The 57671-nt window shown below is 70.3% G+C and carries 45 protein-coding genes and 2 pseudogenes (1 of these 47 running past the window's edge); 29 read left to right on the forward strand and 18 right to left on the reverse strand.

Annotated elements, in window-relative coordinates; genetic code table 11:
• Positions 1–165: 165 nt before the first annotated feature.
• The 3 genes from AB0M95_RS23520 to AB0M95_RS23530 are packed head-to-tail and all read right to left on the reverse strand — an operon-like array spanning position 166 to position 6001.
• Entirely contained in the window at positions 166–3243 is a 3078-nt protein-coding gene (locus AB0M95_RS23520) for an HsdR family type I site-specific deoxyribonuclease (RefSeq protein WP_363768281.1), read from the reverse strand.
• A gap of 3 nt (positions 3244–3246) precedes the next feature.
• Positions 3247–4434, reverse strand: a complete 1188-nt coding sequence (locus AB0M95_RS23525; RefSeq protein ID WP_363768284.1) for a restriction endonuclease subunit S — start codon at positions 4432–4434, stop codon at positions 3247–3249.
• Positions 4427–6001: a class I SAM-dependent DNA methyltransferase gene (locus AB0M95_RS23530; protein ID WP_363768287.1), complete on the reverse strand. Its 1575-nt coding sequence runs from the start codon at positions 5999–6001 to the stop codon at positions 4427–4429. The genes AB0M95_RS23525 and AB0M95_RS23530 overlap by 8 nt, the downstream gene beginning before the upstream one ends.
• 854 nt (positions 6002–6855) lie before the next feature.
• Here AB0M95_RS23530 and tcmP point away from each other — a divergent pair.
• Positions 6856–8067: a three-Cys-motif partner protein TcmP gene (gene tcmP, locus AB0M95_RS23535; RefSeq protein ID WP_363768290.1), complete on the forward strand. Its 1212-nt coding sequence runs from the start codon at positions 6856–6858 to the stop codon at positions 8065–8067.
• Here the strand turns inward: tcmP and AB0M95_RS23540 are convergent.
• The 3 genes and pseudogenes from AB0M95_RS23540 to AB0M95_RS23550 form a co-directional block, all read right to left on the reverse strand.
• The gene (locus AB0M95_RS23540) at positions 8054–8830 is read right to left on the reverse strand and encodes a phage Gp37/Gp68 family protein (RefSeq protein WP_363768293.1); all 777 of its coding nucleotides are present in this window, start codon (positions 8828–8830) and stop codon (positions 8054–8056) included. The two genes, tcmP and AB0M95_RS23540, sit on opposite strands and share 14 nt — an antisense overlap.
• A gap of 234 nt (positions 8831–9064) precedes the next feature.
• A pseudogene (locus tag AB0M95_RS23545) lies at positions 9065–9220 on the reverse strand (glycosyltransferase family 1 protein); the annotation flags it as partial.
• On the reverse strand, positions 9217–9957 hold the full coding sequence (locus tag AB0M95_RS23550; protein WP_363768296.1) for an HAD-IIIA family hydrolase: 741 nt from the start codon (positions 9955–9957) through the stop codon (positions 9217–9219). The pseudogene AB0M95_RS23545 and the gene AB0M95_RS23550, both read right to left, overlap by 4 nt.
• Before the next feature lie 474 nt (positions 9958–10431).
• Here AB0M95_RS23550 and AB0M95_RS23555 point away from each other — a divergent pair, with 474 nt between their 5' ends.
• The 4 genes from AB0M95_RS23555 to AB0M95_RS23570 all read left to right on the forward strand — a co-directional run bounded on the left by AB0M95_RS23555 (position 10432) and on the right by AB0M95_RS23570 (position 14123).
• Complete coding sequence (locus AB0M95_RS23555) at positions 10432–11370, forward strand: glycosyltransferase (RefSeq protein WP_363768299.1); 939 nt, start codon at positions 10432–10434, stop codon at positions 11368–11370.
• A gap of 74 nt (positions 11371–11444) precedes the next feature.
• Positions 11445–12500: a glycosyltransferase family 9 protein gene (locus tag AB0M95_RS23560; protein WP_363768462.1), complete on the forward strand. Its 1056-nt coding sequence runs from the start codon at positions 11445–11447 to the stop codon at positions 12498–12500.
• 52 nt (positions 12501–12552) lie between these two features.
• Positions 12553–13014, forward strand: a complete 462-nt coding sequence (locus AB0M95_RS23565) for a hypothetical protein (RefSeq protein WP_363768302.1) — start codon at positions 12553–12555, stop codon at positions 13012–13014.
• A 161-nt stretch (positions 13015–13175) separates the two neighbouring features.
• Entirely contained in the window at positions 13176–14123 is a 948-nt protein-coding gene (locus AB0M95_RS23570; protein WP_363768304.1) for a UDP-glucuronic acid decarboxylase family protein, read from the forward strand.
• A 133-nt stretch (positions 14124–14256) separates the two neighbouring features.
• Here the strand turns inward: AB0M95_RS23570 and AB0M95_RS23575 are convergent, their stop codons facing one another.
• Positions 14257–14958, reverse strand: coding sequence for a type II CAAX endopeptidase family protein (locus AB0M95_RS23575; protein ID WP_363768306.1), 702 nt, complete (start codon positions 14956–14958; stop codon positions 14257–14259).
• Between the two features lie 456 nt (positions 14959–15414).
• Positions 15415–16182, reverse strand: coding sequence for an alpha/beta hydrolase (locus AB0M95_RS23580; RefSeq protein WP_363768308.1), 768 nt, complete (start codon positions 16180–16182; stop codon positions 15415–15417).
• Between the two features lie 154 nt (positions 16183–16336).
• Here AB0M95_RS23580 and AB0M95_RS23585 point away from each other — a divergent pair, with 154 nt between their 5' ends.
• Together AB0M95_RS23585 and AB0M95_RS23590 are read left to right on the forward strand one after the other, a co-directional pair.
• The gene (locus AB0M95_RS23585) at positions 16337–18085 is read left to right on the forward strand and encodes an acetolactate synthase catalytic subunit (RefSeq protein ID WP_363768310.1); all 1749 of its coding nucleotides are present in this window, start codon (positions 16337–16339) and stop codon (positions 18083–18085) included.
• On the forward strand, positions 18085–18864 hold the full coding sequence (locus AB0M95_RS23590; RefSeq protein WP_363768311.1) for an IclR family transcriptional regulator: 780 nt from the start codon (positions 18085–18087) through the stop codon (positions 18862–18864). Before AB0M95_RS23585 ends, AB0M95_RS23590 begins: the two co-directional genes overlap by 1 nt.
• A gap of 69 nt (positions 18865–18933) precedes the next feature.
• On the opposite strand, the gene AB0M95_RS23595 is transcribed toward AB0M95_RS23590, so the two are convergent.
• Positions 18934–19422, reverse strand: a complete 489-nt coding sequence (locus AB0M95_RS23595) for an NUDIX hydrolase (RefSeq protein WP_358518311.1) — start codon at positions 19420–19422, stop codon at positions 18934–18936.
• A gap of 184 nt (positions 19423–19606) precedes the next feature.
• Here AB0M95_RS23595 and AB0M95_RS23600 point away from each other — a divergent pair, with 184 nt between their 5' ends.
• The gene (locus AB0M95_RS23600; protein WP_363768315.1) at positions 19607–20872 is read left to right on the forward strand and encodes an MFS transporter; all 1266 of its coding nucleotides are present in this window, start codon (positions 19607–19609) and stop codon (positions 20870–20872) included.
• A gap of 220 nt (positions 20873–21092) precedes the next feature.
• Here the strand turns inward: AB0M95_RS23600 and AB0M95_RS23605 are convergent, their stop codons facing one another.
• Positions 21093–21728 carry an SDR family oxidoreductase gene (locus tag AB0M95_RS23605; RefSeq protein WP_363768317.1) on the reverse strand — a complete coding sequence of 212 codons (636 nt, stop codon included), beginning with the start codon at positions 21726–21728 and terminating at the stop codon, positions 21093–21095.
• A 132-nt stretch (positions 21729–21860) separates the two neighbouring features.
• Here AB0M95_RS23605 and AB0M95_RS23610 point away from each other — a divergent pair, with 132 nt between their 5' ends.
• From AB0M95_RS23610 to AB0M95_RS23630, 5 genes are all read left to right on the forward strand, one after another.
• On the forward strand, positions 21861–22475 hold the full coding sequence (locus tag AB0M95_RS23610; protein ID WP_363768319.1) for a TetR/AcrR family transcriptional regulator: 615 nt from the start codon (positions 21861–21863) through the stop codon (positions 22473–22475).
• Between the two features lie 354 nt (positions 22476–22829).
• On the forward strand, positions 22830–24029 hold the full coding sequence (locus AB0M95_RS23615; protein WP_358518322.1) for a thiolase family protein: 1200 nt from the start codon (positions 22830–22832) through the stop codon (positions 24027–24029).
• Positions 24026–26119, forward strand: coding sequence for a 3-hydroxyacyl-CoA dehydrogenase NAD-binding domain-containing protein (locus AB0M95_RS23620; RefSeq protein ID WP_363768322.1), 2094 nt, complete (start codon positions 24026–24028; stop codon positions 26117–26119). Before AB0M95_RS23615 ends, AB0M95_RS23620 begins: the two co-directional genes overlap by 4 nt.
• A 152-nt stretch (positions 26120–26271) precedes the next feature.
• Positions 26272–27120, forward strand: coding sequence for a putative RNA methyltransferase (locus AB0M95_RS23625; protein WP_363768325.1), 849 nt, complete (start codon positions 26272–26274; stop codon positions 27118–27120).
• 116 nt (positions 27121–27236) lie between these two features.
• Positions 27237–29006 carry a prolyl oligopeptidase family serine peptidase gene (locus tag AB0M95_RS23630; protein WP_363768328.1) on the forward strand — a complete coding sequence of 590 codons (1770 nt, stop codon included), beginning with the start codon at positions 27237–27239 and terminating at the stop codon, positions 29004–29006.
• 84 nt (positions 29007–29090) lie between these two features.
• On the opposite strand, the gene AB0M95_RS23635 is transcribed toward AB0M95_RS23630, so the two are convergent.
• The gene (locus tag AB0M95_RS23635; protein WP_363768331.1) at positions 29091–30467 is read right to left on the reverse strand and encodes a SpoIIE family protein phosphatase; all 1377 of its coding nucleotides are present in this window, start codon (positions 30465–30467) and stop codon (positions 29091–29093) included.
• A 329-nt stretch (positions 30468–30796) separates the two neighbouring features.
• Between AB0M95_RS23635 and AB0M95_RS23640 the strand changes: the two genes are divergently transcribed.
• The 3 genes from AB0M95_RS23640 to AB0M95_RS23650 all read left to right on the forward strand — a co-directional run bounded on the left by AB0M95_RS23640 (position 30797) and on the right by AB0M95_RS23650 (position 36078).
• Complete coding sequence (locus AB0M95_RS23640; protein WP_358518337.1) at positions 30797–34963, forward strand: HAMP domain-containing protein; 4167 nt, start codon at positions 30797–30799, stop codon at positions 34961–34963.
• Entirely contained in the window at positions 34963–35589 is a 627-nt protein-coding gene (locus AB0M95_RS23645; RefSeq protein ID WP_363768334.1) for a response regulator, read from the forward strand. Before AB0M95_RS23640 ends, AB0M95_RS23645 begins: the two co-directional genes overlap by 1 nt.
• A gap of 198 nt (positions 35590–35787) precedes the next feature.
• Entirely contained in the window at positions 35788–36078 is a 291-nt protein-coding gene (locus AB0M95_RS23650) for a hypothetical protein (protein ID WP_363768337.1), read from the forward strand.
• Between the two features lie 24 nt (positions 36079–36102).
• On the opposite strand, the gene AB0M95_RS23655 is transcribed toward AB0M95_RS23650, so the two are convergent.
• Together AB0M95_RS23655 and AB0M95_RS23660 are read right to left on the reverse strand one after the other, a co-directional pair.
• Entirely contained in the window at positions 36103–36552 is a 450-nt protein-coding gene (locus AB0M95_RS23655; RefSeq protein WP_363768340.1) for a hypothetical protein, read from the reverse strand.
• Positions 36533–37183, reverse strand: a complete 651-nt coding sequence (locus tag AB0M95_RS23660) for a DUF433 domain-containing protein (RefSeq protein WP_363768343.1) — start codon at positions 37181–37183, stop codon at positions 36533–36535. The genes AB0M95_RS23655 and AB0M95_RS23660 overlap by 20 nt, the downstream gene beginning before the upstream one ends.
• Positions 37184–37700: 517 nt before the next feature.
• Here AB0M95_RS23660 and AB0M95_RS23665 point away from each other — a divergent pair.
• Positions 37701–38222: a phospholipase gene (locus AB0M95_RS23665; RefSeq protein ID WP_363768346.1), complete on the forward strand. Its 522-nt coding sequence runs from the start codon at positions 37701–37703 to the stop codon at positions 38220–38222.
• An 86-nt stretch (positions 38223–38308) separates the two neighbouring features.
• Here the strand turns inward: AB0M95_RS23665 and AB0M95_RS23670 are convergent, their stop codons facing one another.
• Both AB0M95_RS23670 and AB0M95_RS23675 read right to left on the reverse strand, forming a co-directional pair.
• The gene (locus AB0M95_RS23670; RefSeq protein ID WP_363768349.1) at positions 38309–38572 is read right to left on the reverse strand and encodes a hypothetical protein; all 264 of its coding nucleotides are present in this window, start codon (positions 38570–38572) and stop codon (positions 38309–38311) included.
• Between the two features lie 223 nt (positions 38573–38795).
• The gene (locus AB0M95_RS23675) at positions 38796–41474 is read right to left on the reverse strand and encodes an NYN domain-containing protein (RefSeq protein ID WP_363768352.1); all 2679 of its coding nucleotides are present in this window, start codon (positions 41472–41474) and stop codon (positions 38796–38798) included.
• Between the two features lie 234 nt (positions 41475–41708).
• Between AB0M95_RS23675 and pyrE the strand changes: the two genes are divergently transcribed.
• Complete coding sequence (gene pyrE / locus AB0M95_RS23680; protein WP_363768355.1) at positions 41709–42245, forward strand: orotate phosphoribosyltransferase; 537 nt, start codon at positions 41709–41711, stop codon at positions 42243–42245.
• Between the two features lie 192 nt (positions 42246–42437).
• Here the strand turns inward: pyrE and AB0M95_RS23685 are convergent, their stop codons facing one another.
• A complete protein-coding gene (locus tag AB0M95_RS23685) occupies positions 42438–43703 on the reverse strand; it encodes a transposase (protein WP_363768358.1) in 1266 nt (421 codons plus the stop codon).
• Positions 43704–43816: 113 nt separating this feature from the next.
• On the opposite strand from AB0M95_RS23685, the pseudogene AB0M95_RS23690 reads away from it, so the two are divergent.
• Positions 43817–43978, forward strand: a pseudogene (locus AB0M95_RS23690) (transposase); the annotation flags it as partial.
• Positions 43979–44088: 110 nt separating this feature from the next.
• On the opposite strand, the gene AB0M95_RS23695 reads toward AB0M95_RS23690, so the two are convergent.
• Both AB0M95_RS23695 and AB0M95_RS23700 read right to left on the reverse strand, forming a co-directional pair.
• Positions 44089–44409, reverse strand: coding sequence for a hypothetical protein (locus AB0M95_RS23695; RefSeq protein ID WP_363768361.1), 321 nt, complete (start codon positions 44407–44409; stop codon positions 44089–44091).
• Positions 44410–44537: 128 nt separating this feature from the next.
• Positions 44538–45272: a VTT domain-containing protein gene (locus AB0M95_RS23700; protein WP_358518377.1), complete on the reverse strand. Its 735-nt coding sequence runs from the start codon at positions 45270–45272 to the stop codon at positions 44538–44540.
• Positions 45273–45513: 241 nt separating this feature from the next.
• Here AB0M95_RS23700 and fbaA point away from each other — a divergent pair, with 241 nt between their 5' ends.
• The 10 genes from fbaA to AB0M95_RS23750 form a co-directional block, all read left to right on the forward strand.
• Positions 45514–46536 (forward strand): class II fructose-bisphosphate aldolase, encoded by a 1023-nt coding sequence (gene fbaA, locus AB0M95_RS23705; protein ID WP_363768364.1) that lies wholly within the window; start codon positions 45514–45516, stop codon positions 46534–46536.
• A 168-nt stretch (positions 46537–46704) separates the two neighbouring features.
• Positions 46705–48357: an asparagine synthase C-terminal domain-containing protein gene (locus AB0M95_RS23710; RefSeq protein WP_363768367.1), complete on the forward strand. Its 1653-nt coding sequence runs from the start codon at positions 46705–46707 to the stop codon at positions 48355–48357.
• Between the two features lie 52 nt (positions 48358–48409).
• A complete protein-coding gene (locus AB0M95_RS23715; RefSeq protein ID WP_363768370.1) occupies positions 48410–49639 on the forward strand; it encodes a class I SAM-dependent methyltransferase in 1230 nt (409 codons plus the stop codon).
• 34 nt (positions 49640–49673) lie between these two features.
• A complete protein-coding gene (locus AB0M95_RS23720) occupies positions 49674–51644 on the forward strand; it encodes a glycosyltransferase (RefSeq protein WP_363768373.1) in 1971 nt (656 codons plus the stop codon).
• Complete coding sequence (locus AB0M95_RS23725) at positions 51641–53269, forward strand: glycosyltransferase (RefSeq protein WP_363768376.1); 1629 nt, start codon at positions 51641–51643, stop codon at positions 53267–53269. Before AB0M95_RS23720 ends, AB0M95_RS23725 begins: the two co-directional genes overlap by 4 nt.
• 120 nt (positions 53270–53389) lie before the next feature.
• The gene (locus AB0M95_RS23730; protein WP_363768379.1) at positions 53390–53809 is read left to right on the forward strand and encodes a DUF3151 domain-containing protein; all 420 of its coding nucleotides are present in this window, start codon (positions 53390–53392) and stop codon (positions 53807–53809) included.
• A 102-nt stretch (positions 53810–53911) separates the two neighbouring features.
• Complete coding sequence (locus AB0M95_RS23735; RefSeq protein ID WP_358518393.1) at positions 53912–55195, forward strand: adenylosuccinate synthase; 1284 nt, start codon at positions 53912–53914, stop codon at positions 55193–55195.
• 124 nt (positions 55196–55319) lie between these two features.
• Complete coding sequence (locus AB0M95_RS23740) at positions 55320–56243, forward strand: glycerophosphodiester phosphodiesterase family protein (RefSeq protein ID WP_363768465.1); 924 nt, start codon at positions 55320–55322, stop codon at positions 56241–56243.
• 230 nt (positions 56244–56473) lie between these two features.
• Positions 56474–57277, forward strand: a complete 804-nt coding sequence (locus AB0M95_RS23745; RefSeq protein WP_363768383.1) for a hypothetical protein — start codon at positions 56474–56476, stop codon at positions 57275–57277.
• Positions 57264–57671 carry the 5' portion of an XRE family transcriptional regulator gene (locus AB0M95_RS23750; RefSeq protein WP_363768386.1) on the forward strand. The gene runs 813 nt beyond the window's last position, so 408 of the gene's 1221 nt are visible here — the first part of the coding sequence; it begins with the start codon at positions 57264–57266; its stop codon lies beyond the right edge, outside the window. The genes AB0M95_RS23745 and AB0M95_RS23750 overlap by 14 nt, the downstream gene beginning before the upstream one ends.

Genomic DNA, 57671 nt, shown 5'->3' on the forward strand with positions numbered 1-57671 from the left:
ACCGCCCTCCGAAGGTCGTCGCCATCCAGATCCTGTGACACATTGACATCCGGCTCCCGCCGGAATCGCCGGCCGGTCACGCCCCTCAGGCGTGACCGGCGGCGGGCGGTGCGACAGGCCATGACGCCGACCACTGCGACCGGTGCAGGTACCGCCCTCTGTTCGTCAGTCAACCAGGTAATGGGCTTCGATGTAGGCGACGGTGGAGTCATACGGCTCCCCCACCGGCTTCAACATGTACCGGCGGAAGACCGCCGCGGTGGCGCGACGGACGCCTCGGTTGCGAGCGTCGGCGTTGTCCCATGACCGGGAGAGGGTGCGGGTGACCACCTGGTCGATCTCCTCGGCCAGGTTCCTCTCCGTGACCGTGAGTCCGGGCGGCGCGTGGTCGTGGATGATCCGCGACAGGACACCCACGTGGTCGTCGTCCAGCACAACGACGGCTTCGTCGGGGTGCTTCTCGGCGTTCACGATGGCGCGAGCGATCCGGAGTGCTTCGGACAGGAACGCCAGGGCGTCCTGGGAGTTCTGGATGATCCGGTCCCGCAGCAGCTTGATCCGCTCCGCGAGGGCGGTGTACTTCGCGGACCCCGGTTCGACGCCCCTTTCGAGGGCGGCCTTGATGTGGTCCAAGATCTCCGCCGCGGACGGCGGCGTCTTGTCCTCGCCGTCGTCCTTGTCGGGCTTGGGGCGGACGAGGGCCAGCAACTCCTTGAGGATGGCGATGCCCTGGGCGTCCAGGACGAGGGCTTCCTCCTGAGAGGCGACCACGGAGAAAGAGTGGACATGGGCATTGATGATCTCCAGGACCATCGGCCCCAGCTCGCTCAGCCGCTCCTTCCTCTCCTCGTCGGAGGACTTCTTGAACAGGGTCGTGTACACGGACCCGAACAGCCCGAAGCCGTCCCGGTACTTGGTGATCCGCTTGTCGGTATTGATGAGCGGGTACAGGCGGGCCAGGAGCCGGTAGTCCCTGGTGAACACCTCGGCGGCGCCAGGGTTGCCGTCCAGGAAGGCGTTAATGGCTCGCACGGACTCGTATCCGTGGACCGTGAGGTCCAGGCCGTCCACGTCTACGAGAAGGTCTTCGATGCGGGCGAAGGTGGTGCGGAACTCGGCGACCAGCTCGGACAGGTCGGTGACGAACCCGCCACCCTTGCCGGCCCCCGGCGAGGTGGGGTCGACGACGGCCCGCTGGACCTCTTCGGCCAGGCCGATGTAGTCCACGATCACGCCGGAGGTCTTCACGAACCCGGTCGGGGACACCCAGGTGCGGTTCGGGCGGGTGATGGTCTGGAACAAGGTGTGGGCCTTCAGCGGCTTGTCCAGGTAGAGGACGCCCTCGTTGGGGGCGTCGAACCCGGTCATAAGTTTCGCGGTCACGACGAGGAAGCACAGCGGGTCGTCCGAGGTGAGGAACCGCCGCTTCTGCTCCTCCTCCTCGGCCTCCGAGAGCTGGAACGGCCGCAAGGCGGGGTCTTCGTCCTTGGAGTCCGAGACGGAGATGTTCACCTCGGCGGTGATCCGGTCATGCTTCCCGACCTCGGCGAGCACCTGTGACGCCTCGAAGCCGGCCAGCAGCTCGTTGAGCTTGTCCGTGTACGCCACGGCCAGCTCACGGTTGTAGGCGACGACCTGGGCCTTGAGGCCGTTGCGGTAGGCGCCGGCCAGGTAGTGGTCCACGATGTCCTGGCAGACCGCGTGGATGCGGTCGGGGTTGGCGAACACCGAGGTGAGCCGCCCGAACTTGCGGGACAGGGCCTCACGGTCGGGATCGTCGAGGTCGAAGTCGTCGGCGAACTGGTCGAACTCAGCCTGCAACGCCTGGTCGTTCATCTCGAAGGCGACCGGGTGCGGGTCCAGCATGACCGGGACGGTCGCCCCGTCCAGCAGAGAGCGGGACACCGAGTACCGGTGCAGCACCCTGTCCGGGTCGGTCTCCTCGCCGAAGAGGGCGAAGGTGTCGGTGGCGAGGTTCCTGACGGGTGTACCGGTCATGCCGAAGAACTTCGCGTGCGGCAACGCTGCGCGCATCTGCCCGGCCAGGGACTTCGACCTGGCGGACTGGGTGCGGTGTGCCTCGTCGACCAGCACGATGATGTTGCCCCGGGTCGACAGGTTCTTGCCGGCGTCGGCGAACTTGTGCACGGTCGTGGAGATGACGCCGCGCACATCGTCGGCCAGCAGGGAACGTAACTCCTGGCTGGTGGCGGGCTGGTGGAAGTAGGCGTCCCCCATCGCGGAGGTGAACACCCCGGAGGTCTGCCGGACGAGCTGGGTCCGGTCCGAGAGCAGGATGATCGTGGGCGACTCGGTGCGGGTGTCGGTCAGCAGCAGCGAGGCGGCGAACACCATCAGCAGCGTCTTCCCGCTGCCTTGGTGGTGCCAGATCAGACCCTTCGACCCGCCCTCCAGGACCCGCTCGTGGATCAGGTGGGCGGCCTCCATCTGCGGGTAGCGGGGCAGGTACTTCTTGTCCACCCCACCCCCGGAGGTGTCGAAGAGGGCGAAGTTGGCGAGCATGTCCAGGACGGTCGCCGGGTTGAGCAGCAGCCCGACGGAGCGATGCACGTCGGCCTGCCCGGACAGGTTCTCGTCGTCGGCGGTGGACCGGAACGGCTGCCACAGGTTCGTGGGCGCGCCGGCGGCACCGAACCGCAGCTTCAGCCCGTCGGAGGCGACGGCGAAGACGTTGGGGGTGAAGAACCACGGGTACTCGGTGGCGTACACGTCGTTGATCTCGCGAGCGGCGTCCGCCCAACCGGACTTCGCGGTCGGCGACTTCACCTCGACCACGACCAAGGGCAGGCCGTTGACCCAGTACACGAGGTCGAACCGGCGGGAGGTCTTACCGGGGACGGTGATGATCACCTCGTCCGACACGACCAGCGTGTTGGCCTTCGGGTGCTCGAAGTCGATGACCTTCAGGACGTGCCACACGCCGTCGGCGTCCCGGAACTCCTTACGCCCGCGCAGCAGGTGCAGCACCTGCTCGTTGGCCCGCACCAGCCCGCCTTCGACGGCGTTGACCGTGGCGACGATCTCCTCGACCACCGTGTCCACGTCGAACCCGTCGATCACTCCAGGGTTTAATCGGACGATGGCGTCCCGCAGCTCGCCGGCGACCACCGTCTGCGTCGTCTCACGCGGCAACGACCTGCCCGCTGTGAAGGACCAGCCCATGGGGAGGGACCACTGGATCATCAGGTTCTGGAACTCACGCTCCCGAATACCCTTCGCCACGACTCAGACCTCCAACTCGGCGGACTCGATGTCGATGGTGCGATCCAACAACCCCGCCAGCAGCGCCGCCCGAACTTTACGGAGACGGGCGGCCTCCGCGCGGATCACAGCGACCTGCCCTTCCAACGCATCCAATGCCTCCGACGCCTGCTCCTGCTCCGGCCGGGACGGGACGGGAAGCGCCACCGACAGGAGCTGGTCGGGGTTGAGTCGCTTACGGCGCTGCACGGTCCCGACGACCCTGCTCTGCATCTCCGCCCACAGTCGAGGTGTCCGGCAGACGTGCTTCATCCACCCCGGGGCGATGTCAGCGGCGAGAGTGAAGGTCGGGAACTCGTTGCTCGCCACGAAGCCGTCGAACTCGGCAGGAACCACGGTGATCGGCCCCTCCCAAGCAGTCAGCTTCCGCATCACCACCTGGTTCTCCCGAAGGACGTTCATCGCGGTGTATTCGGTATCTGCCCCGTCGAACTCACCCTTGTCCACAAGACCCTGGCCGGCATTGAGAACTCCAGCGAGGCGGTAAGTCGTTCCCGCTTCCATCGGGATCCGTACGACGTCGAGGTCCATCACGTTGCTAAGAAACCGAGACTCCGCCTCATCGCCCTCAGCGGTACACCAGAGCAGAGACGTCGCGGCCCGATACACGCCTTCCAGTGCTCCCGCCTCGTCGTCGAGCGCGCTGATCTGGTCGTCAACCGCACCGATGACCTCAACGATCTGCTCCTGAGCCGGGATCGGCGGAAGGGCGATGGATACCAACGCGATGCTACTGGCAGACAGCTCAGTCTGGTTGGTGCTCCCCGTCTGCAGGGATTCGAAGTCCGCCTTGCGGGTTGAGAGCGCCAGACCTGCAAATCCCAACGCGAAGCGCTCGGGGTCAGGACGCACAATGGTGACGTGAGAGTCGGCGGTCACGGGCTCGGGTAGCTCGCGGAGTTCTGCAGCCCGGCCAAGCGTGCCACGGCCCGTGGAGTTAATGAGCACATCCCCGACCCGAAGGCGAGCGTATTCGGGAAGCGCCCGCGAGAGGTCGGTTCGGCGCGCGAAAGAAAAGTCGATCCGATTCTCGTCACGGACACACTTTTGGTTAAACACCAGGCAGCCCTCATCAACGTACTTCGGGGCCTTCCCCCTCTTGATGGAGCGGCAGGCGTCCCCGAGCGTCGTCTCGACCCACTGGTCACTCATCGAAGCCCTCGATTCCAGCTTCAGCGAGGACTGTGAGCATGCGCTGCTCGGTCTTCTGCCGCTCGGCTCGGGCGAGGTTGTAGGCGTCGATGAGGGTACCGAGGTCTTCCTGCTCGGCGGCGGCCTGCTTGATGTAACGGCCGATGTTGAGGTCGTACCCGTTCGCCACGATCTCCGTGGTGGGGACGAATCGCGCCGAGAGTCCACCATCTCCGTCGGGGTCCACCGGGTTGCCGTCGGCGTCGAATTTCGCGTGGTAGGCGGTCACGATGTCGGCGATGTCGGCGTCGGTGAGGATGTTGCGATTCTTGGCCTTGGTGAACCGCTTGGAGGCGTCGATGAACAGCACTCCGCCCTGCCGCTCCTGGGCCTTGGTGCCGGGCGCACGGAACACCAGGATCGCCGTGGGGATGCCGGTGTTGTAGAAAAGATTGGCAGGCAGGCCGATAACCGCTTCGAGCAGATCGTCGTCCAGGACGCGCTGTCGAATGGCTGCTTCCTGGCCGCCGCGGAAGAGGACGCCGTGGGGCAAGACGACGCCGGCACGCCCCTTCTTCGGGCCTATGCTGGCGATCATGTGCTGCACGAACGCCCAGTCCGCCGACGACTGCGGGGCGACCCCGCCGAGGGTGCGCGGGTCTTTGGTCCAGGGCTTCCACTTCAGGCTGTAGGGCGGGTTGGCGACGATCACATCGAACTGCGCGATGGACCCGTCCGGCTTCTTGAAGCGCGGGTCCTTCAGGGTGTCGCCGACCTCGACCTGGAACTGGGTGAGGTTGTGCATGAAGAGGTTCATGCGTGCCACACCCGCGGTGTCCGGGACGGCCTCCTGCCCATACAGGCGGAGGGTGTACCCGTGGCCTCCGCGAGCCTTCAGGAGGTTCGCCGACGCGATGAGCATGCCGCCCGACCCACACGTCGGGTCGTACACCGACTCGTAGCCCTTTGGGTCCAGGACCTCGACGATCAACTCGACGACCTCACGCGGGGTGAAGAACTGGCCGGCTCGGGTACCGGACCCGTCGGAGAACCGCTTCAGCAAGTACTCGTACGCCCCACCGAGAACGTCGTGGGACATGTTGCCCTCGTGCATCTTCGGGGTGCGGTCCATCGCCTGCATGACCGCCGCCAGCACCTCTCCCGACAGCACCTCTTCGGAGGTCCAGGTCATGGACCCGAACAGGCGGGAGAACTTGTCAGGGTTGGCCGTCTCGATGGCCTGCAGAGAGTTGCGGACGCGCTTGCCGAGGCCGGGCTGGGTGATGGTGGCGAGGATGGACGTCCAGGAGGCGCGACGCTGCTGGACGGTACCGGGGTGGATGAACGGGATCTCGAACGACTGGTAGTCGCGGTACTCGATCTCGCGGGCTTCCTCGACGGAAAGGCCGTCCAGGCCCTCGTTTTCGGCCAGGAACTCCTCGTGCTGGTGCTCCCAGGTGTCCGACAGGTACTTCCAGAACATCAGCGGGAAGACGACGGAGGAGTATTGCGCTTCGGGCATCGCCACACGCAGCTCATCAGCGGCATCCCACAACCGGTTCTCGATCTCCTGCTGAGTCACTGCCATCAATGGGGGGTGTCCTTGCTCGTCAAAGGGGGGCGGCCCGAAGGCCGTGGTCCTGCTGGTCACCCGATTTCGGCATGCTCGGCACATACGCGCTGGGCGTGTCCTACGGGATGAACACACGCAGGGCGTCGTACTCCCTGCGCGGGCGATCTACCAACGATATCCCTCTATAGGATCACGAAATTCAGCAAACGACCCAAACAAACGACGCGCCCCAGTAGTGGCCAGACGCCCCCCGCTGGGGCGTCAGTTGGCTTGGTCGTCACCAGGCGAGCGGAGCCGGCGGCACACGTGAAGCACCCGAAAGACCGCGCCAAGCAGCTTGGATCGATGGCGGAACCTAGTTGGCGGCGGCGTGCCGCCGCGGTCGGCGAGTTCGTTCGGCAAGGGCGAAAGCGCTGGTGGGTGGACGGCCCGGGTCGCCGCCGGCCGGGGACCGCGCCCACGCCGCCAGCCCGGTTGGCATGCGGCAGAGGGCCGGGTACGGCTGAGTGTCCGCCGCCCGCAAAAGTGCTGTCAGCCGACCAAGGTGGCCGGAGCGGTCCAGTGATTCGGCTACCGGGCCGCGAGCATGAAAACGGACCGATATGGGAGCGCGTACCAGCGGGTTGGCGAACCAGTCGTAGACAAACCGCTCATTCGATGCTAACGACCGCCCCGCGAGTCATCGAGATCAGCGAACTACGAAAGCAGGGCTCGATACAGATAATGCACTTTGACCGCATATCGGGCGTCCGATTTGCCTGTCCGATCACCTCACCGGCCGCAGTTCCGTATTTTCTCTTGCCGAAGCTTTGAACTCCATGTATGTGTCATGTTGCACGACATCCCCCCGCGTCGATAGGACATGACGAATGACCGCGAATGAGGACTTTTTCCGCGAGAAGCGCGCTGCGGCGGTGTTTAAGCACGGCATCCTGAGGCGCTACCCGGTGATCTTCGCCTCAAAGGCCGGTTCCCGGGTTGAAGATCGCCGAGTTGTGTTCGTAGATGGCTACGCAGGTCGGGGACGCTACGAGGACGGTTCACCCGGTTCCCCCCTCCTTCTCGTACAGGCCGCCGAGTTCGTCACCAAGTTCCGTAATGTCACCGGCGTTTTCGTGGAGAAGAACCCTCAGCACTACGCTCGCCTGGAGCGGTTGCTTGCCGAAGAGGCACGCGGGCTGAATTTCGAGACCCTGCAAGGTGATCTCGGAGAGCGGTTGCCGGAGGTCCTGTCCAAGGCGCGGGACGCGGCACTCTTCGTGTTCCTCGATCCTTTTGGCACAGCGCTCGCCCACGAGGAACTCCTCAGGATCCTGCACAGGAAGGGGCCACCGACGGAGGTGCTCCTTCATTTCAGCGTGAGCGCGGTGGCCCGCCTGGGGTCCGCCGTCAAGCAGATGCACGCTCATGTAAACCTGCCGCCGGAGGACGAGAAGAAGATCGACCGGCTGAATCGCTTCCTCGGCGGCGACTGGTGGCAGACCTACTTCGCACAGGTGGACGGGGCCGAGGATCTCGGTACGGCGACGTCTGCGGCCCTCGCTGTCTGCGACCAGTATCGCAAGATCATTAAAGACGAGACCGCTTACGACTCGGTGAGCATGCCTGTGCGGCCGCATCCGGACAACCAGCCGAGATACGTCCTCGTGCTGTTCACCGGTCACGTGGAGGGAAAATGGTATTTCGCCGATGCCCTGGGCAAGGCGGGAATGGACTGGCATGAGGCGTGGCGCAACGACGTCGTGACCAGGCGGCGCCGCAAGCAGGAAGCCCTCGGCCAGGGGGCTCTGTTCGAGATGGAGACCGAGCCCCCGGTCTTCGACCGCGATAGGTACAGAAAGACCGAAGAACCGAAGTGGATCGCGGCCATCGAAGAGAACCTTCGGGAACTGCTGGCGGCCTATGGAACGTTCCGCATGGCCGATCACGTGGCAGAGGTGTACGGAACCACTCTGGGATCAGCGTGGATACCACATGTGCGGAAGGCGGCGCAGAACCTTCACGAGACAGGGCTGATCGGCGATATCGGGAAAGACAAGCGACTTCACCTGGACGCGATAGTGCCGATCACGCCGTCATAGGACGGTATGAGGGAGGGGCGCCCGGTCCACGCGATGGCATCTGGTCCCATGTGCGTCCATCCAGTATCCGGCCACCGGCCTTAGGGGTTCTGCCTCCCCATTGCTTGAAGAAGAAGGCGACTTCGTCACGAAGACACTGATCACGCAACTGGCGCACCCAGTCAGGATCGACCGGTCGAGCGCCAGAACCGCTCTCGCCACCGGCGATCAGCCAATGGACGTCGGCAAGGTCGAGTCCGTTGAGCGAACCGAGCAGGGGTTCCGCGGAGATGAATCGCACGGCCGCCGGCACACGTCGTAGCGCCGCGACTCTGGCGGTCGTCTGTTCGTTCTCGACGCTCACCCCCATCCAGACGTTCTCTGGCCACGGCAGTCGGTGAGCGATGCGTGCGAGTCTCGTGGCCCGCTTTGTCAGCACCTGGTAGGTGTGCTGGGGCGTCGCCGCCATGATGTCGAAAACTCGGCGCACGAAGTCGACGGGGACCCGAGCGTGGAACAGATCGCTCATGGAGTTGACGAAAACCAGTCGTGGTTCGCGCCAGCGCAGGGGCGCGCTCAGGGTGTCCTCATGCAGGGTCACCCCGAACCCTGGCCCGCTGGTGCGAGGATCGCCGTCACGCTGGTACTTCGCGGCTCCCATGGCTTTGAGGCGATTCGCGAGCGTAAGCGCGTAACAGTTGTCGCAACCAGCCGAAATGCGATCACACCCTGTCGTAGGGTTCCATGTCACTTCAGTCCATTCGATCCGGCTTCGGCCAGCCATTACTCGCTCCGTCCGCTTTGGGCTGCGCTAAGTACCCGCACTCCAATCCCTGACCATTGATACACCACACCACTAACAATTTTCTCGCGATCCCAGATGCGGACAATTTTGGCCCCCGACCCTCAGGCTCCCGGTCGCGCGTGGCAGGTCATATCGGTGAGCAGGTCGTCCCAGTCGGTCAGGAAACGCTTGAGGCCGCATCTCGTCAGGGCGGCGGCGAGCCGGTCCGTCCCATGGCACCTCGCGCGCGCTCGCGGGCCACGGGTACGTCCGGGCCCGGCCGCGGCCGTCGGGGCCGCGGTCCGGGGTGAGCGGGACGACGTACTCGTGGGGGCCCTGGACGAACGCCGTCGCCCAGGACCCGTGCACGTGCCAGAGAAGGACCCTCACGTGGGGTCCCCCGCCTCGCGAGGGCGGTCCTCGGAGGCGGGGGGACGTCGCGCGTGCCTGCGGCGGGCCGGGGTGACCTCATGGGGAGGCGGTGGCGCGGCGAGCGTGCCGCGCCGGCCGTGGGCGCGGAAGGCGGGGGTGTCGTCGCGGGAGGGGTGGGCGCCGGGGGTGAGGAACCGGCGGCGGATCGGGGGCGGTTCGACGCAGTGGCCGGCCAGGGCCATGTCCACGGCGGCGTCGAGGTCGGGGGCGGTCTCGCGGGCCTCCGCCGTCTCGGCGGGCAGGGTCTGCGGGGTGGGGACGAGGATGCCGCGGGCTCCGGCGGCGCGGGCGGCCTCCATGTCGCCGCCGATGTCGCCGATGACGACGCAGTCGCGCGGGGTGACGCCGAGGACGCCGGCCGCGCGGAGGATGAGCCCGGGTGCGGGCTTGCGGCATCCGCATCCGTCCCCGTCGTCGTGCGGGCATACCGCCCAGATGTCGAAGGGCCCGAGCAGTTCCTCCACGCGGGCGTTGACGGCGTCCAGGGCGGCGGGGGTGATGAGTCCCCGGGCGATGCCCGCCTGGTTGCTGACCACGCCGATGGGGATGGACGCCGCGCGCAGCCGGTCGAGGGCTTCGCGGACTCCCGGCAGGGGCGTGACACGGCCGGGGTCGGCGTTGTAGGGGACGTCGATGACGAGCGTCCCGTCGCGGTCGAACAGGACGGCGGCGGTCATGTGCTCGACGCAGGTCAAGGTGACACCTCCAACCAGATCGTTCCGTGGGCCCCGTATGCCCCCGAACGACCTCCAGGGTGGGAATCGTCCGGATCGGGCCCTTATGCACTGTTGGTCACGTTTTCGGGCGCATCAAGTCGCGCGCGGGTGATGGTGTCGTCATCGTGGGTGCGACGCGGGTGCCCTCGCGGCGTCGTGGGCGTGCCCCCCATGGCTCCCCATGGCGTTGGGGCTACCCGGGGAGTCGACCGACAAACCCCTGCCAGTCGCTACTAAGCGTGACATAGCTCAAGCTTCCCTCCTTACTACCTCGACTTATGCGCAAAGCCCCGTTTGAGAGCCGCTTCGCTCGGTAACCAGACTCCCGCGGCCCTACGGAGGTAAGCCCATGGTGGACGACCCGCGCGACGCCCTCGAATGCTTCGGCTCCGCGCCGGTGGACGTGCTCGCGATCGGGCCGTACGTCGTGCGGCGGCAGGAGGTGCACGCCTCATGATCACCGTGGTGATTCCGACCATCGGGCGGCGGAGCCTACGCCGGCTGCTGGCCGCGCTCGGGCCCGACGTGGACACCATCGTGGTGGACGACCGGCCGAGGTTCTGCCCCTCGCTCGCGGTCCCCCCGCACGTCCGCGTGCTGCGCACGGGCGGGCGCGGCCCGGCGGCGGCCAGGAACGCGGGATGGCGGGCTGCCACGACGCAGTGGGTCGCGTTCCTGGACGACGACGTGCTGCCGCCGCCCTGGTGGATGGACGCCCTGCTCACCGACCTGTCCGGGCTGGACGAGGGCGTCGCGGGCTCGCAGGGACGCCTGGACGTGCCGCTGCCCGCGGGACGCCGGCCCACCGACGCCGAGCGGAACACGGCGGCGCTGATGCGCGCGGGGTGGGCGACGGCCGACATGGCGTACCGGCGGGACGCGCTGGAGGCCGTCGGCGGGTTCGACGAACGTTTCCCGCGCGCCTACCGCGAGGACGCCGACCTCGCGCTGCGCCTGCTCAAGGCGGGGTACCGGCTGGTCAAGGGCCGGCGCGTGACCGGGCATCCCGTGCGCGACGACGGCTTCTGGACCAGCGTGCGGGCGCAGCGCGGCAACGCCGACGACGCGCTGATGCGCCGCCTGCACGGGCCGGGCTGGCGCGCGGCCGTCGGCGGCGCCCCCGGCCGCCTCGGGCGTCACGCCCTGACCAGCACGCTGGGCCTGGCGGCGGGCGCGTTGTTCCTCGTGGGAGGCGGCCGGGCGGCGGGAAGGGTGCCCGCCGTCGCGGCCGGGCTGGGGTGGCTGGCGCTCACCGCGGACTTCGCGTGGGCAAGGGTCGCGCCTGGCCCGCGGACTCCGGCCGAGATCCTGCGGATGCTGGTCACCAGCGTGGTCATCCCGCCGGTGGCGTGCGCCCACAGGCTTCGCGGTGAACTGCGAGCGCGCCGGTGAGCGGCCTCGCGAGCGGGAACGGGCGGGCCTGTGGCAACGGACGGCGGCATCCCGCCGCCGGAACCGTCCTCGCCGTGCGGCTGGACAACGCCGGGGACGTGCTGCTCGCCGGGCCCGCGATCCGTGCCCTCGCGGCGGGCGCGCGACAGGTCGTGCTGCTCACGGGCCCGAACGGCGGCGCGGCGGCGCAACTCCTGCCCGGCGTGGACCGGGTGCTGGAGTGGCGCGCCCCGTGGATCGACCACGACCCGCTCCCGCTCACCCGCCCGCATGTGAACAAACTGCTCGCGTTCGTCGACCAGGCCGAACCCGAACTGGCCGTGATCTTCACCTCCTTCCACCAGTCGTCGCTGCCGACGGCCCTGCTGCTGCGGCTGGCGGGCGTCCCGCGGATCGCCGCGATCAGCGAGGACTACCCCGGCTCGCTGCTCGACGTCCGGCACATCGTGGACGAGACCGTGGACGTCCCCGAGCCGGAGCGGATGCTGGACCTCGCCCGCGCCGCCGGTTTCGCGCTGCCGCCCGGCGACGACGGCGCGCTCGCGGTGCGCCGTCCCCTCCCTTCGGTGGACCAGTTCACCGGCCCGCCCGGGTACGTCGTCGTGCATCCCGGCGCGTCGGCCCCGGCCCGCATGTGGCCCGCCGAGCTGTACGCCGGCGCGGTGCGGGAACTCGCGCTGGGCGGGGTGCGCGTGGTCGTGACCGGGGATCCGGACGAGCAGGCGCTCACCGCGCGGGTCGCCGGGGCCTACGGCACCGACCTCGGGGGCGTCACCACCTTCCCGGAGCTCGCGGCCGTGCTCGCGGGCGCGTCGGCGGTCGTGGTGGGCAACACCGGCCCCGCGCACCTGGCCGCGGCGGTCGGCACGCCGGTGGTCAGCCTGTTCTCGCCCGTCGTCCCCGCCGCGCGCTGGGCGCCGTACCGCGTGCCGGTGGTCTTGCTGGGCGACCAGCACGCGGCCTGCCGGGGCAGCCGGGCGCGCATGTGCCCCGTCCCCGGGCATCCGTGCCTGGCGTCGGTGACCGCCGAGGAGGTCGTCCGGACCGTCCTTCGCCTGGTGGAGGTCGCCGGCCCGGAGGCCGCGGGGATCGAGGAGGGCCCGGCGGGCATGAAGGAGGGGGTGCGATGAGGATCGCCATGGTGTCCGAGCACGCCGACCCGCTCGCCGCCCGGGAGACCTCATGGCCGTGACCGACACGCCCGGCGAATCCGGCGCCGCCCTACGGCGACGCACCACCCGATGGACGTTCACGAAACGCACGTCAACCGGCGAACCGGCCGACAGCGACCGGCCCCCCGAGGCGAGGACGCCCCACCGCCTCCCCGCACGCGTCCCCCAGACCGTCCCGCGGGCGGAGCCGCAGCCCGAGCGGCGGCCGTACGCGCGGCGGCCCGCGAAGCGGCGGATCACCACAGGTGAACCGGCGGCGATCGTGCGGAGCGCGCCGACCGGGCGGCGGGTGCCGGGACGGCCGGCCGACGCCCCCGTGCTCCCGCCGCCCGAGGGCCGTCACATCGCCCTGTGGACGGGACGGCCGGGCGACCCGCACGGCAACCGTCCCGACCCGGGGCTGCTGGAGATCGGCACCGAGACCGTGCTGGACGCCGCCCTCTGTCTGCTGGAGGCAGGGGTGGCCCGGTGAAGTCCCGCGCCGCCCAGGCACGACCCCCGGCGGCACAGGCACAGAGCCCGGCGACTCAGCCGACTCAGCCGACTCAGGCGACTCAGGCGACTCCGGCGGCTCAGGCGACTCCCGCGGCTCAGGCGGCGCGGACGGCTCCGGCGGCGCGGACGGCCCGGCGGGTGGTCGTGACCGGCGGCGCCGGGTTCCTCGGCTCGCACCTGTGCGAGCGGCTACTGGCCGGTGGCGCGTCCGTGATCTGCATGGACAACTTCCTCACCGGCTCGCCCGCCAACGTGGAGCACCTGATCGGACGCCCGAGGTTCCACCTGATCGAGTGCGACCTGACCGGGTTCGTCCACGTGCCGGGCGACGTGGACGTCGTCCTGCACTTCGCCTCCGCCGCCTCGCCCACCGACTACCTGCGCCACCCGATCGCGACGCTGAAAGTGGGCAGCCTCGGCACGCTGCACGCGCTCGGCCTGGCCCGCGAGAAGGGCGCCCGCTTCGTGCTGGCGTCCACGAGCGAGGTGTACGGCGACCCGCTGGAGCACCCCCAGCGCGAGACGTACTGGGGCAACGTCAACCCGGTCGGGCCAAGGAGCGTGTACGACGAGGCCAAGCGGTTCTCCGAGTCGCTGACGACCGCCTACCGCCAGTCCCACGGCGCCGACACGGGCATCGTGCGGATCTTCAACACCTACGGCCCGCGCATGCGGCCCCACGACGGCCGCGCGATCCCGACGTTCGTCCGCCAGGCGCTCATGGGCGAGCCGATCACGGTCACCGGCGACGGCGCCCAGACCCGCTCGGTCTGCTATGTGGACGATACCGTCGAGGGGGTGCTCCGGCTCGCGGGCAGCGGCTTCCCGGGGCCGGTGAACATCGGCAACCCGTCGGAGCTGTCCATGCTTGAGCTCGCCACCATGATCCGCGACCTCACCGGCTCCTCCTCGCCGATCACGTTCGTGGACCGGCCGGTGGACGACCCCGCCGTGCGCCGCCCGGACACGTCCCTGGCCGCCGACCGGCTCGGCTGGCGCCCACGGGTGGACGTGGAGACCGGCCTGCGCCGCACGATCGCATGGTTCGCGCGCACACTACGGGAAAAGAGCCGCCCCGCGTCCTGACACCCCCGTGATCACGCGCCGTCGGCGCGGCCGAGGGCGTCGGGGTTGGCCGCGAGCAGCGGGAACCGAGGCGGCGGCGGTGCCCGCTCCGGCGTGCGCGAGGTCTCGACCGCGGGGAAGCTCGTCGAGCGACTCAGCTGATGCCGTGGTACAGCATGCCCGCACTGTTGTAGACCATGTGGACGACCATGGCAGGCCAGATCGAGCCCGAGAGTCGGAGCACCAGCCCCGCGGCGAGACCGACGAAGAACGCGATCGGCATGATGCTGTTGATGCCGTGCGCGACGCCGAAGATCGCCGCGCTCACGATCACGCCGATCCAGGGACCCCAGCGGAACAGGAAGTTCGCGAGCACACCACGGAACAGGGCCTCCTCGCCTATGGGCGTCAGTACGCCGCCGAGCGCGACCGTCGCCACAAGAGAGAGCACGCCCGAACGCGCGGCCTCGCGGTAGGGCTCCTGGACGGCCTCCGACCCGGGGAAGAATGGGTCGACGATCGCCGAGATCGGCCAGCTGAGCGCGAAGCACGCGAGGGCGATCGCGATGGCCGCGAGCAGCCAACCGGGATGCACGCGCCGCATCCCGAAGGGGCGGACGTCGCGGATACGGATGAGTACGGCGACGGCGAACGCGCCGAGCGGCGCGAGGCCCGAGATCAAGAAGTTCAGGTGGCCAAGAGAGATCGGGGAGTCGGCCGGTAGCTTGAGGCCGATCACGCCGCCGATCAGGGTCAGGATCACGAACGTGAGCACGGCGACGCCGAGCTCGGGCCAGCCAGGCCGGACGGGCGTGCGCGGGCTCTGGTCAATGAGGGCTTCATCCACAGTGCTCATGCCAGCAGTCTCTTCCCTGCCCCAAGGGCATGGTCAAGCGCCTTGATCCACCGGCCAGGAGACCGCCCCCGCTAACGCCGGACCCGGCCGAGGAAACCGATCGGGCGGGCCGGACGGCACCGCCGCGAGGTCATCCCTTGGCGTGGGCCCAACGTAGGAGCCGCCGGTGACGGCCCGTCAATACCCTGAGCGGGGTGAGGTGCAAAGAGGAGTAGCTTGAGCGGGTCGACGACGTTGAACGTGAGAGTGTCGTCGCCGGCCTGCGCGGCGGATCTCGTTCTTGGACGTTCCGGCATGGTCACACGCGGTGAGGCGATCGGCGGCGAGGCGGGACGATTCGAGTTGAATCCACTCCGGGCCGTTTCCGGCCCACACCGCCAGGCGCTCACCGGTACTGGGCAAGGAAGTCCACCGCAAGCCTGGGGGGAGCGGTCATGTCGGCTTCTCCGTTCCGCACTAGGCGAGAAACTCGAGGACGCGCGGGATGACGGCGTCCGGGGCTTCGAGGCAGGGACTGTGACCCGCGGTCTTGATGCGCCAGAGTTCGGCGTTCGGAATCGCCTCGAACATCTCGTCCGACCAGGCCGGCGGGCGGGCCTGGTCCTGGGTCCCGGAGATGATGAGCGTCCGTGCGGTGATCAGAGGCAACAGGGCAAGTGCGCTCTCCCGCTGGACGACGCCCCGTGCGGCATGAGCCAGCCTGGGGGAGAGCTCGCTGAGACGCTTGGTCCACGTCTCGTGAATGTCGGAGCGAGCCGGGTCGTTGAGAACGGTCGCCGCGAACAGGATGCCCTTGACGAAGTCGACGACCTCCGGGGTGAATCCCTCCCGCTCGAACTTGTCGACGAATGCCCCGAACAGGTGGAGATGCTCGTCGGTCTCGGCTCTCGCCGACGAGCCCATCAGCACCAGCTTGCCGACGAGATCGGGCCGGCGAGCCGCTATGCGGACCGCGACGTCGCCGCCCATCGACTGCCCGACGATCGACACAGAGGTGAGAGCGAGCCGCTCGACCAGGGCGAGCACGTCGTCGGTGCACTGATCCATGGTCACGGTCGCATCGACTTCGTCCAGGCGGCCGGCCTGCCCGAGGAACTCCGGCGTGATGAACCGGAAGCGCCCGGCTCCGGCGGCGGCAAGGCCGTCGAAGGCGCGCGGATCGAGGAACAGCGAGTGCAGGCAGAGCACCGGGCTCAGATGCGATTCACCTGTGTCGATGGTCATGGGAACTCCAGATCTTTCGTGGTGAGGGGCCGAGGCGCGCTCATCGTCCGACGGTATGAGCCGCGTCAGCGGCATGTCAATATATGAAGTATATTTCAAATAGTGAACTGTGCGATATTTGACATATAGTTCATAGTTTGAAACGGTGCGGGACATGACCACTGTCTCCGACGTCATCGCAGGTGCACTGGCCCGTCACGGGGTCGAGACGATCCTGGGCCAAAGCAATCCGACCGAGTTGATGCTCGCCGCCGAGCGCATCGGAATCCGCCAGATCCTGTACCGGACGGAGAACGCGGGCGGCGCGATGGCCGACGGGTTCGCTCGGATCTCCGGCCGGATCGGGGTGGTGGCGGCCCAGAACGGCCCTGCCGCAGCCCTGCTCGTCGCCCCGATGGCAGAAGCCCTCAAGGCGTCGATACCCATGCTCGTGCTGGTGCAGGAGGTGCCGTCACACAGTCGCGACCGCAACGCGTTTCAGGAGCTGGACCACTTCGCGCTGTTCGCGAGCGTCTCGAAGTGGACGCGGCGCATCGATGATCCCACGCGTGTGGAGGACACGATCGACCAGGCGTTCACCATGGCCAACAGCGGACGGCCCGGGCCGGTCGTCCTGCTCGTCCCCCGAGACGTCCTCGGAAAGCCCGCTGAGCCAGGGCGATTCGCACGCACTGCGGATCTTGGGGCCTTCCCGCTCGACCGTCCACGGCCGGACGCCGCCGCGGTGTCGCGAGCGGCGCAGCTCATCGCCACGGCGCGGTCACCCCTGGTCGTCGCGGGCGGCGGAGTGCACGGTTCGGGTGCGGTGGCCGAACTGGCCGCGCTGCAGAAGATCGCCCACCTACCTGTGGTCACGACGAACATGGGCAAGGGCGCCGTGGACGAATCGGGTCCGCTGTCACTGGGGGTCGCCGCCAATATCACCGGCGAGCGCGGACCCGCGCACTTTCACCTCTCCCTGATCTCCGGAGCCGATGTCGTCCTGCTGGTCGGTACCCGGACGAATGAGAATGGCACCGAGGGCTGGACACTGACATCCCCCGACGCCACCTATATCCACATCGATGTCGACCCGCTCGAGGTGGGACGAAACTATGAGTCCATACGCCTGCTCGGCGATGCCCGGGCCGCGCTCGTGGACCTCACGGCCGCCCTGGCGGCAACCGATCTCACCCCCCGCGTCGCTCGGTCAGAAGAGCTCAGAGCCACCATCGCCGCCGGCCGTCGGCAGCACTTCGAGGCCGTCACCCCGCTGCTGGAATCCGCTGAGACCCCCATTGCCCCGGAGCGCCTTTTCGCCGAGCTCGGCCGGCTCCTGGACCCCGACGACATTGTGGTCGCCGACGCCAGTTACTCCTCGTTCTGGGTCGCCGGCCACCTCCTGGCGAAGCGGCCCGGCCAGCGCTTCCTCATGCCACGAGGTCTGGCGGGTCTCGGCTGGGGACTGCCTCTGGCCCTGGGAGCGAAAATCGCCGCGCCTGGGCGACGTGTCATCGCGGTCGTCGGCGACGGTGGCTTCGCACACGTCTGGTCCGAGCTGGAAACCGCTGTGCGAGAGCGCCTTCCGGTGACCGTCGTGGTGCTCAACAACTCGGTCCTGGGAGCCCAGCGGCATGCCGAGAATGCCGTGTTCGGCGAAACGACCACCGGTGTGGAGCTCGACCCCGTGGACCACGCCGCCATCGCGACCGCCGTGGGGGCCACGGGGATCGTGGTGGATCACCCGGACGCCATCGCCCCCGCATTGCGGACAGCGTTGGACTCCAGCCACACCACGGTCATCGACGTGATCGTTGACCCCGACGCCTATCCGCCCGTCCGGGCGTTCGACGCGTTCACCGACCGGCTCAACGCCCCGCTGCATCGGGCCGCGCCTGCCTCACAACCTGATAATTTCAAATAGTGAACAGCACTTCGGACAAGCCCCCCCAGCAGACTCTGCAAACAGTCGAGCGAGCGCTGAGCTTCCTCGAATACGTGGCCGCCGCCGAGCCCGCGCCGACGGTGCAACAGGTCTCCGTCGGCCTCGGCTTGAACATCACGACCTGCTACCACCTGATGCGGACCCTGCTCGCGCGTGGCTACCTCGAGCGCCGAGCCGACGCCACACTCCGACTCGGAGCCGGCGTGGGCGCCCTGTTCCGGACCTACCAGCTCAGTTTCAACATCAACGACAAGCTCGCGAGCATCGTCAGCGAGCTCGCCGGCACGACTGCAGAAACCTCGTTCCTGTCGACTCTCGACGACAAGAACCTGATCTTGAAAGTTCTGGTCGAAGGGTCGCAACCGCTGCGTGCCAGCGGGCTCTACGTCGGCCTCACGGGCAACGAGCCGCACCGTGCGTCGGGCAAAGCCGTACTCGCCCACGCCGATGCCACGCTGCGGGACGAGATCATCGAGCGCAACCTGACCGGCATGCCCCCGGCCGCCCAGCGGCGATTTCGCGCGGCTCTGCCACAGGAACTCGAGGAGGTCCGGACAAGGGGGTGGGCCGTTGACATCGACTCCACCCCCGGCATCACGGCGATCGGTTCCCCGTTCTTCAAACATGACGGTTCCGTAGCCGGTGCCGTCGGAATCGTCGCACCGACATCGCGGTTCAGCGAAGCCCAGGACAAGCTGGTCGGCACGGTGCTCGACGCGGCGACCAAGGCAACGGCAGTCCTCGCTCTTGCTCCATGAAGCCGCACGCCGCATACCTGCGCCCCACCCCGACGACCCCCGAAATCCAGGTCGGCGCATGAGCAATGGTCAGCGGGTCATCGCGGGGGAGCCTCCGGTCAGGTAGAAGGTGGTGCCGTCGGCGCGGGCGTCGAGGGCGGCGTGCAGCCTTCTGATCAAGTAGGACGGCATCACGTCGCGGGCCTGGCGCAGGTCGAAGAAACCGTGCTCGTCCAGCTCCTCCTCCTGCAGGACGACGCCCACTCCGTCCGGCAGGGTGCCGCAGTCGAACAGGAAGTGGATCAACGGCATCGGGCGGTCGCCGAAGGGCGGCACCCAGTGGACGCCGAGCAGCCGTCCCACGGGCAGGAACAACCCGAGTTCCTCGTGGACCTCGCGGGCGCACGCCTGGTCGGGCGTCTCGTCCTCGTCCACGTGGCCACCGGGCCAGATCCAGTGGTCACGGTAGTTGGGTTTGACGAGCAGCACGCGCCCGGCGGGGTCGGTGATGAGCGCGCCCGCCCCCGCGAGCGTCTTGTTGATCGTCGTGTAGAACTCCGACGGTGGGATAGTGGCCATGATCCGACCGTAGTGCGGCGGTGAGACCTACCGCCCTCTAGGGGCTTCCCCGTACCCGTCAGCTTCTCGGCCTGACGTGAAGGGCCGAGCTTGCAGCTCCTCACCGTGGGCGCACCTGGGGGTAAGGGAACCGCACCACCCCCGGGTAACGGTTCAGAAACAACGAAAAAGTAATATATTGCCCATGCCCGGTGAAAGAACGTCACGCAGGGTCTGGATCATCTGGGCGACGGGCGTTCTGGCCTACGCGATCGCGGTCTTCCACCGCCAGTCCCTCGGCGTGGCGGGCATCGAGGCAAGCGAGCGCCTCGGCATCGGCGCGGCCGGGCTGTCGACGCTCGCCATGCTGCAGATCCTCGTCTACGCGGCGATGCAGATCCCGGTCGGAATCCTCGTCGACCGGCTCGGCTCCAAGCGCATGCTGCTCGTCGGCGCGGGCCTGATGGCCTGCGGGCAGCTCGTCTTCGCCGTCTCCGGCGGCCTGTTCGACGCGGTCGCCGGCCGGGTGCTGGTCGGCTGCGGCGACGCGATGACGTTCATCAGCGTGATCCGCCTGGTCAACGTCTGGTTCCCGGCCCGTCACAACCCCGTGGTCGTCCAGCTCACCGGCCTGCTCGGGCAGGTCGGCGCCATCGTCGCGGCCGTGCCGCTGATCCAGGCGCTCCACCACTACGGCTGGACGCCCACGTTCCTCACCGCGGGCGCGCTCGGCGGCGTCTCGCTGGTGATGGTCGCGGCCGTCCTGCGCGACGCGCGGCCGAACCGGGTCACCGAGCGCCCGCGCCTGCGCGACGCGTGGGCGGAGCCGGGCACCCGGCTCGGCATGTGGACCCACGCCGCCACCCAGTCGTCGTCCGCCGCTTTCCTCCTGCTGTGGGGGTATCCGTTCCTCGTCGAGGGCCAGGGGCTCACCCCCGCCACGGCGGGCGTGCTGCTGAGCACGCTCACCCTGCTCGGCATGGCGTTCGGGCCGGTGCTCGGCTACCTCGCCGGACGCCACCCGTTCCACCGCTCGCGCATGGTGCTGCTCGTCATCGGGTCCACGGCGGCGGCCTGGGCGGTCGTCCTGCTGTGGCCGGGACGAGCGCCGCTGTGGGTGCTCGTGCCGCTCATCGTCGTCATGGCCTGGAACGGCCCCGGCTCGATGCTCGGGTTCGACTTCGCCCGCACCTTCAACCCGGCCGCGCGCATGGGCATGGCCAGCGGCATCGTCAACGGCGGCGGCTTCGTGGCCACCGTGTCGGTGATCGCGCTCATCGGCGCCGTCCTCGACCTGCGGGGAGGCAACACGCTGGACGACTACCGGTGGGCGTTCGCGACGCAGTTCGCGGTCTGGGGCCTCGGCGCGGTCCAGGTGCTCCGCTACCGGACCCAGGCCCGCAGGATCGCCAGGGAGACGCTGGCCCGCGCCGCCGAGGCCGCCGAGGCCGAGCTACGCGAGCCCGCCTAGCCCAGTGAGCCCGGTGCGCTCCGTGAAGGGGACGGGAATTTGCGGCGCGTGCCGGCCGGCCTTGACCGCGAGCAGGCGCTGACCGTCCTGCTCGACCGGCTGCGCGAGACGCCGTCGAACGCCGCGTTCCTGCTCCAGGTGGCGGCCACGGCCGCCTGACCGGCGTCCCAGGGCGACCCTCGCCTCGCGCGAGCGGTCGGCATGGAGATGACCGAAGGGGCTAGTACGCGACCCCTACGGCCTGCTTCACCGTCGCGGGATCGTCCAGGACGGCGAGCATCGCGTGCGCGGTGTCGGCCCGGGAGATCGTGTACCCGCGCGGCACGTTGCCGCCGACGACCCGACGGTACCTGCCGGTGAGGGGCTTGTCGGTCAGGCGCGGCGGGCGCACGACCGTCCACTCGGTGGCGCTGCGCCGGATCTCCTCCTCCATCGCCCCGAGGTCGGCGTAGCCGTCGCGCAGGAGCCGGCGCAGCAGGGGCAGCGCGATCTTCGAGTACCAGAGGCTCTCGCCCTCGGGCATCGGCCCGACGGGGACGGCGCTGACGACCACGAGCCGCCGTACGTCGCCCGTCTCCATGGCCTTGAGGATCGCGCGGGTGGCCGTCGAGGCGATGCCCGCGTCCCTCCTGGTCCTCGGCCCGAGGCAGGAGATCACGGCCTCGCGCCCGGCGAACGCGGGGCGCAGCGCGCCGGCGACCGTCACGTCGGCGGTCACCACGTCGAGCGCGGAGTGATTGACGGGCAGCCGCGCGGGGTCGCGGACGACCGCCGTGACCTGGTGCCCGGCGTCCAGAGCCTGGCGGACGACTTCCTTGCCGACACCGCCGGTCGCTCCGAGGACGGTGAGTTTCATGAGCCACCCCTCCCGTAAGTTGGTGAGTACTCACTTACATCCTAGAATGAGTACCCGCCGCCGACGCTCGCGACGCAGGATGTCCGCAGAGGTTGTCGCACGTCCCGGCGTCAGGAAGGAAGAGGTGCGCCGATGCCCCAGCACCCCACGGCCGCAGGCGCCCGCACCCGCGAGCGCATCCTGGAGGCCGCGGAGCATCTCATGCGCACGATCGGCCTCGGCCGGGCCACCACCAAAGAGATCGCCCGCGCCGCCGGTCTGTCCGAGGCCGCCCTCTACCGGCACTTCTCCAGCAAGGAAGAGCTCTTCGTGAAGGTGCTGGAGGAACGCCTGCCCGCGCTCGGCACGCTGATCGCCGCGCTGTCGGAGGACCCCGGCGAGCGGACGGCCGAGGACTGCCTCACCGAGATCGCCCGCACCGCCACGCTGTTCTACGAGGCCAGCATGCCGATCGCCTCGTCCCTGTTCGCCCAGCCCGCGCTGCTGGAACGCCACCGTGAAGGGCTGCGCAAGCTCGGCGCGGGCCCGCACAAGCCTCTCGCCGAGCTGACCGGCTTCCTGCGCGCCCTGCGCGACGACGGGAGCATCCGCGCGGACGCCGACCCGGAGTCGGCGGCCGCGCTGCTGCTGGGCGCGTGCTACCAGCGGGCATTCCTGCGCCTGTTCGTGGGCGAGGACGGGTCGCCCAAGCCGGTGGACGAGTTCGCGGCGGGCCTGGCGCGGACGATTCTCACCGGCGTCGGCTGACCACCGCACGCCAGGGCATCCGTCCAGAGCCCCTCCGGGGTGTCCGCCCGGAGGGGCTCGCGCACGCCGCCCACGCGCTCCCGGTCACGGACCTCGGCCCAGGTCCGGTTACGACCATGCCCGCCCGCGGAGAAGTGGCCGGCTCCGGCATCGGGAGGCGCGAGGAAGGCGGGGCGAGCGGGTAGGAGTCGATGCGGGGACCACCTGGGGTGACCCGGGCGGGCCGGTAGGGGGTCACCCGGGTGCGGACACGGGCGGCGTGGCGGGGGGCCACCCGGGCGTGGACGCGGGCGGGGCATGGCATTATGTTACTGACGAGTAGCCCGGAGCCATCCCACCAACAAGGAGCCAGCCGTGCCAACGTCTCGTGACGTCGTGTTCGTCGACGGCGTGCGCACACCTTTCGGCCGGTCCGGTCCCAAGGGCCTGTACGCCGAGACCCGTGCCGACGACATGGTCGTCCGCGTCATCCGCGAGCTCATGCGCCGCAACCCGAGCCTGCCGCCCGAGCGCGTCGACGAGGTCGCCATCGCCGCCACCACCCAGATCGGAGATCAGGGCCTGACCATCGGACGGTCCGCCGCCGTGCTGGCCGGGCTCCCGAAGTCCGTCCCCGGATACGCCATCGACCGCATGTGCGCGGGCGCGATGACGGCCGTCACCACCGTCGCGGGCGGCATCGCCTTCGGCGCCTACGACGTCGCCATCGCGGGCGGCGTCGAGCACATGGGCCGCCACCCCATGGGCGAGGGCGTCGACCCGAACCCCCGCTTCCTGTCCGAGAAGCTCGTCGACGGATCGGCCCTGATCATGGGCATGACGGCCGAGAACCTGCACGACCGCTACCCGGAGATCACCAAGGAGCGCGCCGACGCGTACGCCGTGGCCTCGCAGGAGAAGGTCGCCAAGGCGTACGCCAACGGCAAGATCCAGCCCGACCTGGTCCCGATGGCCGCCCGCAAGGCCGCCGAGGGCTGGGGCCTCGCCACCGAGGACGAGCCGCCCCGGCCCGGCACCACCGTGGAGGGCCTCGCCGCGCTCAAGACGCCGTTCCGGCCGCACGGCCACGTCACGGCGGGCAACGCGGCGGGCATCAACGACGGCGCCACCGGCAGCGTCATCGCCGCCGCGGACGTCGCCGCCGAGCTCGGCCTCACGCCCAAGATGCGGCTGGTCTCGTACGCCTTCGCCGGCGTCGACCCCGAGGTGATGGGCGTCGGCCCGATCCCCTCGACCGAGAGGGCGCTGCGCCTGGCCGGGCTGGAGATCGGCGACATCGGCCTGATCGAGATCAACGAGGCGTTCGCCGTCCAGGTGCTGGCCTTCCTCGGCCATTTCGGCATCGCCGACGACGACTCCCGCGTGAACCCGTACGGCGGCGCCATCGCCTTCGGCCACCCGCTCGCCTCCTCCGGAGTGCGGCTGATGACGCAGCTCGCCCGGCAGTTCGGCGAGCGCCCCGACGTGCGCTACGGCATCACCACCATGTGCGTCGGCATGGGCATGGGCGGAACGGTCATCTGGGAGAACCCCGCCTGGGAGGGCGCCAAGTGAGCGACATCACCGAGATCTTCGACGACGAGGTCGTGACCCGCGCCCTCGTCCGCGACGTCCGCCTGCCCGGCGGCGCGGGCACGATGGCCCTGATCACGCTGGACAACGGCTTCGACCACACCAAGCCGAACACCTTCGGCCCGCGCGGCCTGCGCGAGCTGGACAGGGCGCTGGACGCCATCGAGGCCCGCGACGACCTGGCCGCCGTCGGCGTCACCGGCAAGCCGTTCATCTTCGCCGTCGGCGCCGATCTCAAGGGCGCGGCGCTCGTGAAGACCCGCGACCAGGCCGTGGAACTCGGCCGACTCGGGCACGAGGTGTTCCGCCGCCTCGGCGAGCTGGACGTGCCGTCGTTCGCGTTCGTCAACGGCGCGGCGATGGGCGGCGGCCTGGAGGTCGCGCTGCACTGCACCTATCGCACGATCTCCTCCGGCGTCCCGGCCGTCGCGCTGCCCGAGTGCTTCCTCGGCCTGGTGCCGGGCTGGGGCGGCACCCAGCTCCTCCCCCGCCTGATCGGCCCCGCCGCCGCGCTCAAGCTGATCATCGAGAACCCGCTGTCGCAGAACCGCATGATCAAGGGCGCCGAGGCGTTCAAGTCGGGCGTCGCCGACGCGATCTTCGAGCCCGCCGACTTCCTGGAGGAGTCCCTGCGCTGGGCGGCCCGCGTGCTGACCGGCGAGGCCGTCGTGACCCGGCCGCCCTTCACCACCGACGCCGCGGCCTGGGAGTCGGCGGTCGCGGCGGCGCGCGGGCTCGTGGACCTCAAGCTGCGCGGCGCCTCGCCGGCCCCGTACCGGGCGCTGGACCTGGTCGAATCGGCCCGCACGGCCACGCGCGACGAGGGCTTCGAGGCCGAGACCCAGGCCCTCGCCGACCTGATCATGGGCGACGAGCTGCGCGCCGGGCTCTACTCGTTCGACCTCGTGCAGCGCCGCGCCAAGCGCCCCGCCGGGGCCCCGGACAAAACACTGGCCCGCAAGATCACCAAGGTCGGGGTGGTCGGCGCGGGGCTCATGGCGTCCCAGCTCGCGCTGCTGTTCGCCCGCCGCCTGGAGGTGCCGGTGGTCCTCACCGACCTGGACCAGGCGCGCCTGGACAAGGGCGTGGGATACGTCCACACCGAGATCGACAAGCTGCTCGCGAAGGGGCGGGTGAGCGGTGACCAGGCCAACCGGCTGAAGTCCCTGGTGTCCGGGTCGCTGACCAAGGACGCGTTCGCCGACGCCGACCTCGTCATCGAGGCCGTCTTCGAGGACCTCAAGGTCAAGAAGCAGGTCTTCGCCGAGGTCGAGGCCGTGGTGACCCCGGAGTGCGTGCTCGCCACGAACACCTCCTCGCTGTCGGTCACGGCGATGGCCTCCGGCCTGCGCAACCCCGAGCGGGTCGTCGGCTTCCACTTCTTCAACCCGGTGGCCGTGCTGCCCCTGTTGGAGATCGTCCGCGGCGAGCGCACCGACGACGCCACGCTGGCCACGGCCTTCGCGACCGGCAAGGCGCTGAAGAAGTCGTGCGTGCTGGTGAAGGACGCCCCGGCGTTCGTGGTGAACCGCCTGCTCACCCGTTTCATGGGCGAGGTCATCGGCGCCGTGGACGAGGGCACCCCGATCGAGACGGCCGACCACGCGCTGGACGGGCTCGGGCTGCCGATGTCGCCGTTCGCGCTGCTCCAGCTCGTCGGGCCCGCCGTGGCCCTGCACGTCGCCGAGACCCTGCACGAGGCGTTCCCCGACCGGTACAAGGTGTCGGAGAACCTCGCGAGCCTCGTCAAGGCCGGCAAGCCTGGCGTGTTCGCCCCGGACTTCTCGATCGACCCCGAGGCGCGGGAGATCTTCGAGGGCTCCGGCCTCACCGGGCCGGACGCCGGGGAGGTCCGCGACCGCGCGCTGCGGGCGCTGGCCGAGGAGGTGCGCCTGATGCTGGACGAGGGCGTCGTGGCCGCCGCCGAGGACATCGACCTGTGCGTGATCCTCGGCGCGGGCTGGCCGTTCCACACCGGCGGCATCACGCCGTACCTGGACCGGACGGGCGTCTCCGAGCAGGTCAACGGGCGTCGGTTCCTGTCCCCGGGCGTGGCCTCCGTCCCGGCCTGAGCATCCGGCCGGGCGGGCGAGGCGCCCGCCCGGCCGGCCGTCCACAACGTCGAACCGACCGAAAGCCCGCCAGAGTGGTATGTACCTGTACAGACCACTCGTGCCTCGGGTGCGCGCACGAGGGCGAGCACCGGGTTCGGGATGATGGGGACGTGCTGGCCGACGCGATCGACTCCCTCGCCTGCCCCGTCTGCCGCGGCGACCTGTCGCTGCCGGGCGGGGTCGTGCGCTGCGTCGACGGCCACGCGTTCGACGTCGCGCGGCAGGGCTACGTCAGCCTGCTGACCGGTTCGGGCGTCCCCGGGACGGCCGACACCCCGGCCATGGTGGCCGCGCGGGAGGAGTTCCTCGGCGCCGGCCACTTCGCGCCCCTCGCCGAGCGGCTCCGCGCGCTCGTCCACGATCTCGTCCGCGATCTCGTCGGCGGCGGGCCCGCGCTCGTCCTGGACGCCGGAGCGGGCACGGGGTACCACCTGAGCCGGGTTCTGCGCCCGGAGGATGTGGGGATCGCCCTGGACGTCTCCAAGCACGCACTGAGGCGGGCTGCGCGGGCCCATCCGCGGATCGCCGCGGTGGTGGCGGACGTGTGGCGGCCGCTGCCGGTCAAGGACGGCCGCGCCGACGTGGTCCTCGACGTCTTCGCCCCGCGCAACGCGCCCGAGTTCGCCCGCGTCCTGCGTCCGGGCGGGACGCTCGTCGTGGTGACCCCCACGCCCCGGCACCTGGCCCCGCTCGTCGAGACGCTGGGCCTGCTGTCGGTGGACGAGGACAAGGACCGGCGGGTCGGGGAGGCGCTCGGGGGGCATTTCATGGAGGCGGGGCATCTGGTGGAGGAGGCGCGGATGTCCCTGGACCACCGCGCCGTGGCCACGGTGGCCGGAATGGGGCCGAGCGCGTGGCACGTCGATCCCGTCACTTTGGAACGGCAGGTCTCCTGTCTCCCCGCCTTGACAAGTGTCGAAATGTCATGCCACATCTACATGTTCCGTAAGATCGCCTAGAACAACCGGAAATACGAATTTCCCCGACTTTGTAGGCCATCATCCCTTTAGAAGAGACATACTTAACGGCAACCCGCCGATCCCGGTCCGGGAGAGCGTGAGGGAGGGGCACGCCCATGAAGGCCGAGGAACGCTGGCAGGCCAGGTTCCGCGCGGCACGTATGACACTGCCCATGTGGGCACGCCAGGCACCGTCCCGGGCCGTGTACCGCTGCAACATCTCCGGTGTCTGGGAGATCCACGCCTGGGACCGGTCCACCGGCGCCACCAGGCAGGTCACCAGCCGTCCGCGCGGCACCTCCCACGCCGCGATCGACCCCACCGGCCAGTGGATCTGGTGGTTCTCCGACACCTACGGCGACGAGTTCGGCATCTGGATGCGCCAGCCGTTCACCGGCGGCCCGGAGATCCCCGCCCACCCCGACCTCGCGCCCGGCCACCCGACCGGCCTCGCGCTGTCGGCCACGGGCACCGCCGCCGTCGGGCGCAGCAGCCGCCACGGCTTCCAGATCCTGCACTTCCGCGTCGGGTCCGAGGAACGTCCCGCCGTCATCTACGAGTCGCGCGAGTTCGCGCAGGTGGCGGGCATTTCACTGGACGGCTCCCTGATCGCGGTCAGCCACAGCGAGCACGGCGACTCGCGCCACCCCGCCCTGCGCGTGCTCAGGCCGAACGGCCACGTCGTCGGCGACCTGCACGACGGGTGCGGCAAGGGCTTCAGCGGCGTGCGCTTCGCCCCGACCGCGACCGACCGGCGCATCCTCACCCTGCACGAGCGGCGCGGCCGCCGCGAACCGCTGGTCTGGGACCCGATGACCGGCGAGCAGCGCGAGATCTGGCTGCGCGTGCCCGGTGAGATCACCGCCGACTGGTACCACGACGGCCGCGCCGTGCTGATCGGCCACAACAACCGCGCGCGGACCGAGCTGTTCCGCTACGACCTCGGGGGCGGCGGCCTCACGCCGATCAAGACCCTGCACGGCGTCATCCACGACGCGATGCCCCGGCCCGACGGCAACGTCGAGTACTCCTGGTCGAGCGCCGCGCACCCGCCGGTGATCAGGTCCAGCGACGGCCACGTCGTCATGAACCAGTCCGGCCCGTCCGCGCCGCCCTCGGTGCCGCTGGAGGACGTCTTCGTCGAGGGCCCGGGCGGGCGCGTCCACGCCCTGGTGTCGCGGCCCGAGAGCGGCACCGGGCCCTACCCGGCCGTGTTCCTGCTGCACGGCGGACCGGCGGCGCAGGACGACGACTCCTTCCTGCCGAACGTCGCCGCCTGGGTCGACGCGGGCTTCGTGGTCGTGCGCGTCAACTACCGGGGCTCGACGGGGTACGGCTCGGCGTGGCGGGACGCGCTGCGCGGCGACGTCGGCCACATCGAGCTGTCGGACGTCGCGGCCATCCGCGAATGGGCGCTCAACACGCGCCTGGTGGACCCGGAGCGGCTCGTGCTCGCGGGCGCGTCCTGGGGCGGCTACCTCACGCTGCTCGGCCTCGGCACCCAGCCCAAGTGGTGGGCGGCCGGGATCGCCGCCGTGCCCATCGCCGACCACGCCGCCGCCTACAACGACGAGACCGAGGGCCTGCGCGCCTACCACCGCGCCCTGTTCGGCGGCTCGCCGCGCGAGGTGCCCGACCTGTACGCGGCGTCGTCCCCGATGTCCTACCTGGACGGCATCCAGGCGCCGCTGCTCGTGCTCGCGGGCGAGAACGACCCGCGCTCGCCGATCAGGCAGATCGAGCAGTACCTGGAGAAGCTCACCGAGCGCGGCCACGAGTTCGAGGTCTACCGCTACAACGCCGGCCACGGTTCGCTGGTGGTGGAGGAGCGCATCCGCCAGATGGCGGCCCAGCTCGACTTCGCCCGCAAGAACGTCGGCCTGTAGCCGGAGCCGGGCCGGCTGGTCCGGCCCGGTCCAGTCCGCCTGGTCCGATCCGGACCAACTGGGCCGGACCAACTGGGCCGGACCTCAGTCGGCGCGCAGGACCAGGATCGCCAGGTCGTCCGCGCTGGGCTCGATGGCGAACTCCTCCACGGCGCGCCGGATGCGCTCGGCGACGCCGCGCGCCGACAGGTCCACGCATTCGGCCAGGAGCTTGGCGAGGCCGCCGTCGTCGTCCAGCAGGCGGGCGCCCGAACGGCGTTCCGTCACGCCGTCGGTGACGCCGAGGAGGACGTCTCCGGGCGCCAGGTGGACGTGGTCGGCCTCGAACTCGACCTCGGGGAACACGCCGAGCAGGGATTGCGAGGTGACGACGGCCTCCACGACGCCGCTCGGCCGCAGCCGCAGGGCCTCGGGGTGGCCGGCGGAGATCAGGGAGAGGTCGAGCCCGTCGTCGGTGCGGGTGATCTCGCCGTGCAGGAGGGTGAGGAAGCGGGCGCGCTCCCCTTCCTCCAGGATCGCCCTGTTCAGCCGGGACATGACGGCCGCGACATCGTACCCCTCGCGGGCGAGCAGGCGCAGCGTATGGCGGGCCAGGCCGGTGACCGCGGCGGCCTCGGGGCCCGTGCCGCAGACGTCGCCGATCGCGAACCGCCAGGACGACTCGCCGGTGGTGAAGAGGTCGTAGAAGTCGCCGCCGACCTCGTTGGTCTCGCCCGCGGGCTCGTACACCACGGAGTAGTCCAGGCCCGGGGTCTCGGCGGGGGTGCCGGGCGGCAGCAGGCTGCGCTGGAGGGCGCGGTTGGCGTCGGCCTGCTGGGCGTACAGCCGGGCGTTGTCCATCGCGAGCGCCGCGCGCCGCCCGAGGTCCTCGGCGAGCTGGGCGACGTCGTCGGGGAAGCGGCCGGCGCGCCCGAGGCACATGATGCCGAGGCTGCGCCCGCGCGCGGTCAGCGGGAAGGCCAGCGACTGCCAGTCGGCGAGCTGGATCGGCATCGGGCTGAGGTTGTCCACCGCGGGGATCTCGGCGTGGTCGAGCTGCTCGCGCAGCGCGTCGATCTGCGACTCGTCGGCGTGCCAGAGGTAGGCGGGCGTGTGCGGCTCGCCGTTGGACCCGGCCGTGTAGACCGCGCACCAGGTGGCCAGCCGGGGGACGACGATCTGGGCGATCAGCGCGGGCACCATGTTGAGGTCGAGGGTGCCGGCGAGAAGATCGCTGGCGTCGGCGAGGAACCCCAGCCAGCCGGGGCCCTGCGAGGCTCCGCCGCCGGTCCAGTCGTCGTGGGAGGCGTGCCCGCCGTTCCAGTCGTCCACGACGTCGGTCTCGGCGTTCCCGGGCAGGGGCAGCCGGGCCCAGCGGGTGCGCAGAGTCCCGGAGAAGCTGACGCCCCAGACGCTCACCGGAGCGGACGGAGCCGAAGCGACGGGCTCGTCGAGATCCTTCTGCCGGACCTCGATCTGCAAAGAATCGCCCTGATGCTCCCATACAATCTCAAATGGGACATCTTGCACCTCGGACACGAGTTCTCCGGTCAGCCGCTCGGCCGCAGACCTGATCGGAGCAGCGGCCCAAGCGGTCATGACCTCGCGAGTGAACCGTATCGCCGCGGGTAGGGCCGTACCGCCGGCCGCGAAGGAAGCGGCCAGCACACCCCGGGAAGAACCAGTCATCACACTGTGCTTACCACACCTCGCCGTTACATGCGGTCAATCGTCTGGGCAACCGCAGCGCCGCCTTCGTGCCAGACTGGCATTACTCCGAAGTCCCGCCCGAACAGCGTGAAGGAGGCTTCATGAAGGGTACCCCGACTGCGGAGCCAGGTTCGGAGCGGTGTTACACCGAGTCCGAGCTACGGCCGTTGCTGGAGACGCTGATCACATGGCGTGACGGTGACTTCAGGCGCAGGGTCCCCCACGCCCCGCACGGCATTCTCAGCGAGATCCGCCTGCTGGTCAACGAGGTCGCCGACCGCCGTGAACATCTCGCCAACGAACTGCTGCGCGTCCGCAGGGAGGTCGTGAAGGAAGGCCGCTTCGGTATGCGGCTGACCTCCGGCCCCGGCGTCGGCTCCTGGGCCGAGAGCGTCGACTCGGTGAACGCGCTGATCGACGCGCTGGTCGGCCCCGTGAGCAGCGCCGCCGACGTCCTCGACGCCGTCGCCCAGGGCGATCTCTCCCGCCGCATCGACATGGAACGCACCGCGCGCGGCGAGGTCCGGCGGCTCGGCAAGGCCATCAACGGCATGGTCGACCAGCTCTCCCTGTTCACCTCCGAGGTCACGCGCGTCGCCCGCGAGGTCGGGTCCGAGGGCCGGCTCGGCGGCCGGGCCAACCTGCGCGGCATGTCGGGAAGCTGGCGCGACCTCACCGAAGCCGTGAACACCATGTCCAGCCGGGTGTCCGCCCAGGTCCGCGACATCGCCGTCGTCACCACCGCCGTCGCGCGCGGCGACCTCAGCCGCAAGGTCACCGTCGACGCCGTCGGCGAGATGCTGGAGCTGAAGAACACCGTCAACACCATGGTCGACCAGCTCTCGGCCTTCGCCGAGGAGGTCACCCGCGTCGCCCGCGAGGTCGGCACCGAGGGCGAGCTGGGCGGCCAGGCCCGCGTACGGGGCGTTTCGGGCGTCTGGAAGGACCTCACCGACAACGTCAACGTCATGGCGAGCAACCTGACGAGCCAGGTGCGCAACATCGCCACCGTCGCGACCGCCGTGGCCCAGGGCGATCTCTCCAAGAAGATCACCGCGGACGCCCAGGGCGAGATGCTGCAGCTCAAAGAGACCCTCAACACGATGGTCGACCAGCTGTCGATGTTCGCCGACGAGGTCACCCGCGTCGCCCGCGAGGTCGGCACCGAGGGCCAGCTCGGCGGGCGCGCCGACGTGAAGGGCGTTTCCGGCGTCTGGAAGGACCTCACCGACAACGTCAACTCGATGGCGAACAACCTGACCTACCAGGTCCGCAACATCGCCCAGGTCACCAAGGCCGTCGCCGGTGGCGACCTGTCGAAGAAGATCGACGTGGACGCCCAGGGCGAGATGCTGGAGCTGAAGTCCACGATCAACACCATGGTCGACCAGCTCTCGTCGGTCGCCTCCGAGGTCAGCCGCGTCGCCCGCGAGGTCGGCTCGGAGGGCCAGCTCGGCGGCCAGGCGCAGGTCCGCGGCGTGTCCGGCGTCTGGAAGGACCTCACCGACAACGTCAACTTCATGGCCAACAACCTGACCTCCCAGGTCCGGCAGATCGCGGCCGTCTCCAACGCCGTCGTCCAGGGCAACCTGTCCAAGAAGATCACCGTGGACGCGCAGGGCGAGATCCTGCAGCTCAAGGACACGGTGAACACGATGGTCGACCAGCTCTCGATGTTCGCCGACGAGGTCACCCGCGTCGCCCGCGAGGTCGGCACCATGGGCGAGCTCGGCGGCCAGGCCCGCGTGCGCGGCGTCTCGGGCGTCTGGAAGGACCTTACCGACAACGTCAACGAACTGGCCGGCAACCTGACCTACCAGGTCCGCGCGATCGCCGAGGTCACCACCTTCGTCGCCAAGGGCGACCTGTCCAGGAAGATCGACGTCGACGCGCAGGGCGAGATCCTCGTCCTGAAGACCACGATCAACCGCATGGTCGACCAGCTCTCCTCCTTCGCCTCCGAGATCACGCGCGTCGCCCGCGAGGTCGCCTCCGAAGGCCGCCTCGGCGGCCAGGCGCGGGTCGAGGGCGTCGAGGGCACGTGGAAGCAGCTCACCGAGAGCGTCAACGAGCTGGCCGGCAACCTGACCACCCAGGTCCGCGCCATCGCCGAGGTCACCAGCGCCGTCGCCCGAGGCGACCTCACCCGCTCGATCAGCGTCGAGGCGCAGGGCGAGCTGGCCGACCTGAAGGACAACATCAACACGATGGTGTCCAACCTGGTCGCCACCACCAAGGCCAACCAGGAACAGGACTGGCTGAAGAGCAACCTGGCCCGCGTCTCCCGCCTCATGCAGGGCCACCGCGACCTCATGGAGGTCGGCAAGCTGATCATGAGCGAGCTCACCCCGCTCGTGACCGCCCACCACGGCGCGTTCTACATGGTCTCCCGCCCGCGCGACACCGAGCTACGGCTGATCGCCGGGTACGGCGTGCGCCCGGGCTCGGGCACCGGCCCGCGCGAGCGGTTCGCGTTCGGGCAGGGCATCGTCGGCCAGGCGGCGGCCGAGGGACGGCCCATCGTCCTGGACAACGTCCCGGCCGAGTACCTCACGATCGAATCCGGGCTGAGCAAGTCCACGCCCGCCCAGATCGTCGTCCTGCCCGTCATCTTCGAGGACCAGGTGCTCGGCGTCATGGAGCTGGCCTCGTTCAGCCGGTTCGGAGAGGTCCACCTGGCCTTCCTCAACCAGCTCGTCGAGACCATCGGCGTCACGATGAACACGATCATCGCCAACTCCCGCACCGAGGGCCTGCTCGCCGAGTCCCAGCGGCTCACCACCGAGCTTCGCGAGCGCTCCGACGAGCTGCAGCGCCAGCAGGAGGAACTGCGCCGGTCCAACGCCGAACTGGAGGACAAGGCGGCGCTGCTCGCCAAGCAGAACCGCGCCATCGAGATCCAGAACTTCCAGATCGAACAGGCCCGCCGCACGCTGGAGGAACGCGCCGAGCAGCTCGCCGTGTCGTCCCGGTACAAGACCGAGTTCCTCGCCAACATGTCGCACGAGCTGCGCACCCCGCTCAACAGCCTCCTCGTGCTGGCCAAGCTGCTCACCGAGAACAGCGAGGGCAACCTCACCGCGCAGCAGGTCGAGTTCGCCAAGACCATCCACGGCGCCGGGTCCGCGCTGCTCCAGCTGATCAACGACATCCTCGACCTGTCCAAGGTCGAGGCCGGCCGCATGGACATCCACCCCCAGCAGATCTCCATGCCCAAGCTGGTCGAGTACGTCGAGGCCACGTTCAGCCCTCTCGCCCAGGACAAGGGCCTGTCGTTCTCCGTCGAGGTCGACCCGTCCGTGCCCGAGGAACTGCGCACCGACGAGCAGCGCCTCCAGCAGGTCCTGCGCAACCTGCTGTCCAACGCGGTCAAGTTCACCCCCAAGGGCGAGGTCCGCCTGGACGTCACCCGCGCCGCCGGCGTCCCCTACATCGACGAGACCCTGCGCGGCAGCGACGACATCCTGTCCTTCTCCGTGATCGACACCGGCATCGGCATCGCGCCCGAGAAGCTCGACGTCGTCTTCGAGCAGTTCCGCCAGGCCGACGGCACCACCAGCCGCAAGTACGGCGGAACCGGGCTCGGCCTGTCGATATGCCGCGAAATCGCCCGCCTGCTCGGCGGCGAGATCCACGCCAAGAGCGAGCCCGGGCGCGGCAGCACGTTCACCCTGCACCTGCCGATCAGCTACTCCGGCCCCCTCGCCAACGGCGACGGCGGCGCGGCCGTCCTGGACACCCCGCCGGGGTCCGCGCTGGAGCTCACCGCCTCCGACGTGCTGCCCGAGCTGCCGGCCATCGCCGAGGAAGTGCCGCTCCCGCACAACCCCGAGGCATGGCAGGGCGACGACCCGCTGAACGGTGCGAAGATTCTCATCGTGGACGACGACATCCGCAATGTCTTCGCGCTCACCAGCGTGCTGGAACGCCACGGCGCGACCGTCGTCTACGCCGAGAACGGGCTGGAAGGCGTCGACCAGCTCGAACGCAACGACGACGTCGCGCTCGTCCTGATGGACATCATGATGCCCGAGATGGACGGCTGGGCGACCACGTCCACCATCCGCCGGATGCCGCAGTTCGCCGACCTGCCGATCATCGCGCTGACCGCCAAGGTGATGCGCGGCGACCGGGAGAAGAGCATCGCCTCCGGCGCCTCCGACTACGTGCCGAAGCCCGTCGACGTCGACCGGCTTCTCGAACGCCTTCGGGGATGGCTCACACGCGGCCGGGTGGCCTCCGGCGAGGGCAGGGAGGGGCGCGGTTGATGCCGGATCGAGCGAAGATCCTGCTGGTCGACGACCGGGAGGAGAACCTCATCGCCCTGGAGGCGATCCTCAGTTCCCTGGACGTGACCGCCATGCGGGCGCGTTCGGGCGAGGAGGCCCTCAAGGCACTGCTCGGCATCGACTTCGCGTTGATCCTGCTCGACGTGCGCATGCCCGGAATGGATGGCTTCGAGACCGCCGCGCACATCAAGCGGCGCGAGCGCACGCGCAACATCCCGATCATCTTCCTCACGGTGGTCGACAGCGCCCCCGACTACGCCTTCCGCGGCTACGCGGCGGGCGCCGTCGACTACCTCACCAAGCCGTTCGACCCGTGGGTCCTGCGCGCCAAGGTCTCGGTGTTCGTCGAGCTCCACAACATGAACCGGCGCCTGGCCGAACAGGCGTCCCTGCTGCGCGAACGCCTCAGCGTCGAGCTGCCCGACGGCATGGGCGCCGAGGTCCTCCCCGAACTGTCCCGCCGCCTCGCCGCCGTGGAAGAAGAGGTCACCCGCATCCGCGACCTCACCGAACACGCCAACGGCAGCACCAGCCTCACCGCCCCCCTGAACGACCTCACCAACCGAGTAACCCACCTCAGAGCCGGCTTCGACGCCCTCAGCTGACCACCTCAACTCCACAGGAGGCATGTGCTAGAAACGGCACGTGCCTGTCACCCTGCTGGTCCCGGACGTCCCAGATGAGGTCGTCGAGATCCTCAAGTCCCGCGCCTCTGCCAACGGCATGTCCTTGAACGCCTACCTTTGCGAGATGCTTTCTCAAGAGGCCGCAATCCCTGAACAGCCGACGACAACGGAGACGTCATGCGAGAAGAGGCCATAAGCGTGCCGAAGAACACCTTCGTTCGCGGCAACGAGCACCTGGACCGCCTCCTGTCCGACCCGGACCTCGCGGCGGAGGTTGCCAAGGCAAATGAGGCGGTCATCTCTCGGACAAGAACGCCCAAGACGTCCCCAGAAGAGCTGGTCAGAGCCGAGCGCGCCCTTCCCATCGAATCCCTCGCCGACCTCGCGGCACCGGACATCTTCGGCAGCGATGAGGAATTGGAGGAGTTCTTGACCTTCACGCGCGCTGAACGCCAGAGCGACACATAAGCGTCGCACTCATACGAAGCATTCTCACAAGGACGTGAACCAGAACTTAGGTGGGGCGATTTTCGGATCGATCACTTGCATCCGGCTGCGCGGAGTCGGGTCGACTCCCCGCAGTGTGATCAACCGCTGGCCGTCCGCCTCCTCCAGGAGTGCCAGAGCCCCCGGAAGTCCCGCGGCGACCGTCGCGATGGCGATCCCCATCCCCGCCAGGCCGGCATGCTTGTGGGGGTACTCGATCCGGTGTAGACCGGACGCTTTGATGGCCGCGACTTCCCGGGGGCGCTGCATCTGCTTGCCGTCATTGGTCAGGATCACCTGAAATCCTTCGTTCACGGCACGTGGATAGAGGCTCTCGTCGCGTGTTCCCGACCAGCCTGGCAGGTCTAGCAGGTGAACGATCTCCTGGTTCAGGACGAATGCGGTGATCACCTGACGAAGTGGTTTGGGGACGTTCTCATCCAGCAGCAGCCGCACGTGGCTCCCTGGACGGTTCGTAGCTGTCGACGTAATCGGCGAAGTCGGCCGCGTCCATCGCGGCCGAGGCGGTGACATTCGGGTAGAAGTCGCTGACCCGCTCGGCCGGGACACCATCGCGCAGCAGCGCCGCGACCTCGTCGTAAGGAATCCGCGTGCCTTCGATCACCGGGACCCCGCCCCGGATCGCCGGGTCCACGGTCACGTGATCGCGTGGCCGGAGCAGGTCGGGAATGTGTCGGCCGTCTCGGTAGAACGGGCGCAGCACATCGACCATTTCGTGGATGACGAGGTTGGCCTTTCGATGCACAAGGTCGGTCGCCTGGTCGGGCTCCACCAGGTAGATGCTGCTACCGTCGGCCACCAACTGATAGGCCGAAAGATGGTCGCGCTCTCGTAGATCATCGCGGAGGGTGTCCAGAGCCCGCCGGATCCGCTGAAGAGAAGTGTCGTTGCGCAACTTCACGCATGTCCTGAGTGCCACGACATCCCTGAAGGAGTAGAGAATCGGCCGCACATCAGAGATCTCGGGCACGAGCACGGCACCCCGGCCTGCGCTCTTACGCCAGTGAGCGAGCTGGCGAAGCGTGGCACCCGACAACGCCGCGGCGAGTGTCGGACTGTAGGCCATTCTCTTCACCTCCTTCCTCATGCTCAACGTCTGACCGAGCTATGGAGCCATCATCGCAAAGATCCCGGCGATGTTCGTGGTTCGCGGACATGCAGGTGAGCCCCGTGACGCCATTGCTGCGGCCATATCGGGCAGTTCCAGGTATGCGGACAGGACGAACCAGAGGACGCACTAGGCGCTGCCGGTGACCCTGGCGTGGCCGTGCGGTTGACGGTTACAGCGTGTCGGTCACCAAGCCGCTGATGGCCGCTCTCCTGACCTGTGTTGGCCTGCGCGGTGATCGGTCGTTCATCGCGGGAAGATCGGGACGCGTCCGGGACGTGCCTGCGCCCGACTTGCCGTCCACGGGAAAACACCAGCCTTACAGGCGCTTGTCATCCTGTAAAGAGCGATTGTTCGTGAATATCGGTTCGGATCTTGATGGAGGTCTGTTCCGGCGGGCGGGGATATTTCAGCTCATTCTTGTGCATTGCGGACAACTGTCGCGCGCCCTACCCCCGGACGAAGGCAGAGCCCCATGGTCAAGCGAGCCCTCGCGCTGGTCTCCCTCTCCCTCACCGCAATACTCGGATTAACGCTACCCGCATTCGCGGTGACGCTGGAGCAAAAACTCGCCGCACTTTCCACTTTCACCCAGCCCACGGCGTCCAGCTCCTCCGCCTGGCTCTCCGCCTGGCAGAACCAGGGCGCCTGGGCCGACTACAACTTCGACTGGTCGACCGACCTGTGTTCGAGCAGCCCCGACCAGCCCCTCGGCTTCGACTTCAGAATGCCGTGCCGGCGTCACGACTTCGGCTACCGCAACTACAAGGCGGTGGGTCAGTTCCCGAGCAACAAGTCCCACATCGACGACGCGTTCTATTTCGACATGAAGCAGGTCTGCGCCAGATATTCCGGCATCTCGAAGTCCACCTGCGACGGGCTTGCCTGGACGTACTACCAGGCGGTCAAGCAGTTCGGCTCCCTGACCGTCACCCAGGCCCAGATCGACCAGGTCCGCAAGACCGCCGAACGAAACGCCCAGAACGCCGGGGCGTAATCGCCCCCACGCAACTCAGGTGACCAGGGTGCCGAGCGGTCGCACAGTCGCCGCTCGGCACCCCGCCCTGTTCCTCCGGGGATTTGTCAGCCGTCCAGGCGGACGGTGACGGTGACGCGGCCCGCCTCGTCGCGAGTGGCGACCGCGTGCCCGGTGCGGTCGATCCCGTCCAGATGCAACGAGATCGGTCCTCCCTCGTCCAAGAAGTTGCGCCACCACTTCTTGGCGTCGGGGAACTGGACGCTGATCGTGACGGTGTCAGCCACGCGCCGGAAGGCGACGGGGGTGCTGAAGGTGCGTCCCGAACGGCGTCCCGTGTAGGTGACGACCGTGAGGTGTCTGCTGACCAACCGGCCCCATCGAGGAGATGAGCGCAACGTCAGGACACAGGAGTTCAAACGGCCGATCGCTCGCCTCGGAAGCGGTCCCCGGTATGGCACGGAACCTCCATCACGACGGGTATCTCTTGCCCCCAACGTAACGCGCACGACGGGCCGGCGACGTTGACCCGCCGCTGCGTCACCGAGGTCCTGTGAGCGCGGCGGTCAGCGGCGGGCAAGGTTCGGCGCGGGGTCAGCGGCGGGCGCGTTCCAGGGCGTCCCAGAACCCACGGCGCAGGGCGTGGCGGACCTCGTCGTGCAGGAGGAAGTCGATGGGCAGGGACGAGCCCTGGAGCAGGCGCGCCTCCAGGTCGGAGGGCATGCGGGGCTTGCGGGCGAGCACGGCCTCCAGCCAGAGCGCCGGGGCGTCCCTGGCGACCGACTCGCCGAAGTCGTGACCCTCCTTGTGGGCGGCCTTCACCGCGTCGGCGAGCGTCGTCGTGCCGGGCGAGCCGGCCTGCGGGGGCACGGGCGCGGGCTGCGGGCCGGTGTACGGGCCGAGCTGGGGCCCGGGATAGGACGGCGGACCGCCGGAGCCGCCCAGGGTGTACTGGGCGGAGCCCTGCGGGGGCACCGGCGCGGCCAGCGGGGGCGCCTGCGGCGGGGAGCCGGGCGGCGTGGAGTCCGACGAGGAGGCCTGATAGGGCGCCGGTAGCGCGGGCTGGGACGAGCGCGGCGGGCCGGAGGAGCGGCCGGGCGAGGCGTGCGACCCCGTGCCGGACGAGGGCCCGGCGGAGCTCAGCCCACGCGACCCCGGGGAGGAGCCGGAGGAACCAGAACCGTAGGACCCGCCACCAGAGGACGACCCGGCGGAACCCCCGCCATAGGACCCGCCGCCGGAGGACGACCTGGTGGAACCCCCGTCATAGGACCCGCCGCCCGGCGACCCGGCGGCGTAGGAGCCGCCCGCCGAGGACGACCCGGCGGAGCCCTGCCCGTGTGATCCGGCGCCGGGCGCGGAGGCTGCGGAGTTCCCGCCGTGGGACCCCGTGCCCGAGGAGGGACCGGTGGGACTCAGGCCGTAGGAGGCGCCGATGGCGGGCATCGCGCCCGTGAGCGTCCCGGGAGGCGCGGCGTCGTACGCGCCGTACGGACCGGCGTCCGCGCCCGCGGCGGGACCTCGCGAGCCGCCCGCGCCCTGGCCCGGCGATCCATGACCCTGCGACCCCTGCGCCTGCGAACCTTGGCCCTGCGCACCCTGCCCCTGGGGACCCTGGCCGTGCGAAGCATGGCCATGCGAAGCCTGGCCGTGGGGACCGCCGCCCGTCTCCGCGCCCTCACGCGCGCCGGCGCCCAGGCCGTGGGAGCCGCCCGGACCGTACGCACCACCGCTCGCCTGGGACGCCTGGGAGCCGCCGAAGGAGCCGTGCGTGCCACCCGCCTGCGGGCCGTGGGAGCCCCGGGCGGAGGAGAGAGGCCCGTGGTCCTGGGAGGCCGGCCCGTAGAGGGGGCCAGTGCTGGGGTCCCCGGAGTCCTGGGAGGGCGGGCCGTAGAGAGGGCCGGTGCTCGGGCCCCCGGCGTCCTGGGAGCCCAGGCCGTAGAGGGGGCCGATGCCGGGGCCCCCGGAGTCCTGGGAGACCGGCCTCCCCTGGCCGTACGAACCCGCGCCGTGGGAGCCCGTCATGCCCGGCTCGCGCGCACCCGCGTCATCCGTACCGGGGGAGACGCCGGGGGAAACGCCGAGCCCGGCGCCGCGCCGGCCCGCAGCCGCGCCGTAGGACCCCGTGCCCCCCGCGCCGTGCGACCCCGTGCCCTCGGGCGGGCTCGTGTACCCGCTGCTGTGCGGGGCGGTCGTCTCCGAGTCCGGGCCGCCGTGCGCTCCCGGCGAGGAGCCGAGCAGGCCGGAGCCCTGCGCGCTCATCTGTTCGCCGGTGGTGGGCGGGCCGTGGGAGGCGGGTCCGAGGGACGTGGACCCGAGGGACGTCGAGCCGAGGGACGTCGAGCCGACCCCGCCCGTGCCCAGCGAGCCGGAGCCGAGCGCGTTCGGGTCGTGCGAGCCGGACGGCCCCGACGACAGGCCGCCCGGGTCGGAGGAGGACTGCGGGGAGCCCACCTGGGACATACCGGCGTCGTGCGAACCGGCGCCGCGGGAGCCCTGCGAGGAGCGGGCCGGCGAGGGCCCGGACCCCTGGGGTGGGGACGCGGACAGGCCGTGGGACGACTGGGGCTGGGCGGGCGGCGTGGACGAGAGCCCGGAGACGGCGGCGAAGGAGCCGGTGGAGGCGGGGGGCCGTCCGTTGTACGACGGCGAGGACTCGCGGGCGCGGCCGTTGCCGACCGGCTGGGGCAGGTGGAGCCCGTTGGAAGGGCCGCTGTCGGGCCCGGCGGCGACGTTGCCCGTGACGAGGTTGACGTACGGCCGCAGGTGGCCGCTGCCGATCTCGATGAGGTCGTCGCACTCCTGCTGGAGCGTGCGCGAGACCGCCCACCCGCCCTCGGCCGCGATGTGGATCACGGTGACGCGGATGCCGAGGTCCTGCGCGTCGCTGACGACCTGGGCGAGGTCCTCGTCACCGCTGACCACCACGGCGTCGCAGATGGCGTTGTTACGGGCGAGCGTCATCAGGTCGCGGTGGACCTGCGCGTCCACGCCTTCGCGGCGGCCGGGCCGGATGCGGGCGAGGCGCAGCTTGAGGCCGGGGATGTCGGCGAGCGCGTCGTGCTCGGGCGTGCGCCGGCCCTCGACGGTGGCCTCGTACCAGTAGCACCGCAGCAGCGGGAGGTCGGTGCGCTCGCGCGACAGCGTGGAGAGAAGTTGCAGCAGGCCGGGGTAGTCCCAGGCGACGGCCTCGCGATGGCGGGTCCCATGCACGGCCATCGCGCCGTCCGCCAGCAGATAGCCAGCGTCCACGAACAGCGCGCAGCGATCCACGCGACACCGCCCTTTCGTACATGGCCCAGGTCCGGTGGCAGCCGAAGCCCGGCCCTATCTCAGGGTAATGAAGGCACTGATCGCGCGAGGGTGAATCCCGGCGATTCGGCCCGCGCATGCCCATATCTAGGAGGGTTCCCGCAGACCGTACCAGTTTGCCTTCTATTACCGGCCTGGGGTGATAAACGAGTGGCCCCGCCGAGGCACTCCGAAGGGGTCTCTAGGCTGGCCACCATGAATGACCGCGCGAAACTACTGGACGAGATCAAGAAAAAGGGAGTGGTGCACGGCCGGGTCGTGCTCAGCTCGGGCCGGGAGGCCGACTGGTACGTGGACCTGCGCCGGATCACCCTGGACGGCACCGCCGCGCCCCTGGTCGGCCGGGTCATGCTGGACCTCACCGAGGACCTCGGCTATGACGCGGTGGGCGGCCTCACCCTCGGGGCCGACCCCGTCGCCACGGCCATGCTGCACGCCGCCGCCGCGCGAGGCCGCGCCCTCGACGCCTTCGTCGTACGCAAGGCGGGCAAGGCACACGGGCTCCAGCGCAGGATCGAGGGCCCGGACGTCACGGGCCGCCGGGTGCTGGCCGTGGAGGACACCTCGACGACCGGCGGGTCGGTGCTCACCGCGGTGGAGGCGCTGCGCGAGGCCGGGGCCGAGATCGTCGGCGTGGCCACGATCGTGGACCGCGGCGCGGCGTCCGCAATCGAGGAGACGGGCCTGACGTACCGCACCGCGTACACGCTCGACGACCTCGGCCTGAGCTGACCGCGATCGCGGGGACGGCTAGCCGGCGTGGCGGCGGGCGGTGAAGCTCTGGCGCTCCCCTGGCTTGCCCGGGGAGCGCGGCTCGCCGTTCACCTCGACGTACACCGTGGAGGCGTCGGCGAGCATCGAGCGACGGCTGGGATTGAACTCCTCCCCGGCCTGAAGGCCGGAGATTCTCCCGTCGCGTCGCGGTCAAGCGGCGCGCGGGGGTTGACGCTTCACAGACCGGGCAGCCCCGAGGTCTCCACGTCCTGACACCACAGTCCCTGCGGCGTTGCGAATGTTGATCGCGGCGTTGGTGTCGGCATGCCCGGTCCACCCGCATCCGGGGTCGGCGCAGGAGAACCGGGCGCCGTCACGGGAGGCCGCATCGCGGTGCCCGCACCGGTGGCAGGTCTGCGAGGTGCCCGGGGCGGGGACCTTCACCACCAGCCCGCCGCGATCACGGGTCTTGTACTCCAGCAGGGCGACCGTACGGCCCCACGCCTCGCCGCTCATGGCACGGTTCAGCCCCGCCTTCTGCCTCACGTTCCGGCCGGGTCGCTCGACGGTGCCCTTGGCGGAGCGGACCATGTTCGTGATCTTCAGATCCTCCACCACGACCACGCCGAAGGTGCCGGCGAGTTCGGTGGTGGTCTTGTGCTGCCAGTCCACGGCTCGGCGCTTGGCTGTCGCGCGGAGCCTGGCCATCTGGTCATAGGTGCGGGTCAGCCGATGAGAGGTCCGCTGCCTGGGGGTACGGGCGGCGCGCCGGCGGGCGGACTTCTTCTCCAGGCGGCGCAGGTGTTCCTTCTCGCCGCCGCTGAGCCAGGGCCCGTGCTCACGCGTGGTACCGTCCGACCACGCCAAGGCGACGTTGATTCCCCGGTCAATCCCGACCTGCGGGCCGGAGTGGCGGACCGGGGCAGGCACCTGGCGTTCGGTCCGGAACACGATGTGCCAGCCGCCGGCTTGTTTGACCAGCCGGGCTCCGGTGATCCGCCCGGCCGGGCCGCCCTTGGTGACGCCGGGCAGGTCCTTGGTCCACCGGAACCGCACCCGCCCGGCCTTGGGCAGGCTGACCGCACCCCACCGCCGGTTGACCCGCTTGATCTGCAGGTCGCGAGCCTGGGGCACATCCACGGCCATCCGGGATCGCAACCGGGCCTTGAACCTCGGGCGTCCCGCGGGGTGATCAGGGTCGAAGAAGTTCGCCCATGCCTGCCGGTAGGTCTTCAGCACGGCTTGGGCGGCCTGGGCGGGCAGCCGGCCCATCCAGTCGATCGCACGACGAGCCACCCGGATCGCCTCGTCGCAGTCCTTCAAGGTCGCCAACCGGCCCTGCCGGAAGGTGGCGTACTCGTGGAGCAGGTTCCACAGCGCGCGGGCGGTGTGCGCCTGGCCGTCCAGCACGGCCGCCTGGGCCGTGCTCATCTCCAGGCGGGCGACATGCGCCCGCGTCTGCTTTACCTTCTCCACACCGTGATCGTATCGTTTCGTTGCGTTACCGGGATGGAAACCGGACCCGGATGTGCGCAGCGGGCGGCATGTCGTGCACGGTCTCCACGCCCATTTGGTGTTCGTCGCGAAGTATTAACTCGTTGAAGGGGGTTTCGGCTCGGATGCTGCGCAAGGAGTTCGGCGCCCACGTCCGCAAGTACCTGCAGGGTGATCATTTCTGGTCCGGCTCCTACTTCGCCGGGTCGGTTGGCGGGGCCCCGCCGGCCGTGCTCAAGCAATACATCGAGCAGTAGAAACGACCGGTCTGATCGGGGTGGACGCCGGTTCGCCCGGCGGCGAATCGGCTGTTCTTGCCCCGCTACGCGGGACGGTCCGCTTCACCCCTGGCCTGAAGGCCGGAGCACTACGGACGAAACCGGTAGAACGCCTGCTGGCCCCGGCCGAGATCGCGGTCCTCCACGATGTCGCCGCCGCTGACCCGTACGAAGAGCGGGCAGCGGTCGGCCTGGCATGCGACGTACAAGGTGGGGATCTCGGCGGCGGAGGTCTCCACCGGCGGCGGGGACGTGCCGGAGGGTACGGGTTCGGCGGTCACGGCGGGAGCGGGGGCGTCGTCCGCCCCGTCGGAGCTCAGCGCGCCGGTCAGGGCGATGACGCCGACGGCGACCAACGCCAGCAGGGCGAGGATCGCGACGCCCACGAGCAGCAGACGGGCGATGCCCATGGGGTCAGACCGGTGGCGTCCCACACTTCGGAGGGTAACCCGCGAGCAGGACGCTCACCGGGCGGTCGCCAGGACTCCTTCGACCGGCTTCTGATCGACTTCTGCACCCCGCCCACCAGGGGTGATGGTCAACGCGAGGAGGTCGGGTCCCCGGCGTCCCACTGGCCGCTCTCGTCACGGTGGTGCCGCCCGCGCGGCTCGGCGGCGGCCCCGTGCGCCTTGGCCTGCTTGGCCTCCTTGCGGCTCTTGAGCACCTCGCGGACGATCGGGATGACCGACAGCACGATGATCAGCGCCGCGCCCGGCAGGATGTAGCGGTCGACGTTGGGAATGGCGCTGCCCGCGAAGTAGCCGATGAGCAGCATCGACTCGGTCCACAGCACGCCGCCGATGACGTTCCACGCCAGGAACGTGGTGGGGCGCATGCCGAGCATGCCGGCGACCGGGTTGAGGAACGTGCGGACGATCGGGATGAACCGCGCCAGCACCACGGCGCGCGCGGGGCCGAACTTCTGGAAATATTGCTCGGCCTTCTCCACGTACTCTTGCTTGAAGAGCCGCGAGTCGGGCCGGGCGAACAGCCTCGGGCCGGTCTTCGCGCCGATGTAGTGACCGAGCTGCGCGCCCACGATCGCGCACAGCGGGGCGCACACGAGCAGAACGGGCAGCGGGAACGGCGCGTCGAGACCCACGGAGGACGCGACGGCCGCGGAGGCTCCCATGCCCGCCACGACCAGCAGCGAATCACCAGGGAGGAAGAAGCCGATCAGCAGCCCCGTCTCGGCGAAGATGATCGCGAGAATGCCGATGAGCCCGAAGGTGACGATCCACCATTGGGCGTCGAGAAGGTTAGTGAGGTCCATCACGGATGAGACTACCGCCGAGGGACGGGGTGCACGTGCCAGTGGGTAGGACCAGTCGTAGTCCATCCAAATTCCATCCAAAACGGGCCATGAGGGGATGACCCGGCGGGAGCGCCCGCTCCGGCGCCGGACACATGCTGGACCCCTTCTTCCTCGCCCGCCACTCCTTCGCAATACTTGCCCCGGGGATCCAGCCCCCGTCACCCATACGTTTACGTTCCGTCTAGGGAGTTGACTTCCGATGCCCATCGCGACCCCAGAGGTCTACGCCGAAATGCTCGACCGGGCCAAGGCCAATGGTTTCGCATACCCGGCGATCAACGTGACGTCCTCGCAGACGCTGAACGCCGCGTTGCGCGGTTTCGCCGAAGCCGAGAGCGACGGCATCATCCAGGTGTCGACGGGTGGCGCCGAGTACCTGTCCGGTCCCACGGTCAAGGACATGGTGACCGGCTCGGTGGCCTTCGCGGAGTTCGCCCGCGTGGTGGCCGACAAGTACCCGGTGAACATCGCCCTGCACACCGACCACTGCCCGAAGGACAAGCTCGACGGCTTCGTCCGCCCGCTGCTGGAGATCTCGCAGCGCCGCGTGGCCGAGGGCAAGGACCCGCTGTTCCAGTCCCACATGTGGGACGGTTCGGCGTGCCCGCTGGACGAGAACCTGCAGATCGCCCGCGAACTGCTGGAGAAGGCCGCGGCGGCGCAGGTCGTGCTGGAGGTCGAGATCGGCGTCGTCGGCGGTGAGGAGGACGGCATCGTCGGCGAGATGAACGAGAAGCTGTACAGCACGCCGGAGGACGCGCTCGCCACCGCGGAGGCGCTGGGTCTCGGCGAGCGTGGCAGCTACCTGCTGGCCGCGACGTTCGGCAACGTGCACGGCGTGTACAAGCCGGGCCACGTGAAGCTGCGCCCGGAGGTGCTGCGCGAGATCCAGGAGGCGGTCGGCGCCAAGTACGGCACCGAGAAGCCGTTCCACCTGGTGTTCCACGGCGGGTCGGGCTCCTCGCTGGAGGAGATCCGCGAGTCGATCTCCTACGGTGTGGTGAAGATGAACATCGACACCGACACGCAGTACGCCTACACCCGCCCGGTCGCGGACCACATGTTCCGCAAGTACGACAGCGTTCTGAAGGTCGACGGCGACGTGGGCAACAAGAAGGACTACGACCCGCGTTCGTGGGGCAAGTCGGCCGAGGCCGGCATGGCGGCGCGCGTCACACAGGCCTGTCAGGACCTGCTGTCCGCCGGCAACAGGCTCGCCTGAGCCTGAGCCTGAGCCTGGGCTGATCACCTGCGCCCGGACGCCTGCCGGCGGTACGGACGTACGAGGGGGCGGGCCACCGCCCGCCCCCTATGTGAATTATCTGGGAATGCCCGTAAAAACTGATGGTCACGGGACTTCGGGAGCGAATACCTCGTTACCATCAGCTAAATGTCCATCTCCTACCGAGCGCGTCCATATGTCTGCGGTGCCATCGGAAAGTGGGATGCGCGCATAGCGGAGCGGCTGGTGTCGGCCTCCCCGCGAGGGCTCGACGAGGTGCACCGCTCCCCACTGGCCACCCTGTGGTCGACCGGCGAGCCGGAGAACTGGTCGCGGGGGCCGCTCTCCGGCTACCTGTGGTGGCCCGCGGCCGGTTCCGTCCCGCAGCCGCGCTCCTGGCGGGAGGCCGCCGAGCGCCGCCTCGCCGCCGGCCTGGTCCTCGAACCCGGCGGCGCCGTCCTCCACACCGACGCCCTCGGCCTGCACGAGGTGAACGTCCGCCGCGTCGGCGACGCCCTGTACTTCTCCACCCGCATCGACCCGCTGACGCGCCTGGACGACCGTCCTCTCACCATCGACTGGTCGGCCTGGGCGAACCTGCTGGTCATGATGACCCCACTCGGGGACGAGACGCCGTTCGCGCAGATCCGCCACATGGAGCCCGCGACCGCCTGGCGCGCCGGGCCGGACGTCCCCGGCGGGGTGCGGGTGGAGCGGTTCGAGCCGGGCTGGCTCGCCGCCGACCCGGGCAAACCCCCCGCGCCCGAGGACGTCGTCGAGCTGATCGCGGACCGGATCCCGCACCGCGCCGGTCCCGTGGCGATCGGCCTCAGCGGCGGATGGGACTCCCGCCTGCTCGCCGCGCTCGCCGTGCGCCGGCCCACCGCCCAGATCGAGGCCTGGACCACCAGCACCGACGACGGGCTCGACCTCGACATCCCCCACGCGCGGACCGTCGCGGCGACGCTCGGCGTGCCGCACCACGTGGTCAGGCCGGGGCCGGAGGCGTGGCTGCACGAGCACCGCGAGGTGTGGCTGCGCACGCAGTACCAGACCCTGCACCACACGTGGGCCATGCCGTACGCCCGCGCGGTGCACCGCCTGCGCGCGCCACTGATCGACGGCTGCCTCGGGGACGGCCTGTTCCGCACCCGCGGCGACCATGCCGAGGCGTCCGAGGCGCCGAGCCGCGACGAGGCGCGGGAGATCACGTGGAGGGCGCTGTCGACGCACTTCCCCCGCCAGCCCGAGGTCTGGGCGCCCGGGGTCGGCGACGCGATCGCCGAGCTGGGCCTGTCGGCGTTCCACCGGGTGATGCGCCCTTTCGACGGGCACCACGCCTCGCCCGTCCTCGCCCGGCTGCACACCCGCTACCGGGGGATCTACACCTCTCCCACCTGGCTGCTCGGCCCGGAGGCGGAGATCTGGCTCCCGTTCGCCGACCCGGACGTGATCACGGCCGCCATGAGCGTTCCGCTGTCCGCGCGCCGCGACCACGCCTACTTCCTGGCGATGCTGCGGTACGGCGCGCCGCGCGTGGCCGCGCTGCCCTCGACCAACGACCCGGGCGAGAAGCCCGCACCCGGCCCCCAGCGCAAGACGAGCCCGGCCGCGCTGTCGGCCCTCGCCGCGAGCATCGCGGCCAGCGAGGACGTACGCTCGCTGCTCGGCCCCCGGATGCTGGCCACCCTGACCGACCCCGAGCTCCGCGCGCGGCAGACCCGCTGGTCAGGGCCGCTCTACGTCCTGCAGTGGGCCAGCATGCTCGCCCGCTGGCGTACGGAGTACGGCTCACGCCTCCGCTGGAGCCCGCTCACCTGAGCGACACCCCCCGTTTCTCTTCAGCGCAGAGAAAGAAAGGCCAGGAACCCGGATGACGAGGACGACGAGGTCACTATCCCCCCGCCTCCTGCTGATCGGCAGCGCCGCCTTCGCAGGCCTCGCGGTGGTGGTGCTGGTGGTGCTCTCCGTCACCGGAGACGTGGACCCCGTCACGGCGGTCCAGCTCGCCGCCTCGCTGCTCGTGCTCGCCGCGGCCGCCGCGATCGTCGCGAGCGTCCGCAGGACCGACGGCAAGGCGCTGCGCATCGACAACAGGACCAAGCGCCAGGACGCCGCACTGGTACGGGCCGAGCACACCCTCACCCAGCTCACCACCACCCTGGACGGGCTCACCGGCCGCCTGGTGGACGCCTCCCGCAGCCAGTCCGGCCCGGTTCTCGCGGCCCTCGGCGAGGACCGCATGACGCTCACCACGCAGGCCGACCGCCTGGCCGAGCTGTCGGAGTCGATGTCCGAGATCCGCGCCCTCGTGCGGAGCAACGCCGCCGACCTGCGCGAGCTGCGCGGGCTCGTCCACGACGAGACCACCGGCGGCGGCGTCGCCCAGACGGTCCGGGAGATCGGCGAGCGGCTGGACGTGCTCGGCGGGACGGTCCGCGACGGGCAGTCCGAGCTGTCGGGGGCCGTGCGGCAGAACTACGCGCAGCTCGAGGCGCTGATCGACATCCGCGCCCTGCTCCAGCCGCGCGCCCCGATGCCCCGGCTGCGGGGGTGGGCGGCATCGCCGGACGTCCTTCGCCTGCTGGTGGAGCGGATCGCCGCCGACCCCGCCGAGATCGTGGTCGAGTGCGGCAGCGGCGCGTCCACCGTCTGGCTCGGGTACGCCGCCCAGCGGTTCGGCGGCGGGCGCGTGATCGCGCTGGAGCACGACGAGCGGTTCGCCGAGTCCTCCCGGGACCTGGTCCTCGCCCACGGCCTCCAGGACGTCGTGGAGGTCCGCCACGCGCCGCTGACCTCCTGGACGGCCGACGGCGGCGAGACGATCCCCTGGTACGACACCCGGGCGCTGGACGACCTGACCGGCATCGGGCTGGTCTTCGTGGACGGGCCTCCCGGGGCGACCGCGCCGATGGCCCGCTACCCGGCGCTGCCCGTCCTGCTGCCGCGCTGCGCGCCCGACGCGTGGTTCGTCCTGGACGACGCCGACCGGCCCGCCGAACGGGAGGCCGCCGACCGGTGGCTCAGGGAGTTCCCCGAGCTGACCGGGTCGGCCCACCCCGCGGAGAAGGGGGCGATGGTCCTCAGGCGGAACCGGGCATGACATGGGGCGCCCAGGTGACCGCCCGGGGACGGGCATGACGGCCGCGCTGCTGCCCGCCGAGACGGCGGCCAGGCTGATCCGGACCGGCTCGAAGATCGCCGTGGCCGTCGCGGGCGTGGACGCCGACGGCCTGGACGCGCTGCTGCCGGGGCTGGCGTACGAGGTGGCGGACGTGGACACGATGGGCCCCGCGCCGTGGGCCCGGCCCGACCCGTCGGCCGTCGTGATCGTCGCCAGGACCCCCACGGACCTGCGCCGGGCCGTGGCCCTCGGGGCGGCGCTGCCGACGACGCCGCTCACCTGCGTGATCATCACCCAGGCCCCGTCGTGGTGCGACGCCCCCGGCCTCCCCCTGTCGCCGAGCCTCGGCCGGCGCCTGCTGCGCGACCTCGGCGTCACCCGGTACGGGGCGTCCGGCTGGCGGGTCGCGGCGCGCTTCTCCGAGCCGCTGCCCTCGGGCGAGGTCGCGGCGGCCGTCGCCCGGAGCCTCGGCGGCCACCACCTCGCCGGGTACGCCCTTCCCATGGCGGGCCTGGCGGGTCCCGGGCTCGCGGACTGGCGGCCGGGCGACCCGAACGTGACCTTCGCCGACGAACGCGGCCCCGTCCCCGACCGCTCGGACGTGCCCACCGCCGACCTCGCCGTCCGCACCGTCCGCACCGTCCGCACCGTCCACGCCGTCCACGCCCCGGAGCCGGGCGCGGCGGAGGACTGGATCGACGCGCGCGTCCCCGCCCTGGACCGCCCCGTGGACGTGAGCTGGGCGCGCTTCGGCTCCCCCGGCGGCTACCAGGCGCTGCGGGCCCTGGAGATCGAACCGGACGTCGTCCCCCCGGTGGACGAGCGGTCGGTCAACCCCCGGGGATTCACGAAGACGCCGAAGCAGCCGATCGCCGAGATCGTCCAGCGTGACGGGCGCTGGGAGATCGACCTGGAGGGCCGGACGGTCGTCCGCGTGCCCGCGTCCGGCGGCGTCACCGACGCCGACGTCGGCCGCCTGCGCCGGGCGCGCGGGCTGCGGTTCGCGTGGCGTCCCTCGCACACCGGCCCGATCGCGGCCGTCCGCGCCGTGGCCGGGCTCGCCGCCGCCGGGATCCCGCTGATCTCCGACGCCCCGCCCGCCTGGGCCGTGGACGGCCTCGGGGCGGACCTGGCCGCGCTGGCCGCCGGCGCCACCGAGGCCGACCTGGCCGACGAGCTGCGCCGCGAGGAGCACAGCGTACGGGTGCGCCGGCTGGCCCTCGGCCGCCACGGCACCACCGCACGCTGGCGGTCGATGGCGGCCCGCGCCGGGGTGCCGGTCCCGCCGCCGCCCGCGATCTCGGTCGTGATGTGCACCCGGCGCGCCGAACTGGTGCCGTTCGCCCTCGGCCAGATCGCCCGGCAGCGCGGGGTGGAGCTGGAGGTCGTCCTCACGCTGCACGGCGTGACGGCCTCCGCGCCCGAGCTCCAGACGGCCATCAGGGACTTCGACCGGCCGATCACGGTCGTCGAGGCCGACGCGTCCCTGCCGTTCGGCTCCGTGCTGAACCTCGCCGCCTCGCGGGCCGGCGGAACGTTCCTCAGCAAATGGGACGACGACGACTGGTACGGGCCCGACCACCTCGCGGACATGCTGCTCGCCCAGGGGTACTCGGGCGCGGAACTGGTGGGCGCGGCCTCGGAGTTCTTCTACCTCCAGCAGATCGACGTCACGATCCGCCGCGACTGGACCAGCGAGACGATGTCCAACCACGTGGCGGGCGGCACCTTCGTGGTGTCGCGCTCGGCGTTCGAGGCGCTCGGCGGCTTCCGGCCGGTGGCGCGCGCCGTGGACGTCCATTTCTTCCAGGACCTGATGCGGGCCGGCGGCGCGATCTACCGTACGCACGGCCTCGGTTTCGTCGCGCGCAGGGCGGCGAGGGGCGGGCACACCTGGCAGGAGCCCGTCGGCTACTTCCTGGCCCGCGCGAAAGATCAGTGGCGGGGATTCCGGCCGAGCCGACTCATGGAGTGGGAACAGTGACACAGCACGGGCAGCCGAGGATCCGGCACAACGACTACGACGTCCTGAAGCCCCCCGCGCCCGGTGCCTGGAGTCCCACGCTGTCGGTGAGCGTGGTGATCGCCGCGTACGGGCACCAGGACAAACTGGACCTGACGCTGGCCGCGCTGGCCGCGCAGAGCTATCCCGGGCACCTCATGGAGGTCGTGGTCGTCGACGACGGCACCCACCCGGCCCTGCGCCTGCCGGAGATCGTCCCGGACAACACCCTCATGATCACCAGCGAGCCCGGTTCACGCGGCCGCTCCAACGCCCGCAACGCCGGCTTCGCCCGCGCCTCCGGCGACGTCGTCCACTGGCTGGACGCCGACATGGTCACCTTCCACGACGAGGTGGAGGCGCACATGCGCTGGCACCACCTGGCCGACTACCTCGTCGTGATGGGGTACGTCCGGTTCGTCGACCACACACCCGGCACGCCCACCCCCGAGCAGGTGCGCGACGCGGTCGCCTCCGCCGCCACCGAGACGCTGTTCGACGAGGCCGCGAGCGAGCCGCACTCGTGGATCGTCGACCTGGCCGAGCGCACGAACGGCCTGCGCACCGAGCGCGACACGGCCTACCGCGTCCACGTCACCAACGCGGCCTCGGTGAACGCCCGGCTGCTGCGCGAGGCCGGGCCGCTGGACACCGGGCTCGTCCTCGGCGAGGACAGCGAGCTCGGCTACCGGCTCGCCCAGCGCGGCGCGGCGTTCGTGCTGGCCCCCGAGGCGCGCAGCCGCCACCTCGGGGCCTCGATGATGATGCGCGACGGCGATCAGGTGCGCCGGTACAACCAGGCGTTCGTGCCCGACCACATCCCGGTCATGCGCTGGCTGCGCACCCACCCCCGCCGCCAGTGGCAGGTCCCGTACGTCGAGGTCGTGATCGACGTCACCCTCGCCTCGTACGAGGACGCGCGGGCGACCGCCGACGGCTTCCTGGCGAGCACGCTGAACGACATCGCGATCACGCTGGTGGGGCCGTGGAGCGAGGTGCGCGAGGACCGGCGTGACCCGCTGAGGAGCCCCATGCTCGACCTGGTCCTGCTGCGCGGCCTCTACCGCGCCGAGCCGCGCGTCCGGTACGCCGAGCACGTGCCCGAGACGGCCGCGCCCACGCCGTACCGCATGCTGTGCCCGGCGGGCTGGGTCCCCGGGCCCGAGACGCTGCGCAAGCTGGTCGAGCAGGCCGCCGGCAAGGGGTACGGGCTGGTCGGTATCGCCCTGGACGAGACCTCCGACGAGGTGATCGCGGCCCGGCTGGAGCACACCGGCGCGTTCGCCCGCGCCCGGCTCGTCCGCGCCGACGGCGAGCCGCTGGAGTCCGCCGTGGACGACGTGGCCGGCACCCGCTGGGTGGACGGCGCGACGCTCGGCTTCCTGCCCGCGGGCCAGGCCGAGCCGCCCACGCGGGGCAAGGTCGAGGACCCCGCCCTCAGGCGCGAGGTGGAGCGGCTGCGCGCCGAGAACGCCCGCCTGGCCGAGCGGCTCGCCGCCGCGACCAGCGAGGCCGAGCCTGGGGGCCCTGAGAACGGCGCCACGCCGCCCCGGGCGCTCGGACCGTCCGCGACACGCCCGCGCGGCCTGCTGCGCCGCCTCCGCTGATCACATTCGGGCGTACCGGGCGCCGCGCCAGGTCACCGGGGCAGAACGATTTCTCGATAACATCCCGTATCACAGCGGCCGGTATGACCGAACAGGTGGAACAACGGTAAGACTGTGTTCATGGAAACGCACGAGAACCTCCTCGCCGGGCCGCCGCCGACCCTCATTCCGGACAACCCCGACGCGAGGGGAGCCCTTGAATCCGGTGCCAAGCCCAGCGATGTCGCCGCGCGCTTCCCGGCCTACTCCGCGGCCTGGGCGGCCCTCGCCGACGAATACTTCGCCAAAGGCCACGCCGTGACGTCGTACGCCTTCGCGCGCACCGGGTACCACCGGGGCCTCGACCAGCTCCGGCGCGCCGGCTGGAAGGGCCATGGCCCCATCCCGTGGGAGCACGCACCCAACAGGGGGTTCCTGCGCTGCCTGCACGCCCTCGCCCGCGCCGCGCAGGCGATCGGCGAGAAGGACGAGGCCGAGCGCTGCTCCACGTTCCTGCGTGACAGCAGCCCGGAGGCGGTAAAGGCCCTCAACAAGCAGTAAGCCACGCTTGGGCGACATCAGCCTGCTCGGGTAGTCTCTCAACGCAAGAGCCCCTGTCGCACTTGCGCCAGGGGTTTACGTTTTTGTGTGCGGGAGTTAACCATGCCGGCTGTCGTTCTCGTGGGCGCCCAGTGGGGCGATGAGGGCAAAGGTAAGGCCACCGACCTGCTGGGCGGTGAGGTGGACTACGTCGTCCGCTACCAGGGCGGCAACAACGCGGGCCACACGGTCGTGATCGGCGACCAGAAGTACGCCCTTCACCTGCTGCCCACCGGCGTGCTCTCGCCCGACGTCGTCCCGGTGATCGGCAACGGTGTGGTGATCGACCCGGGGGTGCTGCTCTCGGAGATCGACGGCCTGCTGGAGCGCGGCATCTCGTGCGACCGCCTGCTGATCTCGGCCAGCGCGCACCTGATCATGCCCCACCACAAGGCGCTGGACAAGGTGACCGAGCGTTACCTGGGCAAGGCCCGCATCGGCACCACCGGGCGCGGCATCGGCCCGGCGTACGGCGACAAGATCGCGCGCATGGGCGTCCGCGTGCAGGACCTGCTCGACCCGGGCATCCTCAGCCAGAAGATCGAGGTCGCGCTGAACGAGAAGAACCAGGTGCTGACCAAGGTCTACAACCGCAGGGGCATCGACGCGGCGAAGGTCCTGGAGGAGTACCTCGGCTACGCCGAACGGCTCAAGCCGCACATCGCCGACACCTCGCTCATCCTCAACAAGGCGCTCGACGACGGCAAGGTCGTCCTGCTGGAGGGCGGCCAGGGCAACCTGCTCGACATCGACCACGGCACCTACCCGTTCGTGACGTCGTCCTCGCCGACCTCCGGCGGCGCCTGCATCGGCTCGGGCATCCCGCCCACGCGGCTCACCCGCGTGATCGGCATCCTCAAGGCGTACACCACGCGCGTCGGCTCCGGGCCGTTCCCGACCGAGCTGACCGACGAGATGGGCGACTGGCTGCGCACCACCGGCGGCGAGTACGGCGTGACCACCGGCCGCAACCGCCGCTGCGGCTGGTTCGACGCGATCATCGCCCGGTACGCCACCCGCATCAACGGCGTCACCGACTTCTTCCTCACCAAGCTGGACGTCCTGTCCGGCCTGGAGCGCATCCCGGTCTGCGTCGCCTACGACGTGGACGGCGTGCGCCACGAGGAGATCCCGATGACGCAGACCGGCTTCCACCACGCCAAGCCGATCTACGAGGAGTTCCCGGGCTGGGAGGACGACATCACCGAGGCCAAGTCCTTCGAGGACCTGCCCAAGAACGCCCAGGACTACGTGCGGACGCTGGAGGAGCTCAGCGGGGCGCGCATCTCGGCCATCGGCGTCGGCCCCGGCCGCACCCAGACGCTCTCGCTGCGCCCGCTGATCTGACGGGCGGCCCGTGATCTCCCCCGGTCACGGCTTCTCCGCGCGCCGGAAGGGCGTTCCGGCGCGCGTTCACGGCCCCGCCTGAACGAGGTCAGGGCACGTGGACGATAGGGTGCGCCGTGTGCAGGTGGAGATACCGGAGATTCACGGCCACCGGGGGGCACGGGGTCTGCGCCCGGAGAACACCCTTCCCGGCATGGCCTTCACGCTCGAGCTCGGCGTCCACGCGATCGAGTTCGACGTCGCGCTCAGCGCCGACCGCAGGCTGGTGCTGACCCACGATTTGACGGTGTCGGCCGTGACCAGCGCCGACACCGCGCCCTTCACGGAGGACGACCCCGACTTCCCGTACGTCGGCAAGCCGATCCGGTCGCTCACGCTGACGCAGTTGCGCATGCTGGACGTCGGCGTGCGCCACCCCAGGACCAAGGACGACCGCTTCGCCGCCACCCAGGCCCGCGTGCCCGGCGCCCGCATGCCCACGCTGGGCGCCATGCTCGGCCTCGCCTCCGCGTACGGGGCCGACGACGTGCGGATGAACGTCGAGATCAAGTCCGACCCCACCCGGCCCGACCTGTCCGGCGACCCGCGCGAGGTGACCGAGCTGGTCGTCGACGAGCTGGAGCGGCACAAGCGGCTGGACGGCGCGGCGATCCTCAGCTTCGACTGGCGCGTCCTGCGCGTCGCCCGCGACCTGGTGCCGCTGCGCTACGCCCTGGTCGAGAAGGCGACGCTGGACCCGGCCTGGCTCGGCCTCGACCACGTCGCCGACTTCGGCGGCGACATCGCGGCGGCCGCGGCCTCCATCGGGGCCACCACCCTGTCGCCCGACCGCGTGCTGGTGGACGAGGAGCTGATGTCCCAGGCCGCGAAGGCCGGGCTGCCGGTCGCCGTGTGGACGGTCAACGACCCCGAGGAGGCCGCGCGCCTGCTCGACCTCGGCGTCGCGGGCATCGTCACCGACTACCCGGACCGCATGCGCGACCTGTGGACGCGGCGCGGCCTCGCCCTGCCTCATCCGGCCGTGAGCCCGAGTCCCACTCGCCCGTGATCGCCGTGGTTCGACCGGTTCGCGGCCGGGCGTACGGCGTCCGCGATCCTCGGCGATCCGTCCGCGATCCATCCGCGATGCTCGGCGAGTCACAACATCAACTGGAGTGGGCGCGGGAGTATCGTGCGGGGAACTAAAGTGACGGGATCATCGTCCTGAGGCGATCCCGGCGCCAGGACGCCCACGACCGGAGGTCACCGATGCAGGCGGAGCCGCGCATTGAGCCGCGCATGTCGAGCTGGGCCATCGAGCGCTTCGGCGTGCGTGCCGCGGACGTGAGAAACCGGCTCGCCGCGTCCCTCAAAGAGGCCGCCGAGAACGCTCAGGACGCGCAGAAGTGGTCCAGAAGCGACAAGCGGTACGCGTACGGCTCGACGCTGATGGCGCGGCGCTACGAGGCGCTGGTGGCCGGTTTCAGGACCGAGCCGGGGTTCCAGGTCATCCGGCCCTACCGCTCGCCGCACCACCTCGTCGTCCTGGACGGCAACCTGTTCCTGCCCTTCCGCTACGCCGAGGACGACACGACCCCGATCTCCGAGGCCCGCATCAGCGACGGGCGCGTCTCGGCGCTCGCCCGCGAGCTGTTCACCCGCTACGGCCCCCGGACGATCTACACCCAGGAGGAGCTCGACCTCGGCGTGGACGAGGGCGACGACGAGCTGGACGAGGTGCGTCCCCTCCTCGCCAAGCTGCCCGCCGACACGCGGCTGATCCCGGTCGCCTACGCCGCGAACTCGCAGGCCGGCCTGCTGCGGCTCTTCTGGGGCGAGGCCGAGCTGATCGACGACATAGGGCACATCCACTGGCTCCACTACGAGCCGATCCCGCTGCTCGCCGCCTCCTCGCCGTGGACGCCGCAGGCCCTGCCGCTGGACGACCGTCCGGAGGTCGCCGCCCGCTTCGACGCCGCCGCCGAGCCGGACCTCACGCTCACCCGCCGCCCGGCCGTGGAACGCGAGAACCCCGCGCTGTTCCCCGTCTTCAGCGAGCCCTACGACGAACCGCGGACCGCCGACGCCGATGAGCGAGCGTAAGGATGACGGCGGCCGGCACCCTGGCCCGGCTCGGGGCCAGATCCGCCTCTTCGACCAGGCGGGCTCGGGAGGACGAGGCGGGCCCACGCCGCAGGCCGTCGCCGACGCCTTCGACCAGGCGCGCCTCACCCAGGCGCGGCGGCTGGCCGGGCTGACCAAAAAGGACCTCGCCGAGCGCATCGGCGTCACCCCGGCGGCGGTCGGGCAGTACGAGACCGGCGCCACCCACCCGCGGCCCGACCTCGTCCCCCGGCTGGCCGAGGCCCTCGGCGTGCCCATGGCGTTCTTCCTGCCAGGCCGCCCGCACGCCAAGCTGGACGGGTCGATGGCGCACTTCCGCAGCCTGCGCTCCACCCGCGTCCACCAGCGGGTCAAGGCCGTCGCGTTCGTCGAG

It is taken from the genome of Sphaerisporangium sp. NPDC051017 (genome assembly GCF_040683095.1).
Lineage (GTDB): Bacteria > Actinomycetota > Actinomycetes > Streptosporangiales > Streptosporangiaceae > Sphaerisporangium.

What these genes read in the sequence shown, in the direction of transcription:
- AB0M95_RS23650 (WP_363768337.1), top strand. Translation starts at nt 35,788, where the DNA reads ATGCGAGAAGAGGCCATAAGCGTGCCGAAGAACACCTTCGTTCGCGGC.
- AB0M95_RS23630 (WP_363768328.1), top strand. Translation starts at nt 27,237, where the DNA reads ATGAAGGCCGAGGAACGCTGGCAGGCCAGGTTCCGCGCGGCACGTATG.
- AB0M95_RS23665 (WP_363768346.1), top strand. Translation starts at nt 37,701, where the DNA reads ATGGTCAAGCGAGCCCTCGCGCTGGTCTCCCTCTCCCTCACCGCAATA.
- AB0M95_RS23645 (WP_363768334.1), top strand. Translation starts at nt 34,963, where the DNA reads ATGCCGGATCGAGCGAAGATCCTGCTGGTCGACGACCGGGAGGAGAAC.
- AB0M95_RS23540 (WP_363768293.1), bottom strand. Translation starts at nt 8,830, where the DNA reads ATGGCTGGCCGAAGCCGGATCGAATGGACTGAAGTGACATGGAACCCT.
- AB0M95_RS23580 (WP_363768308.1), bottom strand. Translation starts at nt 16,182, where the DNA reads ATGACCATCGACACAGGTGAATCGCATCTGAGCCCGGTGCTCTGCCTG.
- AB0M95_RS23530 (WP_363768287.1), bottom strand. Translation starts at nt 6,001, where the DNA reads ATGGCAGTGACTCAGCAGGAGATCGAGAACCGGTTGTGGGATGCCGCT.
- AB0M95_RS23695 (WP_363768361.1), bottom strand. Translation starts at nt 44,409, where the DNA reads ATGGGCATCGCCCGTCTGCTGCTCGTGGGCGTCGCGATCCTCGCCCTG.
- AB0M95_RS23610 (WP_363768319.1), top strand. Translation starts at nt 21,861, where the DNA reads ATGCCCCAGCACCCCACGGCCGCAGGCGCCCGCACCCGCGAGCGCATC.
- AB0M95_RS23600 (WP_363768315.1), top strand. Translation starts at nt 19,607, where the DNA reads ATGCCCGGTGAAAGAACGTCACGCAGGGTCTGGATCATCTGGGCGACG.
- tcmP (WP_363768290.1), top strand. Translation starts at nt 6,856, where the DNA reads ATGACCGCGAATGAGGACTTTTTCCGCGAGAAGCGCGCTGCGGCGGTG.
- AB0M95_RS23720 (WP_363768373.1), top strand. Translation starts at nt 49,674, where the DNA reads ATGACGGCCGCGCTGCTGCCCGCCGAGACGGCGGCCAGGCTGATCCGG.
- AB0M95_RS23525 (WP_363768284.1), bottom strand. Translation starts at nt 4,434, where the DNA reads ATGAGTGACCAGTGGGTCGAGACGACGCTCGGGGACGCCTGCCGCTCC.
- AB0M95_RS23575 (WP_363768306.1), bottom strand. Translation starts at nt 14,958, where the DNA reads ATGAGCACTGTGGATGAAGCCCTCATTGACCAGAGCCCGCGCACGCCC.
- AB0M95_RS23585 (WP_363768310.1), top strand. Translation starts at nt 16,337, where the DNA reads ATGACCACTGTCTCCGACGTCATCGCAGGTGCACTGGCCCGTCACGGG.
- AB0M95_RS23640 (WP_358518337.1), top strand. Translation starts at nt 30,797, where the DNA reads ATGAAGGGTACCCCGACTGCGGAGCCAGGTTCGGAGCGGTGTTACACC.
- AB0M95_RS23605 (WP_363768317.1), bottom strand. Translation starts at nt 21,728, where the DNA reads ATGAAACTCACCGTCCTCGGAGCGACCGGCGGTGTCGGCAAGGAAGTC.
- AB0M95_RS23735 (WP_358518393.1), top strand. Translation starts at nt 53,912, where the DNA reads ATGCCGGCTGTCGTTCTCGTGGGCGCCCAGTGGGGCGATGAGGGCAAA.
- AB0M95_RS23700 (WP_358518377.1), bottom strand. Translation starts at nt 45,272, where the DNA reads ATGGACCTCACTAACCTTCTCGACGCCCAATGGTGGATCGTCACCTTC.
- AB0M95_RS23730 (WP_363768379.1), top strand. Translation starts at nt 53,390, where the DNA reads ATGGAAACGCACGAGAACCTCCTCGCCGGGCCGCCGCCGACCCTCATT.
- AB0M95_RS23565 (WP_363768302.1), top strand. Translation starts at nt 12,553, where the DNA reads ATGGCCGTGACCGACACGCCCGGCGAATCCGGCGCCGCCCTACGGCGA.
- AB0M95_RS23710 (WP_363768367.1), top strand. Translation starts at nt 46,705, where the DNA reads ATGTCCATCTCCTACCGAGCGCGTCCATATGTCTGCGGTGCCATCGGA.
- fbaA (WP_363768364.1), top strand. Translation starts at nt 45,514, where the DNA reads ATGCCCATCGCGACCCCAGAGGTCTACGCCGAAATGCTCGACCGGGCC.
- pyrE (WP_363768355.1), top strand. Translation starts at nt 41,709, where the DNA reads ATGAATGACCGCGCGAAACTACTGGACGAGATCAAGAAAAAGGGAGTG.
- AB0M95_RS23660 (WP_363768343.1), bottom strand. Translation starts at nt 37,183, where the DNA reads ATGGCCTACAGTCCGACACTCGCCGCGGCGTTGTCGGGTGCCACGCTT.
- AB0M95_RS23745 (WP_363768383.1), top strand. Translation starts at nt 56,474, where the DNA reads ATGTCGAGCTGGGCCATCGAGCGCTTCGGCGTGCGTGCCGCGGACGTG.
- AB0M95_RS23715 (WP_363768370.1), top strand. Translation starts at nt 48,410, where the DNA reads ATGACGAGGACGACGAGGTCACTATCCCCCCGCCTCCTGCTGATCGGC.
- AB0M95_RS23555 (WP_363768299.1), top strand. Translation starts at nt 10,432, where the DNA reads ATGATCACCGTGGTGATTCCGACCATCGGGCGGCGGAGCCTACGCCGG.
- AB0M95_RS23595 (WP_358518311.1), bottom strand. Translation starts at nt 19,422, where the DNA reads ATGGCCACTATCCCACCGTCGGAGTTCTACACGACGATCAACAAGACG.